Below are 57,671 nucleotides of genomic sequence, written 5' to 3'. Positions count from 1 at the left end.
CCTCAACGAGGGCCGCCACGACCTGGCCACGGCACATCTTCCACGGCCGCCGCGTCGAGCTGCACCGCGCCTACCGCGGCGGGCAGGAGAACCAACTCGGCGCCCTCGGCCTCGTGCTCAACTGCGTCACCCTGTGGAACACCGTCTACCTGGACCGGGCCCTCACTGAGCTGCGCCAGCAGGGCTACCCGGTCCTCGACGACGACGTGGCCCGGCTGTCGGCGTACGTACGCCGGCACATCAACGTCCACGGCCACTACTCGTTCCGGCTACCCGTCCTTGGCGGCGCCTGGCGGGATCTGCGCGACCCCGACCACACCGACCCCGACGACGGCTGACAGGCCGCAACGCAGGCAGGTGAATGGATGGCCATGTGCGGCGAGCCAGTCGGTGTCGCGGAGGCGACCCAATGCGGGGATCCCCAGGCCGGTGTGACGGTTGATGATGGTGGGGTGACAGGACGTGGCTGGAAGATCGTCGTGTGGGTGGCTGGGATCGTCGCAGGGCTCACCGTGACTGGCGTCGGAGTGTTCTTCGGCGTCACCGGCGTCGAGGACGCCAACCGATGGTCGGGTGTGCTCGGGTTCTTCGTCGGTGTGCTCGGCCTGGCGGTGGCGATCTACAGCGCCGCGCTGACCCGCCGGTCCCTGACCCCTCCGACCGCGCCGCCGCCGAGCGGCGGCAGGACCGTGGACAATACGATCAGCGGGGGCACCTTCCATCAGCCGGCGGTACAGGCCCGCGACATCATCGGTCTGTCGATCGGTTCGCCGGCACCACCAGCCGGCCCGCCCCCGACCCAGCAAGCCGGTGCCGGCGACGTGCGAAACACGATTAGCGGGGGCACCTTCTACCAGCCGGCCGTACAGGCCCGCGACATCACCGGCTTGTCTTCGGCACAGCCCGGTACCGGTACCGGCCCGGTACCAGGTGCCGGACCGACGACATGAACATCAAGGACGAGTCGGCGGTGTCGAACACCATCACCGGTGGTGTGTTCTTCAACCATGTGGTGCAAGGCCACACCATCACCGTGGTGCTGCCGCCCACAGTGGAGCCGGCGCTGTCCGGATTACCGCCCGCATCGGTGACGTTCACCGGCCGGGACGAGCAGGTCCGCCTGCTGATGCAGGCTCTAGCCCCTCACGGCGAGAGCGGACCAGTGCTGGTATCCGCGGTGGCGGGGCTGGCCGGGATCGGTAAGACCGAACTGGTCGTCCAGACCGCCAGCCGGGCGGCGAAGGAGACCGGCTGGTTCCCTGGCGGTGTCCTGTTCGTCGATATGTTCGGCTACGACCCACAACGGCGCGTGGCCGCCGAAGCAGCCCTGCTCAGGCTATTGCAGGCACTTGGGCTGCCAGGCGAGAACATCCCCGCCACAGAGGCTGACCGGAGCCGGCTGTTCCGCAGCTTGCTCGCCGCGTTCGCCAGGCAGGGTCGGCGGATCCTGCTCGTGATCGACAACGTTGCTACCGCCGACCAGGTCGTTCCGCTGCTGCCCAGCGACGGGGACACCGCTGTGTTGATCACATCGCGGCATACCTTGGACGTCGGCGCCCGCCTGCACGATCTGGACGTGCTGGACCGGGCGGCGTCTGTGCATATGCTGGCCGAAGCGCTGCATCAGGCGCGGGGTCCGGAAGACACCCGGATCCACGATCAGGCCGACGCCGCCACACGGGTCGCCGACCTGTGTGCGGGACTGCCCTTGGCGTTACGCATCGCCGCGGCGCTGCTGGCAGACCACCCCACCCGGCCAGTAGCCTCCCTGGCCCAGGCCCTGGAAGCCGAGCACACCCGCCTGGACCAGCTCAGCCGCGAGGACCGGGCCGTACGGGCCGCGTTCGATCTGTCCTACCAGAACCTCAGCGACCCGCAAGCCACCCTGTTCCGGCTGCTGCCGATCAATCCCGGCCCCGACCTCGGCACCGAGGCCGCCGCTCACCTCGCCGGCCTCGACCCGCAAGCCACCGAGCAGATCCTGCAAGACCTGGCCCGCGCCCACCTCATCGAGGCCGGCCACACTTGGGGACGGTGGCGACTCCACGACCTGGTCCGCCTGTACGCCGGCGAGCACCCTGACACTGCTCCCGACCAAAGGGAACGTGCCGGCGTCCGCCTGCTGGAGCACTACCGCACCACCACCCGGGACGCCAACACTCACATACAGCCAGGACCCGCCCCAGTGTCTCCCCGATTTGGCGACCGCACCGTCGCGCTGGCCTGGCTCGACGACGAACGCCCCAACCTGCTCGCCGCCTGCGCCAGCGCGGCCGCGACGGGACATCCCGACATCAGCACCGACCTTGCGTCCGAACTCAGCCAGTTTCTCAACTTCCGCCGCTTCTTCGATGACTGGATCGAGATCACCGGCACTGCCATCCAGATCTTTCGCGAGACCGGTGACCGGCACAGTGAAGGCAGCGCGCTGAACAACCTCGGTGTGGCGCTGCTACAGGTAAGGCGGTTCGACGAAGCGATCACCATCCACCTGGGAGCCATCGCCGTCGTCCGCGAGGTAGGTGACCGGAACGGTGAAGGGATTGTGCTGGGCAACTTAGGCCTGGCCCTGAAGGAAGTCCGGCGTTTCGACGAGGCGATCAGTGCTCAGCAGCAGGCTGCCACGATCTTCCGGGAAACCGGCGACCGGCACAGCGAAGGGCGGACGCTGTGCCACCTCGGCGAAGCCCTGCGGGAGACTCGGCGTTTCGACGAGGCGATCAGTGCTCAGCAGCAGGCTGCCACGATCTTCCGGGAAACCGGCGACCGACACGGCGAAGGGCGGACGCTGGGCAACCTCGGCTTGGCTCTGATGGAAGTCCGACGCTTTGACGAGGCGATCATCGCCCATCAGCAGGATCTTGCGATCTGCAAGGTGGCTAAAGACCGACACGGCGAAGGCCGGGCGCTGGGCAACCTCGGCGCGTCCCTGCAAGGGGTCGGGCGTTTTGACGAGGCGATCAGTGCTCAGCGGCAGGCTGTGACCATCTTTCGCGAGATCGGCGACCGACACGGCGAAGGCTGGGCGCTGGATACTCTCGGCGCGTCCCTGCCAGGGGTCGGGCGTCTTGACGAGGCGATCACCGCCCACCAACAGGCCCTGGAGATCTTTCGCGAGATCGGCGACCGACACGGCGAAGGACGCACACTGGGCAACCTCGGCGAGGCCCTGCAAGGGGTCGGGCGTTTTGACGAGGCGATCAGTGCTCAGCGGCAGGCTGCGACCATCTCCCGCGAGATCGGCGACCGACACGGCGAAGGCTGGGCGCTGGGCAACCTCGGCGCGACTCTGGGAAGGGTTGGGCGTTTCGACGAGGTCCGTAGCAATTGGAAACGGGCTATCGAAGCGTTTACCGACAGCGGCGATCGGGACACTGCGGCCTTGCTTACCCGTTGGCTAGACAAGTTGCCACCGGACACACGCTGATCTACTTCCGGTCAGCCCTGCCTGCTCGCGCTGCGCGGTGAGCGCGCCGGCGAACTGAGCACGGTCGACGATCCGCGCCGGGTCCGGCTCGTGGTTGCCTTCGGCCATCCAAACCCCCACCCACCCTTTGTGATCGCCACGTTACCTAAAGCCACATCGATGCGCGAGGGTGCAGCCCTCGGCAGCACTCAACGATCGACCAGCATCGCGATCCGCGGCAGGCCGTTGGGGCCTGGTCCGCCGCGGATCGCGACTGCGAGACGCAGGCCAGGATGCCTTCGACGCGCTCGGCGGCACGCCGCGAGCGGTTCCACCGCTGTTCACCGACCGCAGGTCGCAACCGGCCGTATGACTGGCGCAGGAGGTCACCTTGGTCGCCGACGGGCACCGGAGTTCGGAATGGGACGTAGGTTCGACCTGCCAGTGTCCTGACTTGACATATGGTCGGTCTCGACCTGGTGGACTCTCAGTCCGACTGTCCGTCGATGTGCGGTAGGGATGTGTCGAGCAGTCGACGTGCGAGTCGATGAGTTTCGTGGGTCATTGGCGCTACCGGGTATCCAACAGCGGCCAGTGGCTGGACTTATGATTAGCGAGCGGCGGACAGGAATTGGGCCTGGGCCTGCCGGAGGCTGCTGAGGTCGTTGGGTACGGGCATGACCCCGTAGCGGTCGAAGGCGTCAACGCTCGCTCCAAGCGACGGCGGCGAGTGCCGCTGCCACTCGGCCAGCGGCACGCTCGAAGCAGTCAGGCGTAGTGGCTCGGCGAGCCGGCCGAACTCCACCTGCTGCCACTCGCGCAGCTTGTTACCACGCCGCGCGGAGGCCATCAGCGAGGCAGCGACCTCGGTGGTCGTGGCCGTCTGCCGTTGGGCCACGTCGCCGTTCATGATCGAGTGCCGGCCCAGCGGCAGTGCGGCTTGGTGGCCGTACCGTTCGCCGACGACCTGCGAGACGTGTCGGCAGGTCTCGCAGGCCAGCCAGCCGATAGCCGGAGCGCCGTTGGATGACGCTGCGGACGATCTCATGCTGATCGGCGTCGCTGTGTGGTGATGTGGAGCTGGCAGCGGTTCGGCTAACCCGGACGTGACCTCGATGGGGTGCTTGGCAAGCGGTGTCAGCGGCTCGTCGTCCCTGGACGTCTGCGGAGTTGTTCAGGCTGTCGGGCAGAGTTGCATCGGTCGGCCGTGTTGTGGTCGGCGGGGTCGACGGCGCAAAGCCTCAGGACCGCGAGGGCGGCCAGAGCGAGGTGGTGAGATCGCCTGCCGTGCCCGCTCATCGATATGAGGCGGGCACGCTGTCGGTGCCCTCTGGCAGGATGGCGTCCGGTCCTGTCGTGGGCGAGTAGGAGTGGCACCGGTGAAGGCAGATGCGCTGAGTCCTCGTCAGTTGTTCGACGGCAAGATGCACTACGAGATCCCGCCGTTCCAGCGGCCGTATGTCTGGAACGAAGAAGATCAGTGGGCGCCTCTCTGGGCCGACGTCGTTCGGGTTGCAGAGAGTCGTGTAGTCGCCGCTGGCGCTGAGCCGGCCGTGCCACACCACTTCATGGGGGCGGTTGTCTACGAGTCGAAGCCCCCGGTCGTCGGGGATGTCACTCGACACATGGTGATCGACGGGCAGCAGCGCATGACCACGATCCAACTGATGATCGATGCCGTCCAGGCGGCAGTCGCCGAGCGTGGGCACGACCTCCTCGCTGAAGACCTCGAGGAACTTATTTTCAACCGCTCATCGGCCTTCAAAGGCAAGCCCGAGCGCTTCAAGCTGTGGCCGTCCAAGCATGACCGACCTGCTTTCGCCCAAGCGATGGATCCCAAGCCCGGCTGGGAGGGGGAGCACCGGATCATCTCTGCCCACGAGTTCTTCTCCAACGAGGCTCACGCCTGGCTCACCGGAACGCCCGACGACGATGGCAACACCCCGCCGGGATCGGAACAGGCGCGTGCGGCGGCGCTGTCGGCAACGCTGAGGGATGGGCTTTACATCGTCGCGATCAATCTTACGGGCCACGACGACTCCCAACTGATCTTCGAGACACTCAATGACCGAGGGACCCCGCTTCTCAAGGCTGACCTGATCAAGAACTGGGTGTTCCAGCGGGGCGTGAAGGCCGGCGCCGACGTCGAGGACTGGTCGGAGACACACTGGGTCGACTTCGACGATGACTGGTGGCGGGCCGAGATCGTCCAAGGCCGTCACCAGCGCTCCCGCATCGACATCTTCGTGCAGTACTGGCTCACCATGCGGTTGCGAGACGAGGTGAAGACCGAGCAGGTATTCCGGGTGTTCACTGAGCACGCCGGGCCCTCCATGTCCGGCCCTGAAGACGCCGATAAGTTTTTGAGCGAGTTCCGTAAGGACGCTGACACCTATCGCGCCTTGGCGAATCTCCCGGAGGACACGGTCCAGGGGTCGTTCTACTCCCGGGTCATCGAAACGATGGGCCTGGCCGCGACCAGCCCGCTACTGCTGTGGCTGTTGTCGGACAACCACAAGGTGCCCGAGAAGCAGATAGAGATCGCCCTCGGGGCGCTGGAGAGCTGGGTCATGCGCCGGACGTTGCTTCGGATGACCATGAAGGACGTCAACAAGACAATGGTCTCCATCCTCAAGCTCCTCGACCGCTCGCCGATCGACACGGCGGGCGACGCCGTCCGGAACTTCCTGGCCGCTCAACGGGCAGACGCACGTCTGTGGCCGACCGACGCGACGATGAAGGCCGAGCTTCCCTCGCTCAAGCTTTACGGATACCTCCGTCAAACGCGCTTGCGCGTCGTCCTAGAGGCGGTTGAAAAGAAGCTTCGCACCAAGTACCACGAGAACATTGCACTCCCGGCCAAGCTCGAGATCGAACACGTCATGCCCCAATCGTGGCAGACTCACTGGAACCCCGAGCCGAGGCTCACGCCTGAGCAGGCGGCTGACCGTAACCGACGCATCCAGACTCTTGGCAACCTCACCCTAGTGGCGAAGAGCCTCAACGGCGCCCTGTCGAATCGGCCGTGGACTGACACGGAGGCTGTGGGCATGGCCTCCGGTGGTGAGGCCGGCTTGGGCAAGCGCAGCCTGCTGGAGAAGTACAGCCTGCTGGTGCTGTCGAGGGATTTGATCAAGGACCATCCCGACGCCTGGAGCGACGAGGATATCGAGGCGCGGGCAGCGGAGCTGACTGATCACATCTGCGCGGTGTGGACCGGTCCGCCCGCTGGCCCGCAGGCAGGGGAGACGATCCAGCACAACGGGTCGTCGGTACCTTCCCAGTGGACCCGGGGTGAAGTGCCAGCGAACGCCACCCACGACTTGGCCTGACTCGGCCCGGGGCTGTTCCCATCGCAGCAGGCGCTGATCGAACGACTGCGCACCGCCGCTACCAGCGCGGACACGACGAAGTGCTTCTACGTACGGGGGAGCACCTGCCGCTTGCTCTGAAACGCCCCTGCTCACGGTCGATCAATCCTTTGGCGGACCCCACGCGACCACCGGTGACCTCCGGTACTCGGGATGCGACCGGCAGGGGTACCCCGCTCTCCTGGCGACGGTGGGTTCAGGTCGCGGGGCCCCGGGGCGCGGTGGACCTGTGGTCGGGTCCGCGGCGCCTATTAATGCGGGCCGCCCGCCTGTGCAGCGCCGCCCCTGTGTCGTCGTACAACAAGTGAATAGCGTGGGCGAAAAGTTCGATCCCGTCCAGCACTACGCTGAGGGACAAGGGTCGACTTTCATGGCTCCCCGCGTTGCCTATCCACTTGATCGCCATCAAAAGTTCAGCAACCTTGTTGTTCTCGGACGCGAATTCCCTGATTCGGCGATCTGTGTTAAGCCGATACTTTGCCCCCCGCTTGCCTGGAGGAAGACGGCGCACTTTTTTTGCATCAAGCAGACATTCAACCGCAGATCTCATGCGGTTCGCGGCAGCGCTCGTGTCAGACAGCAATACCGAGCTAGCCGACTGCACTAGTGAGCGGAGGTCTTCCGGCGTCCTGTTGGGAAACGGTACGACGGGAAGGGGGGGCAGAATGTGCCTCACCGAAAATCCAGCCAGATGAGGGTCGTCCAAGAAGTCGTCCTGATCGGGCAGGGACCGGGATCTCTTCCTCCAATCTCCTACGACAACATACTTGTTTCCGCACGGCGTGCGGGCGCAGGACAAGGTGCCATGGAAGTATCCTTCCGTCCACCCATCCCAGACCTCATCGCCCAGCCGCGCCTCAATGCTCCTTACGTTCTCAAACGATTGAACATCGGCTTCTAGCACGCTCCGCCTGCAGCGCGGGCACTGCAACTCGGGCCACTGTTGAAATGGGCCTGCAAGCTCGATAAAATTGCTTCGTTCCACGTAGTCAGGCATCGTCGCATCAGCATTCGCCGGGCGCGGTCGAGAGGCCCGTGCCGTCGCTTTTTCGGCGGGCTTGGAAGAATGGCAACAGTGGAACAGGCAGATTGGGTCGTTCGCCCCTGACCATTTCTTCAACGGTGACTATCTGGATACGTGGATACTCTTGGCCATTGAGGGGATAACGATATGACCCCGCTTGTCGGGCCGCGTCCATCATGTCGCTCGGCGGCTCGCTTATCATGACCAAAAGGCCCATGGCCGCCTGCTGGGTGTCGACCGCGTCGGTCAGGTGCTGTAGGTATTGAAAGTCGGGCGGGCCACTCTTAACAGACACGAGGACTCGGTGAGATCCATCCTTTTCATCAATTGGAATACGGACCACTCCGTCGATCGCTTTGTCTTCGAACCGTCCCTCTTCGGGCTGGCCGCCAACGAGCATGACGCACCAGCGTTCGAACTCGAGTGGTGACCGAAACAGCAGTTCCCGGGCGTCAGGAAGCGTTTTAGGTGTGCCGAGAATCTCATAAGTTTCGCGGACGGACTCGGAATACTTGGAGCGAAGGCGGGCGTCGATCAGGTCGATAGCAAGTAGATCCAAATCGATGCCGATCCAGCTCCGACCGAGGCTTTGTGCGGCGTCGATCGTAGTGCCGCTTCCGGCGAAGGGGTCGAGGACCAAGTCGCCCGGCCTTGTCGTCGCCTCGATAATCCTTGCCATGAGCGCGAGTGGTTTTTGGGTGGGATAGCCAACCCGTTCGGGGGTGCGTGCGTTGAGCGGAGGGATGTCTGTCCAGACGTCCCCAAGAGGGTTTCCCCGCTGTTCGTCCAGATACCGCTTCAGGTGGGGTGTTCTTCCTGGTCCTGGTTGAACAACTCGTCCGGCCCGAAGGCCCTCTTCCATCCGCTCCTTGGTCAAACGCCAGTTCCTGGTCACACCCAAGAACTCGTACGTGAGGTTTGGTCGGTCGGAAGTCGGAGCTGTCAGGCTGGCAAGCTGGTATCTGCGCCCGTCGGGATCGCGATGCGGATACTTCTTGAGGTCGTCGGTGCCGCGCGCTTGGAAGAGCGCCTCGTGATTCCATCGAGCTGCATCGGTTTTTCCATACGCAAGTATTACGTCGTGACTGAAGGGAAGCCGGTGGGTGGACGATGACTTCGTCAGAGATTTTGGCCAAACGATTTCGTTGCGAAATGCCTCTGGGTCGAAGATCGAATCAAGTAGCATCTTTAAGTAGTGCGAGACCGTAGGGTCGCAATGCAGGAAGAGGGACCCGCGCTTTTTGAGGATCCTATGGCACTCAATCAGGCGAGGCGTCATCATTGTTATGTAGGCAAGTGCATCGCTCTCCCCCATCAGCTGATGCATCGCCCGTAGAGAGCTGACGACCCGCGGATCGGCAACTCCATCGAGCATCTCCTCGCCCCAGACCACTGCGTCGTAGTCCCATGACCACGGTTCGTCACGCGCTTGGATGTTGTCCCTTGGCGAGGTTGCCGTTACGCCCTCTCTCTTTTCTCGCCGGCCGGTGGGTGACGTGTTAGAGGTGAGAGGTGGGTCCAAGTAGACGAGGTCAACCGATTCACTGCCCACATGCTCGTGCAGGACGGCGAGGTTATCGCCGAAGAAGAGCTTATTGAACCGGGTAGCGCCCGCCCTCGCCAGTACCATGGAGTGAGCTTGCCAGAAGGTGCTGGCGCATCACATCACCCCATCAGCTGTCGCCCGCCCTCACCCGTTTGTCAGGCATCCATACACGTCCAGCAGGGCTCTCAGTGGCCTATGCGCCGCCGCTTGGAGCCGTAGCGCGGGTTGAGCCGGTGCCGCCGCTCATGTTGTCAGCCGCATGTGCCGCAGGCGCACATCGGGGCGGATCAGCGTCGTCTCCCCGACCTGGAACCAGCCGCCACCCCACAGGCCGCCGCCGTGGTGCTCACCCAGGCACGAGCAGTCGCAATCGTCGCCTTCCGCGTTGCGGCACCGGGTGTCGCACTTCTGGGTGGCTGAGAACTCGGCGGACACGTCCACCTGCTCGAATCGGTCAAGCAGGGCGTCGACCAGGACGGTGAAGTGGGGGCGGGCGATCAGCCACCGTCCGGACGGGCTGTCGTAGACGGGTTGGATGCGGGCACCAAGGGCGGCGTGAAGCCAACTCCGGTTCGATCCGCCCTGGTGAGGCATCCACAAGCGCATCCGTTCGGGTTGCAGCGGCCGGTAGATGTGCGGGCCGTTAGGCATCCCGACGCCCGTACGTTTCGAGGTGAAGGGCAACAGCGAGCGGACCGGCCAGCGATATGAACGCAAAGAAGATCGCACCAAACAGGGGACTGGGCGTGTCGCGGGCGGTGAAGTCCTCGTAGCAAGCGAGGGCGAACGCGACTGTGGTGAGGGCGCCGAGGGCGAACAAGGGCATCGGTCGATCCCGCAGGCGGGCCGAGCAGGAAGATCCACGTCGCGGTCGACGGACGCGGCCGACCGTTGTCGGTCCTGCGGCGCGATGACCTGGTCGGTCAACTGGGACGTGACGAACGGAAACCGCTTCGCCAGCACGTCGGCCCGCACCTGGACGCGCTGCCGTGAGACCGGCACCGCCGGCACGGATTCCGCAACGGGATCCGTGCCGGGTGGGCCGATCAGATGAACGTGAGCGAGCTGAAGAACGCCGGGTAGCAGTCGACATAGATGTCGTAGACGCCGGGCGGCACGTGCACGGGGCCCAGGGTGGCCCCGTTTGAGCACCGGGCGCTGACCGCGGTCGTCGGCTGGCCGGTGAGGGTGCAGCCCTGGAACACGATCAGCCACGGGTCGATGTACTGCCCGGCGTACGGGCAGGAGCCCGACATCACCGAGAAACCGCGGCCCTTCGCCGGTGAGGCGGCGGCCGCCGTCGACGTCGTGACGCTCAACGTGCCGGCGGAGCTCGCCGATGCCCGCTCGGCTCCGATTTCGGCGACAGCCGCGTCGCCGCTCGGCGCGGGTGCCGCGACCACAGCGGACGGTGCGGCCATGAACGCGGCGAGCATCGCCGTCGCGGCTAACAGCAGACTGGATGCGCGGAGAATGCCGGATCGTGCTCCGGCGGAGGGTCGACTACGCCATGTCATGACCAGAACCACCTCTCGAGTGCTGTGCGATCTGCGGATGCCGGGGCGCGTACCTGGTCGCGCCCGACCCGGCCGGGCCGTCGTCTGACGTCCATGGCGAAGCGTTCCAGGGTGCCGGTGGCCGGGTCTTCGTGACAGGGCGAGAACCCGGTCGCCGGCGTACCCCGGTTTTTGCGAATGTCCGCAAGGCTGTCCGGTCCGCGTCAACCCGGCGGCGTGGCCGGAACGCATCGATTACCGTTGACCGGCATGGGCGGTCTGTTCAGCCTCTGGCGGCAGCGAGTGGCCGACAACGCCCGCCGGGCGGTGGATGCCTACCAGGAGGAGCTGCTGGAATACCGCAACCTCGCGGCCATGCCGCGGGTGCGGTCGGAGATGCTCGATTTCGCGGTATTCCTCCGTCAGCGCACGGTCGACCTCGCGGCGGACAGCGCACCGTTCCACGAGCAGGATCTGGACCTGATGGCCGCGATGGGCCGCCAGCGCGGCGAGAAGGGACTCACCCTGACCGCGCAGCGGCAGGTGCTGCTCGTGCACACCCGGCTGACGCTGCGCGAGGTGTACGAGGCGGCCGGCCCGAACGACATCGGCGCGACGATGCACACGCTCGCCTGGCTGGCTCCCGCGGGACTGGCCGCCCAGGGCGCGTACACCCAGGGCTGGATCGAGGGGCAACGGCGCACGCTGGCGACCGTCGCCCAGGTGCGGCTGCTGACGGTGATGCTGCTGGCCGGCGACGACAGCGCGACCGACCTGGCGCGCGGCCTGCACATGCCGGTCCCCGACCACGTCGTCGCGACGGTGGTCCGGGTGGCCGGCGGGTCGCCCGGGCCGGACCAGGCGGCGCGGGACGAGTTCGCCGGCGCGCTGCTGAAGACGCACTGGATGCCGCTGAGCTGGCCAGAGCCGCACGAGGTGGTCGCGCTGATCCCCAGCTCGCCGGGTGGCCGGCAGCCGGCGGTCGAGCGCGGGCTCGCGCTGGCCCGCGACGTGGCCTCGATGACCGGCCGGCCGTGCGCGGCCGGCACCGCGCCTGGGCGGGTGCGCGCGTTCGGCGACGCCGTGGCGCTGGCCCGGCAGGTCAGCGAGGTCGCACCGGTGCGGGCCGTGCCGCGCCACGCGTACACGGTTACCGACGTCTTCGCCGAACTGGGCGCCGCCCGGCTGGCGGAGGTCGGGCAGTGGCTCCAGGTGGTGGCGGCGCAACTCGACGCCGGCCCCGACCTGGTCGCCACGCTGGACGCCTACTACCAGCACGACATGAACCGGCTCGACACCGCGGCCGCGCTGTGCATCCACCCGCGCACGCTCGACTACCGGCTGGCCCGGGTGCGCGATCTGACCGGGCTGGAGGCGGGCTCGACCCGCGGCGTACGCGTACTGAGCACCGCCGTCGCCCGGATCCTCGCCGGCTAGATCAGCAGAGCCGGGTGAGCTCCATGTTCTTCATACTGATGTAGCTCAGCTTGTTACCAAAACGTATCGAAACCTGTAGCGAGCTGATTATGCCGGACAGGCCTGTGGGGCTCGAGAATTGGGTTACGCCGGCTGAGCTGCAGTTCGCTCGACATCGACCTGGCCGACACGATGAAGGCCATGAGTACATGGCTGACGTACCTGCTGCTTCGCCAGGTTCTACAGATGTTGTCCCAGCTCGCCTGCGATGGTGGGGCCAAGGACGTGGAAATCCTGGTGCTCCGGCATCAGGTGGCGGTGCTGCGTCGACAGGTGCACCGTCCAGATCTCCAACCGGCCGACCGGGTGGTGTTGGCGGTGTTGTCGCGGCTGCTGCCCCGCCCGCGCTGGTCGGCGTTCTTCGTCAGCCCAGCGACACTGCTCCGGTGGCACCGCCGCGGGCATCGACGTGATCAAGACTCCGCCGCAGGCACCGCGGGCGAACGCGTTCGCCGAGCGCTGGGTGTGCACCGTAGCCGGGAGTGCACCGGATGTTCGTCGTCGGCAAGCGTCATCTGGCGGCGGTCCTCAGCGAATACGTGGCGCACTACAACGGCCACCGTCCACATCGTTCATTGGAACAGCAGCCACAGAGCCGGCCGCCGGAGGTCGTAGACCTGACCACCGCCCGGTCCAGCGACGCCCAATCCTCGGTGGCCTGATCACCCAGTATTCGCAGGCGGCGTAGCCGAAGCTCGATTTTCGAGCCCGACAGGGTAACCGGATCACGGTCAGCCACGGCCGGGCGGCGATCAGGGCATGCATGCGGCGGCTGACGTGGGTGTTCAGGATGTCCCAGATCAGCACTATCGGTGCCTGCAGGCGCTGGTAAGCTTGGTCGAGGAAGGCGATGTAGTCGTCCTCGCTGAAACTGCTGCGCTCCCGGCACGACCACGGTGCAGCCGGGTGCGCCACATCAGACGGCCTCGCTGTCCGGGCTTGAGGCAGACCAGGCCGGTGATCGAAACCCGGCCGGAGCCCCTGCCGGAGACCTTGATGACCGGCGTGTGCCCGCGCCGGGCCCACGTCTTGGCCACCGGCGGTCGCATGACCTGGCCTGCCTCGGCCTGGAAGCAGATCCAGGCCCCTTGCGCCGCCGCTAACCTCTTACCGACGGCCACCGCCCGCGATGCCAGCTGGCGATCGCTTCCGGATTGCGTTCGACCGCCCGACGAGTGGAACCTGCTGGCTGTACCCGATGCGATGCAGCAGATAGGACACACCGCGCAGCGTGTAGGAGACGCCGAAACGACGCGCGATCACCTCGGCCACCCCGCGTGAGGGTCCAGCGGGCATCGTCCCAACCGTGCAGGATCGGACCTTCATCGAGCATCTCGGCCAGCTGTTTCAGCTGGCCGACGGAGAGTTTGCAGTCCGAACTGCCCGGCCCGGCCGACGCCAGAGCCTCCGTTCCGTCAGCAGTCCACCGCGGCCGCCGCAGACGCACAGACTTCTTAGAAACCCGCAGCTCAGAAGCGATCTGCGCGGTCGGTACAGACCTCTCGAACATGGACGCGACCTGGATCCGGACCTTCTCACGCCGAACCCGGGCTGCCGCGTTCATGCCACCACCAGCCGGATATCTCATTCCTCCGGCCCACCGAACCCATCGACCCGGATCACGCAGACACGTCGACGGACGTCAGCCTTTCAACTTCTGTAGCGCGGCTGTCCGATACCACCGCGAGCAGACGGCGCAACGACCGCCGTTCGGTAGGAGCAGATGGCGGCCTGCGCGAGTTCTCGGAATCAGGGCCGCGTATAAAGCTCGTAGCCACACCCTCCGGTCGTGCAGAGCCACACCCTAACGCTCAAGATTCCGCCGGCAGGCCCGGACTCGCTCCAGTTGAAGGGACGGCAGGCGTTGGTTTCCGAACGGGGCTCCTCGCTGTAGGGAGTGCCCGTACCTTGACGATTAAGATAGAAATAGAACCATACGGTAGTCGATCCGACACCGCCTTCGTCGCACACTTCGCCTTGGACACCGACCGATCGGTTGTACCAAATAAATCCACCGTTCGTCCAACCAAAGTCTTCGCCGCCAGTGATCCCGAAGGGCGTCGTGGGGTAGGCGGCATAAGCGGGTGAGGCGCCTATGCCGAATGACGCCATGAGCGCCGCGATGGCGAGGGCGATTCCCAACTTCAAACGATTCATGAGGTCCCCGTTTCTTTTCGTTGGCTGGCCGCCAGCGGCTCACCGGGCTCTCAGGAGGGCACGCGAACCGGCAAGCAGATCCCAGAAAGAATATCAACAAACTCCGATCTCCGGGTCCCGGCCCCGGCATCGCAGGTGCAGTTTTTAGGAGCCGGAGGCGGCGCGGCAGTACCTGTGCGGCCGGCCTGGTGTCGGTCTGGGCCGGAAGAACCCTTGGACCTTGGCTGAGCAGGCCGGTGAGGTGTCGCCGGATGGGATGCAGCGGTTGTTGTGGTGGACGGACTGGGACGTCGACGCGGTCCGTGACGACGTGCGGGACTACGTGATCGAGTACCCGGCGACCCGGCCGGAGTCCTGATCGTCGACGACACCGGGTTTCTGAACAAGGGCACCCGGTCGGCCGGGGCGCAGCGGCAGTATTCCGGGACCGCTGGTCGGGCGGAGAACTGCCAGGTCGGTGCGTCCCTGGCCTACCGGCGCCGTCGAACGCCTGCGGCTGTCGGCCGCCCCAGTCGAACACTCCCACGCACCCGTCACCGACGTCGGCGAGCGGCTGAGCAGAGCAGACGACCTCGCCCTCATGCCGGAGACGATCCGGACCGCGACGGGTGCGAATGCCGCGTTGAACCGGGCGGTGATCCGCTGGCAGGAGGAGGTGTACGAACACTCGGCCTGGCTCGACGCCGCCCTCGCCACCTCACGGCGGCGGCTGCTCATCAGCAGCCCACAGATCCGCACGGCCGTCGCGTCCAGGCCGTGGATCCGTGTCCTGGAGAAGCTGTCCCACACCGTCGACGTGACGATCGTGTGGGGCCCCGGGTGACAACGATGGAACCCGACCCGGAAGCTTTCGACGCCTTGTACATAGCCGCGGGCCGCGCCAACCGCCTCGCCGTCGTACAGGTCGCCACCACCCCGCAGAAAGTGCTCATCAGCGACGGCTACTACATCATCACCAACTTCAACTGGCTGTCATTCCGTGGCGAGCCGTCATGCATCTACCGTCCAGACGACGGCGAACTCGTCCAGGACCAGGCACTCACCGACCGCGCCTACGACACCTACCTAACCGAGGCATGCGCCAACGCGGTCGATGTGGTCGGCACCCTCCCCGCCAAATACCGCGCCGAGACCGGGCCAGGCTCTGACGCCACCCCGACCAACCACCACATCCCACCGCGCAGCGGCATCGAACGTCACCGGCTGCCGGCGACGCCGTCGAAGGCAGAACGACGCCGGAAAGCAACCAGCAATCTCGCGGCCTCCTCAGGTTGCTCGACGGCGCCAGAAACTGGTGCAGCAGGTAGCCGTTGGCGGCGTGCAGCTCCACCCCGTCCAGGCCGGCATCGACGGCGTTGCGCGCCGCCCGGACGAACTCCTCGACGATCCCCGGCAGCTCGTCGCCGCGCAACTCCCGCGGCACCGGGTACGCCTTCATCCCGTCGCGGGTGAAGACCTCGCCCAGGGCGGCGATGGCACTGGGCGCCACCGACTCCAGGCCGCCCTTGTTGTCGGGGTAGCCGATCCGACCCACGTGCATCAGCTGCATGACGATCTTTCCGCCGCCTGCGTGCACGGCGTCGGCGACGGCCCGCCAGCCCTCGACCTGGTCGGCAGAGTGGATGCCCGACGCGCTCGCGCATCGAGCGGTTGGCGGACGAGCTGCTCGACCGTTGCGGCGCGCTCACCGGCGTTGCGGCGCGCTCACCGGCGTCGAGCTGACCGAGGGGTCGTCCGCCGCGGTTGCCGGCGAATGACGGAGGTCTGCGCGGCGGACGGTGGTGTGCGGGGAGCTTATCCGGGCCGGGCTCCGCTCCTCGCCCGGGCGTACGCCATCAGCGCCATCGAGAACCGGCGATCCCGCTGGATCGCCGGATTCGTGCGGGCCAACTCCCGGTAGATGCCGACCGACTCCTCGGCCGGAGCCAGGGCCTCCGTGCGCCGTCCCAGCTCGGTCAGCCGGAGACTGAGGTTGCACAGCGCCTGCGCGGTGGCGGGCAGGTAGACGGCCGGGTCGGCTTCGGCCAGGTGCCGGTACAGGTCCGCGGCTTCCCGGCAGGCGGCGAGAGCGTCTTCGTGCCGGTCCACCATCGACAGGTAGACACCCAGGTTGTTCAGTGACTGCGCCAGTTCGGGTAGGTACGCGGTGGGAGGTGCGCCGGTCAGCTGTCGGGTGACGGCCACGGCTTCCTCGGCGAACCCGATGGCCTCCTCGCCGCGCCCCGCCAGGGCCAGGAAGCCGGCGAGGTTGTTCAGCGACTGAGCTAGGTCGGGCAGGTGGCTGGCGGGCTCGGCGCGGGCCAGTTGCCGGGCGATGGACACGGCTTCCTCGGCGCAGGCCAGGGCCCGCTCCGGCTGGCCCAGCCTGTCCCACACCAGGCCGAGGTTGTGCAGCGCCTTGCCGAGGTCTCCCCGGTGCGCGGTGGGGTTGGCCGCGGCGAGCCGTCGGTGCGCGTCCACGGCTTCCTGAAGGTGGACGAGGGCCTGTTCGTGCCGGCCCAGCTCCGTCTGCGCCAGACCGAGGTTGCCCACCTGCCTCGCGAAGTGCCCCAGGTAGGCGGCGGCCCCGGCCTCGACCAGCCGTCGGCCGATGGCCGCGGCTTCCCCGCAGAGTGCGAGGGCCTCCGTCCACCGACCCAGCGCGGCGTGGACCTGACCGAGGGCGTTCAGCGACCTGGCGAGTTCGGGCAGGTACGCGGTCGGTTTGGCGTCGGCCAGTTGTCGGAACACCTCCGCGGCTTCCTGGCTGGGGGCGAGGGCCGCCGTCGGCCGGCCCAGTTCGACCAGGGTGTTGCCGAGCGCGGTCAACGACCTGGCGAGTTCAGGCAGGTACGCGGTCGGGTTGGCGTCGGCCAGTTGTCGGAACGTGTCCGCGGCTTCCTGGCTGTGGGCGAGGGCATCCTCGGGCCGGTGCAGGTGGACCAGGCTGTTCCCGAGGTTCTGCAACGATCGGGCGAGTTCGGGCCCGTGGGCGGCACGGTCGGTGTCGGTCAGACGGCGGCCGATGGTCACGGCCTCCTCGGCGAGCGCGAGTGTCGCCGCGTGGCGGCCCAGCTCCGCCAGGGGCTTGATGGCGTTGTTCAACAGCCCGGGGAGGTCGGGTAGGTAGCCGGTCGGGTCGATGTCGGTCAACAGCCGGCCGATGGTCACCGCCTCCTGGGCGTGGTCCAGGGCCTCGTCCCACCGGCCCAGGCTGCCCTGCACCGTGCCGAGGTTGTGCAGGGTTCTCGACAGGTGCGACAGGTAGGTGGTGGGATCGGACCGGGCCAGCCGGCGATATGTGTCCCCGGCTTCCTGGCTGTGGGCGAGGGCCTCTTCCGGCCGGCCCAGTTCGGACAGCACCTGCCCGAGGTTGTGCAGCGATCTCGCCAGGGCGGGCAGGTGGGTGGCGGGGTCGGCGTCGGCCAGTCGCCGGCGGATCGCCACGGCTTCGGAGATGGGTGCCAGGGCGTCGGCGTAGCGGCCGGCGTTGGCCAGTCGCCAGGAGCGGGTGGCGTGCAGGCGGGCCTGTTCCGCCGGATCGTCGGACTTGGTGAGCCGGCGCGTGATGAGGACGTCGACGACCGCTGCGGCGCCGACGTCGAGGTCGACGTGTCGGTCGCCGGGCAGCAGCGCCTCGACCGCTTCCAGCGCGGTGACGTCGACGTCGGTCATGCCGGCCAGGGTGCTGAGGGTGGCGCTGCCGGCGATGATCGCGAGCTGTGGCCGGTCGCGCAGGAGTGGGAACAGGTGGGCGGGCCCGAGGTGGGGCCAGCGGGCCGCGGCGGCGGTTAGGAAGGTGACCGCCCGCGCGGTGTACGTCGCGGCCGTCGCCGGCGGCCGGGGGCGGTCCGAGGCTGGTGACGGTTGCTCGTGCAGCAGGTCGTGCAGCCGGGTGGGGGCCCACGGGTCGGCCGGGTGATCGGAGCCGGGCAGGGTGTGAGCGATGAAGTCCTCGGCCAGCCGGTCCGGGTACAGCGGTTCGAGCACGGTGGCCCGATGGGGGTCGGCGGCCGGGTAGCAGTGGCTGTGGTCGCTGATGATCCGTTCGGCGGGCAGTTCCCGCTCGACGCGGCGCAGGAGCACGGCGGCCTCGGGGTGCGGGAGCGGGCCGGCGAGGGCGGCGGTGAAGACGGTACGGGCCATGACATCGTCGGGCGTGCCGTGGTTCAGCCCGCGGGCGCGGCCCTCGTACAGCCGGGTCCAGTGTTGACGTTCGCGGTCGAGCAGGTAGCGGGTCAGCAACGTGACCTGGGTGGGCGGCTGGGCGCCGGTCGCGCGGGTGTCGACGGCGACCAGCGCGGCGACGTGCACGGTGAGGGTGAGCCCGAACTCCGGATGACCCAGGTTGGGGAGTCGGGGGACGGCGTCCGGACCGGAGAGACCGTAGACGGCGGCGAAGCTGTCGTGGGCGGCGGTGAACATGGCCCACCGAGCGTCCTCGTCGTCGGGCAGCGGGGCCAGGTACTGTTCGGAAGTGCCGGCCTGGACGCGGGGATCGTCCAGGTTGGCGCGCAGTGCCGGCCACGTGGACGCGCTGCGTGCCACCATCAACACCCGTGCCGGTTTGTCGGCCCGGTGGAGCAGGGCGTTGCGCAGCAGCCAGAGCAGGCTGGACAGCGGGTACCGGTCGGCGTAGTCGACGATCAGCAGCACTCCCCGGTGGCGGTCCGGCCGCAGGTCCTGGCTGCCCAGCAGGGCACTGGGCGTGCCCACGTCGGGCACCGCCGTGACGACCTTCCAGCCCTCGTCGGCGGCCTGGGCGGCGAGGTGGCCGGCCAGCCGGGTCTTGCCCCGACCGCCCGGGGCGTGCAGCCAGCGCACCGCCAGTCGCGGCCCGGTCTCCCGCCAGGTGCGCAGCTCGTCCCGTTCGGATTCGCGGCCGGTGAACGGGACCACGCGGGCGTGCGCGTTGAGCATCCGGGAGGGCATCTCGCGCAGCCAGCTCCAGTCCGGCGGGTCGGGCCGGCGGTGCTCCTCCAACAGATACAGCGGCGTCCCGTCACCGAAGACGTGCAGGTCGGCGCCGATCACCCCGTACGCGGTGCCGGCGACGGCGGAAACCTGCTGCTGGACGAGGAGGGGGTCGACGGTCATCGGGGCTGACCCGGGTCGGGCACCGGGCCGCTCTGATCAGCTTCCGGCGGGGTGGGGTGGTTGACGATGCTGCCGAACATCACTCCCTGAGCGGTCGCGCCGGAGGCGGTCGCGGTGATGTGCTGGATCCACTGCTGCTGCGCGGTGGGTAGCCGGGTCACCAACTCGTCACGCAGGTCACGCACGCCGTCGGCGGTGACGGGGTCTTCCTCGATCAGGTCTGACAGCCGCGTCTGCCAGGCTGGCAACAGCCGTGCGCGTACCTGGTCACGCTGGGCGGGCGGGGCTTGTTCCACCTCCGCGGCCAGGGCGTCCAGCCGCCGGACCGCGGCGGTCTCCCGTCGCGGGTCACCGCGGCCGAGGAGCCGGGCGAACCCGGAGCGTGCCCCCTGCCACACGTCCGTCGCGGCCGCCTGCACCAGGACCGCCGCCGCGGACGCGCCCAACCCCGCCAGCCAACCAAGATCCACGTTCTCCTCCTCATCCGAAGGAATCGAGGCATTTCCACGCTAGCAAGCCGGCGCGACGCGGGGTCCGGGCTCGGGCTCCGGGATGAGTCGGGAATCGGTCGGCGCGCCGTTCCGGCGCGCGCGGGTGAAGTGACCCTGAGGCCGGACACCTCCTGACTTGGCATCCTGCCGAGGAGGAGGAAGCGATGTGGCTGGACAGAGCAAGTACCCCGAGGAGTTCCGGCGCCAGGCCGCGGCGTTGGTGCTCGACTCCGGTCGCACGATCCGTGACGTGGGCCGGGAGCTGGGTGTCAACCACGAGACGCTGCACAACTGGGTCGACCGGATGCGGCAGGATCGCGACGGCGGCCGGTCCAACGACCTGGCCGTGGACGAGCGGGCCGAGCTGATGCGGCTGCGGCGGTAGGTCACCCAGCTGGAGCTGGAGAAAGAGATCCTGAAAAGCCGCGGCGTCGACCACGACCGCGCCGGACTTGGTCCAGCGGCAGTTCACCGCGACCGCACCGAACCGGTTGTGGGTCGCCGATCTCCTATCTGCGCACCTGGGAAGGGTTCCTCTACCTCGCCGTCGTGGTCGACGCCTACTCCCCGCCGGGTCGTCGGCTGGGCATGGCCGACCACCTACGCACCGAGTTGATCCTCGACGCCGTCGGCATGGCTATCCAGCACCGCCGACGGGTCCCGGGAACTGGCCCGGAAAAAGCTCTCCGTTCGCCAGATCCACCCGTATCAGCAGTCGCAGCTGCATCCGGCCATGTACCCCGAGCAGTACACGCAGCTGGTCGTATGCGAATACTTCGACGACGACTATTCGAGCAAGAAGGTCGAAACATGTACCTACGACACCGGCACCGGCGAGAAGACGACCGCCGAGCTGCGGTCGGCGCGCTTCATCTACCGGGTGTTCGAGGCCGAGACCGGTAAGCAGGTCAGCAGCTTCACGTTGCCGGGCAGAGTGAACTCCTGTCCGGCAGTCGCCTACGCGCTGACGGGCAGGACCTACTACCAGCTCGTGCTCAATGAGGAAATCACTGCCAAACTCCGTCCCCTCGTTATGGCCCGCAGACCGGGCTAGTCGGCGCCTGTGGAGCTTGGGGAAACTCGCGACTGACGATTGCTAGGCGTCGCGGCGCAGCGTGAACCAGAAGGTCGGCACCGAGTTGGTGCCCGGCGTGACGTCGGTCAGTGCCCAGCCGGTGCGCGGACCTTACGCCTGCACGGTGCGGGCGGGCTCAGCGTGTCACCGAGCCCGCCCGGCACCGTCCACCGGCACGCCGGTGGACGGTCTGTTCGTGATTGTCAGGTGAGGGACGCGAGCCGGAACTGCTGGTTGGTTTGTCCGTGGCAGTCGTAGAGCTGGATTTGGGCGCCGTTGGCGGTGCTCCAGACGTCCAGGCAGCGGCCAGACTGTACGCCGCTGATGGTGCCGTTGGAGTTGACGTTCCACTGTTGGTTGGTCTGGCTGTGGCAGCTGTAGATCTGTACGGCTGCGCCGTTGCCGGTGCCGGCGGCGTCGAGGCACATGTTGCCGTACAACTGGAGTTGTTTGCCTGAGGTGTAGGTCCATGCCTGGTTGGTCTGCCTGTTGCAGTCGTAGAGCTGGACCCGGGTGCCGTTGGTGGTCGAGGCGTTGGGTACGTCGACGCACCGGCCCGACTGCGTGCCGACGATCTGGCTGGCGGAGCCGGGTGGCGGCGTGGTCGGGGTGGGGGTCGGCGTCGGCGTGCCGGTGGGCGGCGTGGTCGGTGTCGTCGGCAGCAACGGACACGTGCTGCGGTAGGTGACGACGCCGCTGTTGTCCAGCAGCGGGCAGAGGAACTGGCTGTACCGGGCGTCGTTGTCGATGAACATCTTGACGAACGGCAGCATCGTCCGGACCATCACCGGGTTCGAACGTCCGACCATGAACCCGTGATCCGCGCCGGCGACCTCCAGGTAGGTGCTCTCCGTCGTGGTCGGGAGGCTGTTGTACAGGCCGGTGGCGTAGGACGGGGTGACCACCGTGTCCGCCTGGCCGGCGAAGATCATCGTGGGCACCTGATCGTTGGCCAGGTTCGACGACGGCGAGTACGGCGCGATTCCGACCACCGCCTTCAACGACGAGCGCCGGATGGCTGCGCTCAACGCGCCACCGCCGCCCATGGAGTGACCGGCGACCGCCAACCGGTTGGGGTCGACCCGGTCGCGTACCGGGCTCTGCTGCGTCAGGTAGTCCAACGCGGCGAGCAGTTGGGTGCCTCGGGCCGTGTCGAAGTCGTTGCGGCTGTTGGTCTCGATGCCGATCACGACGAAGCCGTGGGACGCGAGCCACGGCCCCATCCAGGCCAGTTCGGCGGAGAACAACGCGGTGTAACCCGGCGAGATCGCGATGGCCCCGAAGGTGCCCTGGCTGGTGTCGGTCGGGTAGTAGATCCTGCCGCCGTTGAAGCCGTACCCGGTCGGGACGCTGACCGACGTGTTGGCGAATGGACCGTTCACGGCGGTGACGCTGGTCCGGGTGGGGTCCGGGCCGCGCTGGTACGGGTTGTCGGCCGCCGAGGCCGAGCCGGTCGCCATGGTGATGGTGAGCAGGCCGACCGCCGCCGCGATCCCGGCCGCGGCGAGCGTGAACAGCCGCCCCCGAGAACGGGAGGACACTCGGTCGGCATGCGGGACGCCCGTGGGTGGGGGATGGTGTGGGTGCTCTCGCACTGTCGGTACCTCCTGGTGGTGGATGAGTGCGGGGCGGGCGGGCTCGGTGTTGTGCCGAGTCCGTCCGCCCCGGCGTTGTCAGGTCGTCAGCGTTGCAGCGTCAGCAGACCCGGCCGGTAGGGCAGGAGACCGTAGTCGCCGCCGGAGCTGGGGGAACGCCCCTGGTAGAGCAGTTGCAGGTTGCAGGCGTCGACGGTCATGGTCTGATCGGCGTTGGTCCGCAGCAGCTCACCGTGGCTGATGTCGTTGGTCCAGGTGGCGCCGCTGTTGGCCTTGCCGGCGAACGGGTTGCTCTCGGACGTGGCCTGCGGCGTCCACGTACCACCCAGGCTGGTGGCCGTGAACGACCGGAAGTAGCGGCCGTTCGCGCCGATCGCCTCGACGATCATCAGGTACTTGTTCAGACCTTGGAGCTTGTAGACCTGGACAGCCTCGAACAAGTTGTTCGTCGTGTCGGTCATGATCGTCGTGTAGTTCGAGCCGAAGCTGCCCGGGAAGTTCCCGATCGGCATGCTCGCCCGGTAGATCCGACCGTTGTCGCCAGCGAAGAACAGGTACATGTTCTGGTCGTCACCGATGACGGCCTGGTCGATCGGGCCGGTGTTGGAGTTGGAGATGCTGCCGCTGAACAGCGTCTGCGGCGACGACCACCCATTCGGGTTCGTCGGATCACTCGACGTCCGGTACGAGAACGCCGGCCCACCCCACTGGTACGCCAGCACCCAGATGTTGCGCGGCGCGAAGTAGAACAGCGACGGTGCCACGGTCGCCGAGTTCATCGCGTTCTGGCTCGCCGAGCCCATCTGCGAATAGTTCGTAAAGAGACCGAAGTTCATCGAGCCCCACGTGGTGCCGGTGTCGTGGGTGGTGGCGTAGACGAGCTGCTGACCGTTGTACGGCGCGACCGTGAAGTCCTTCAACGACACCCACCCCGACCTCGGCTGCGCCAGCGCGCCGGTCGACGACCAGCGGTACGACGAGGGGAGGTCACAGGTGCCGCCGGTCGGCGGCGGCGTTGTCGGCGTGGGGGTCGGCGTCGGGTTGGTGCCGCCGAGGGAGTTGAGCCGGAACTGCTGGTTGGTTTGTCCGTGGCAGTCGTAGAGCTGGATTTGGGCGCCGTTGGCGGTGCTCCAGACGTCCAGGCAGCGGCCAGACTGTACGCCGCTGATGGTGCCGTTGGAGTTGACGTTCCACTGTTGGTTGGTCTGGCTGTGGCAGCTGTAGATCTGTACGGCTGCGCCGTTGCCGGTGCCGGCGGCGTCGAGGCACATGTTGCCGTACAACTGGAGTTGTTTGCCTGAGGTGTAGGTCCATGCCTGGTTGGTCTGCCTGTTGCAGTCGTAGAGCTGGACCCGGGTGCCGTTGGTGGTCGAGGCGTTGGGTACGTCGACGCACCGGCCCGACTGCGTGCCGACGATCTCGCTGGCGGAGCCGGGCGGGTTGGTCGGCGGGTCGGTGGGCGGGTCGGTGGGCGGGTCGGTGGGGGTGGCGCTGTTCAACGCCTCCAGGGTGGCCGTGTAGGCGGCCTTCTTGTTGCCGTTGCACTCGAAGAGCAGCGGAGTGCCGCCGGAGCGCCACGAGTCACAGTCCCGCACGCCCCACACGGTGATCCCGTTGCAGCGAGCCACGGCGAGGCAGTCGTTGACCACGCTGCGGTAGGTGTTGGCCTGCGTCGTACCGGATCCCTCGATGTCCAGCTCGGTGATCTGCACGTCCACCCCGAGGGCGGCGAAGCTGGACAGCGTGGTGCGGTAGTTGCTGTTGTACGGCGAGTTGGCGTTGAAGTGCGACTGGAATCCGACGCAGTCGATCGGCACGCCACGGGACTTGAAGTCGCGCACCATGTTGTAGACCGCCTGGGTCTTGGCCCAGGTCCAGTTGTCGGTGTTGTAGTCGTTGTAGCAGAGCTTCGCGTTCGGGTCCGCCGCGTCGGCGGCGCGGAACGCCGCCTCGATCCAGTCGTTGCCGGTGCGCTGCAGGTTCGAGTTGCGCCGGGCGCCGCTGTTGCCGTCCTCGAACGCCTCGTTCACCACGTCCCATGAGTGGATCTTGCCCCGATAGTAGGTGGCCACTCGGGTGATGTGGTTCAGCATGGCGTTGCGCAGCGTGGTGCCCTCCATGCTCTGCATCCAGCCCGGCTGCTGCGAATGCCACGCCAGGGTGTGGCCGCGGACCTTCCACCCCCGGGAGATGGCGTGGTTCACGATCCGGTCGGCGTTGCCGAAGGTGAAGTTGTTCTGCTGCGGCTCGGTCGCGTCGATCTTCATTTCGTTCTCGGGGGTGACGCTGTTGAACTCGCGGTTCAGGATCGTCGTGTAGGTGCCGTCGCTGAGCTTGTTCGCGGCGACTGCGGCACCGAAGTACCGGCCGGACTGGGCCGCGGCGGCACCGAGAGTCGTCTCGGCGGCCTGCGCGAGGTTGGGCAGTAGCGACAGCAGGAGTACCGCAACTATCGCGGAAATTCCGGAAAGTAGGAGTGTTCGTGGCCGGGTACGCCCGGTGGGACGGAGCCGGGAAAACATGTTGATCCTCCAGTGGTGGGGTGGGCGGCTCTTGCTTGCCGTTCGAGTGGGGCCCGCTGGGGTGGTGACGGCGGTGCTGCTGAATCCGCCGGGCCGGGCCGGGCTGAGGTCAGGCGCCGCCCGGAGACGGGTTGATCGAGGGCTGCCTGACCAGCGGTGGAGGGTTGCGACGAGGTCGCCCGTCGCCGAGGTGCGTGGTTGCGGGCGCCGGGGACTCCGGGTGCGGGGTGCTGGATGTGATCACCCGGCAGGTGGGTGGGCCTGACGGTCGTGTGCGGCACCTCCAGTGGTGAAACGATCGTGTTAACGTTCACACCTATCGATGGCTCCCACAGCCTGGCAGGAAATTCCAGGGTTTTCAACCGGTAGTTTCGGGCCTGTTACGGATCAGGGAGGCGGGGTGCCCGAGCCCTCGATCGGGGAGGCCGAGGGTCGCTGCCGGCGCCGACACCGTGATGCGGCACCGCGACGACACACGCCCGGGGACAGAACCAAAACAGCGAGAGTGGCGGCACCATCGGTGCCGCCACTTCCGTCGTACGCCGCTGTCGTGCCTCAGATCAGCGGCCTCGCGCCGCCCCGACGATCAGGTCCGCCACCGGGCCGGGATTGGACACGCCGACGGCGTGCAAGGCGTTACGCACCTCGACGGTTTCCCGGGCGCCGGCCCGGTCGGCCATCCACCGCCGAGCCTGGACCGGGATGTTGCGGTCCGCCCCGGCGAGCAGGAACCAGGACGGGAGCTCGGCCCATGCCGGCTTTTCGGGGCCCGCACTGAGGGCCGCGTCGAGAATGGGCCGCTGCGTCACCGCCATCAACGTGGCCTGCTGCTCGGACACGTCGGGCGCGAACTGCTGCCGGAACAGGTCCTGGCTCCAGCGCCCGCCGAGTCGGCTGCCAGTCTCCACTCACGAGGTGCGCGACGCCCGCTCCCGGACGACGGCGGCTCTGCTCGGCCGCGCGGATCCGTACACCCTGGCGACGCCCCTCGGCGGCGGCCGGACGACGGGTCCGCGGGAGGTGATTGTTCCGGCCGAGCAGCCGGTCGCCCTGCGGCAGCACGCTGCCCCGACGACCCCACCGGCGCCGGTGGTGGAGCCGGCGCTGCCGGCCTCTCCACCAGTCCGGTAAGCCAAGGTCGGCCGCAGCCCGCAGGACCCTCATCGCTTCCGGGTCCGACCCGGTCACGCCCACCACGTCCCGTGCGGTCATGACCATCTCAGGAACCCCGAACCTGGCGCGCGGGCCGCTGTAGCCGCATGGCAACGTGCTACCGAACTGCATGCCCAGCACGGCCTTGCCGTCAGGCAACACGACCGACTGGAGCAACTGGGCCCCGACCTCATCAACGCCCTCGCCCAATGGAAGCCCATCCGTGCGGAGTACGAGATCGCCAACCGGCTCGCCCAACTCGTCGAGGGCAAGAGCACCGACAGCAATACCCGGATAACCCTCTCCACGTATGTGCTGACTGAAGGGTTCCGGCACGCCGTGACGGCCGCGAACACCCGCCCCGGGCAGGTCACCTACAACCGCTACCTGCTGCGCCACGTCACCGAGTCAGACACCGGCCGCCGCTCCGGGCGAAACGGGCTCGGACTGTCCGTCGTCGATGCGTGGACTGGCCAGGAACGGCGCCCGGCCACGCTTTCCGGCGGGAAACTTTCCGGCAATCTGGGCGAACGTGCGTGAGCATGCCGCTGGACCCCGGCCCTCAGGATGCCGCAGCGGATCACCTCGCCGGGCACCACGAGGGCTACCAGCCTCCCCGGACGGGGCCGTTCGTCCAGTAGGGCGCTCCACCTTGTCCCCGCCCGGGGGGCTGGAAGGTCTGACGACTCCTGACGAGGAGATCCGCCTTCCGTGGCGGCCGGGTTGTATGTTCTCTCGGTCGTCCTGCAAGATCCGCCCGTCGTCCTCGGCATGGTCGTCTCGTTCGCCCTCGACGTGCCATGGGATGCCGACCTGATCGGGGAACGACCTATCTGGCCGGACGGCGCTGTTGAGGACCCTGAGTACGAAGGACCCTGGGTCGTCGTACTGAGCGAACGCGCCCGAGATGCGGTTGCCGAGATCCCGAATCTCATAACCCTCGGTCGCCGGGCGCAGGCCGCCGACGGGGCGGAAGCCGAGGGCCAAGCGGCGGTTGGCTTTCGGACGTGGGAGCCAGGTGGCGACGCAGGTCAAAGCCAGGCCAGCGTCGAACGGCATCCGCCCGTATCCGTACTTCGTAAGGCGTGTTTCATAAGCCGGTCAGAGCCATCGGTGATGATCGTGATGGTCAGGACGGCTTGGAAGCGGACTGCCAGTTTGTCGTAGCTGGTGGCGACGCCGCTTCATGTACCTGGCCACCGTCGCCATCGCCACCATCAAGATCTGGCCCCGTCACCCGTGCACCCGATCCACAAGAAGTTGCCTGGTGGTACAACTCGCCCGTCGACACGTCGAGTTCCCCTAGACGCCCGCTTATATGGCATTTGGCCATTTTGAACCGTGTTGTCATAGTTACACTCCGGGCCGGGGCTTTTGGGGCGCTCGTCGCCGGGAGCGTCAGTACAACTTTCGCGTTCTGATCTTGCCCGGGGGCGGGCTCTTGATTGGGTGGGGGAATCCGTGTCGATGATCCGTTTGGTTCGCGCGTGTCGCGTGCGCCGTCGGTCTACTGCGATGTTGATGGCCGGGGCCGTCGCCGCTACGACGATCCTTGTCGGCGTCGTTGGGACACCGGCCTGGGCCCAGGCCCCGGTGCCGTTGGGGGTTGCCGAGACCTACGGGGTGTTGGCCGGTCAAGCGGTCACCGACGTTCCGCCCCCCGTCGGTCCTTCTGTCATCAACGGGGACCTGGGTGTCTGGCCGGGCACGTCGGTTACGGGTGCTCCCGTGGTAAACGGCGACACGCACGTCGGTGACACCGAGGCGATGCAGGCCCAGGCCGATCTGACCACGGCGTACAACTTCGCCGCGGCCGAGCCCACGACCAGCACGGTCAGCGAGCTCGGCGACCAAACCCTGGTCGCAGGGGTGTACACGTCACCCGCCACCATGTCTCTGACAGGCACCGTTACGCTGGACGGGCAGAACGATCCCAACTCGGTGTTCATCTTCCAGGCGGGATCCGATCTGATCACCGCGGTTGACAGCCGGGTCAGCCTGGTCAACGGCGCCCAGGCGTGCAACGTGTTCTGGCAGGTCAGCAGCTCGGCGACTCTGAACACCCGGACCGTCTTCGTCGGAAGCATCCTGGCGCTGCAATCGGCGACGCTGGGTGAGGGAGCCACCGTCGCTGGACGAGTGTTGGCCCGCAACGGCGCCGTCACGCTGATCCACAACACGATCACGCGACCGTTCTGTGCCGCATCCATCGCGCCACCGACCATCTCGAAGGCCTTCGGGGATGCGACGATCCCGGCGGGCGGGACGACGTCGCTGAGTTTCACTCTCACCAACCCCAACGTGGGTACGGCGTTGACCGGCGTCACCTTCAGCGATGCGCTACCCGCCGGGCTGGTGGTGGCCAGTCCGAATGGTCTGACTGGCTCGTGCGGTGGTGGCACGATCGCCGCGACGGCCGGTGGTGGCAGCATCAGCCTGGCCGGTGCGACGCTGCCGGCTGGTGGGAGTTGCACGTTCTCGGTGAACGTCACCGGCACGACCAGCGGTACGAAGGTCAACACGAGCAGCCCGGTGGACTCGAACGAGAGCGGCCCGGGTGCCGCCGCTTCGGCGAGCGTCACGGTCGGCGCGGAGGTCGTCGCGCCACCGACGATCGCCAAGGCTTTCGATGACGCGACCATTCCGGCGGGCGGGACGACCTCGCTGGGTTTCACTCTCACCAACCCCAACGTGGATACGCCGTTGACCGGGGTCGGTTTCACTGACGCGTTGCCTGCGGGGCTGGTGGTGGCCAGTCCGAATGGTCTGACTGGCTCGTGCGGTGGTGGCACGATCGCCGCGACGGCCGGTGGTGGCAGCATCAGCCTGGCCGGTGCGACGCTGCCGGCTGGTGGGAGTTGCACGTTCTCGGTGAACGTCACCGGCACGACCAGCGGTACGAAGGTCAACACGAGCAGCCCGGTGGACTCGAACGAGAGCGGCCCGGGTGCCGTCGCATCGGCAAGCGTCACGGTTGCCGTCGCCACACCACCGACGATCTCCAAAGCCTTTGGGGCCACGACCATCGCCGCCGACGGGACGACATCGCTGAGCTTCACCCTCAGCAACCCCAACCCGAGCACGCCGTTGACCGGGGTCGGTTTCACTGACGCGTTGCCTGCGGGGCTGGTGGTGGCCAGTCCGAATGGTCTGACTGGCTCGTGCGGTGGTGGCACGATCGCCGCGACGGCCGGTGGTGGCAGCATCAGCCTGGCCGGTGCGACGCTGCCGGCTGGTGGGAGTTGCACGTTCTCGGTGAACGTCACCGGCACGACCAGCGGTACGAAGGTCAACACGAGCAGCCCGGTGGACTCGAACGAGAGCGGCCCGGGTACCCCCGCCGGGGCGAGCATCACGGTCAGGGTTGCGGCAGCACCGACGATCGCGAAAGCGTTCCGAGACGCGACCATCCCGCTTGACGGAACGACGGCGCTGGAGTTCACCCTCACCAACCCCAACACGGACACGACGCTGACCGGTGTCAGCTTCGTCGACAACCTTCCAGCGGGCCTGGTGGTGGCCACACCCAACGCCGCAGAGACCGACTGCGCCTCCGGCACGATCGCTGCAACTGCCGGGAGCAGCAGCATCAGCCTGTTCGGCGCCACTCTGCCCGCCAACGCAAGCTGCACCGTGTCAGTCAACGTCACCGGCACAACCACCGGAACGAAGGTCAATACCACCGCTACCGTCACCTCGGTCCAGAGCGGTCCGGGCACTTCTGCCTCGGCAAGTGTCACGGTCGGCGCGGCGGTCGTCGCGCCGCCGACGATCTCGAAGGCTTTCGAAGATGGGACCATCCCGGCTGGCGGGACGACGTCGCTCGGATTCACCCTCAGCAACCCGAACGCGAGCACGACGTTGACCGGGGTCGGTTTCACCGATGCGTTGCCTGCGGGGCTGGTGGTCGCCACTCCCAACGGTTTGAGTGGCTCGTGCGGTGGTGGCACGATCACCGCGACCGCCGGTAGCAGCAGCATCAGCCTGGCCGGTGCGACACTGTCGGCCGGCGGGAGTTGCACCTTCTCGGTGAGCGTCACCGGCACGACCAGCGGGACGAAGTCAAATACGAGCGGTCCGGTGGATTCGAACGAGAGCGGCCCGGGTGCTACTGCCTCGGCAAGCATCACAGTCGGCGCTGTCGCGGCACCGACTATCGCCAAGGCCTTCCGGGATGCCACCATCTTCGTCAACGGGACGACGTCGCTGGGCTTTACCCTCAGCAACCCCAACCCGCGTATGTCGCTGACCGGAGTCAGTTTCGTCGACGACCTTCCTGCGGGGCTGGTCGTCGCCGCTCCCAACGCCGCGCAGACCAACTGCGCCTCCGCAACGGTTACCGCGAATTCCGGCGGCAACAGCATCAGCCTGGCGGGGGCGACCCTGCCGGCCAACGGGAGTTGCACAGTGTCGGTGAACGTCACCGGCAAGACCGCCGGGAAAAAGGTCAATACGACGGCCGCCACCTCGATCGAGAGCGGCCCAGGCTCTCGTGCCTCGGCAAGCATTACGGTCCGTAAGGGCAATCTGCCTGTCACCGGAAGCCCGATCTCAACCTACGCCACGGTCGCACTGACCATGCTCGGCCTCGGTGGATTGCTTATCGTGATGAGTCACCGGCTGGTCCGGCGCAGGCGCCGAATCGCCTAGCATGCAACGCGGTTTGGAAATGGTCGGTCGCTACTTCCTGAAGATTTGCCCTCCCGCTTGGCTGGAGGTCACGTGATAGCGGCAAGTGAGGCAGGCGTCGGTTAGGTATGCCGGGTGAGTCCGGGTCCTGGCCGCGTGGAATTCGGCGCTTGTGCGGGCCAGTTTCTTGTCCCGCACAAGCGCCGAACCCGCATACGACACGACCAGAAGACCTCGGGGCTCCGCCCAGAACCCCGGCTCTCCTCAGAGATCCGCCGCAGCAGCGGGGACCACACGTGATGCGTGATGGTGGACGTTGAGCCGTCGGCGGAACAGCTTGATCCTGGGCATAGCGTGTGTGGCATGCGTGGACGTGTGGCGAAGCGTCCTGGGGTCAAGGGGTCGTCGGTTCGAATCCGACCGTCCCGACAGCGAGAGGGTTTCCGCAGGTCAGCGACTTTCGGGGGCCCTCTTTTCATTGCTCGGCATGGATGCCCGGTTTAGCGCCCCGCTGTTGGACTGCTTGACTCAGGCAGGTTGTCATGGCACTTCTTGATTTTCAGAAGCTCTCCGTCGGGCTGTCTCGGACCTGGGCTGGGTCCCTTCGGGACTGGGACCGGTCGTTGCGCGCCGGGAACTATCCGGAGACCACTCGCTGCAACTACCTTCTCGCTGCCGCGCAGTTGGGTCGGCATTTGGGGGAATTGACCCCGCACGCGCTGGCCGACAACGATGCCGTCGGCGGGGTCATAGGGGTGCCGGCCGCCGGCGTGGAACCCATGCGAATGGAAAGCGCTTCGTAGCATCGCCGCATCCGTTCGGGGATGAACCTGATCTGCGCGACGCCACGCACGGGAAGTACCTTGCTGTGCGGTCTACTGGAGTCGTCCGGGGTCGCTGGCCACCCAGCCTCCTACTTCAATCGAAAGACGCTGACCGCGTACGCCGATGCCTGGCACATCGCCCGACCGCGTGACGGACGGATCGACGACGGGTTCGTGCGGGCGGCGTTGACGGCCGGTAGAACTTCGAACAATGTCTTCGGTGGGCGGCTCATGGCAGAGACGATGCCGGAGCTGATCGCAGATCTTGTTTCCTTCGCACCGAGACCAGCGGACACTGATGATCTGGGCCTGTTGATTGCCCAGTTCGGTCGACTTCGATTCGTCCACTTGCGGCGACGCGATGTCATTGCCCAGGCCGTGTCGTGGGCGAAGGCATGGCAGACCCACTTCTGGCATCCCCATGAGGCCGTCGCTCCGGGAGGCCAAGATCCTCGATACGACGAGGTGCTCATCGGCCAGCTCGTCGCCACGATCGAGAGTGCCGAGGCGGACTGGGTGACGTGGTTCAACGCCCACGGCATCGTGCCTCACGAGGTGACGTACGAGGAAGTGGCGGCGGATCCACGGTCCGCTGCGCAAGGGGTGCTCGACTACCTCGGCCTAACGGTTCCACCCGGCCGGCAGCTCATCGTCCGAGATCATCGGCAGGCCGACCAGGTCAACGCCGATTGGACCACGAGGTTCACGTCTCGCTGACGGCCCGACCCACCTGGGTTTCGTGTCGGCTCACCAGCCGAGATGAACAGAGCACATGCCGCAGACGCGTGCGCCGAATTCACGTACCCGGCGGCTGCTCGTCGACGTCGTGGCCGGCGCGTAGGTCGCCGTGGCCACGGCACTGCTGAGACACCGCGGATAGAACCCCTTGATCAGCGCAGGGCCGCGTGGTCTTCGGGAGCCGCGTCGACCATCTCGGCGGCCTCGCGACGGATCCGCTCGGTCCCCCAGGCGCCGAGCGGCCCGAGCGCCTGGTTGAGCGTGCGCCCGTGCTCGGTCAACGAATATTCCACCCGCGGCGGCACCTCGGCGTGGACCTTCCGGTGCACCAGGCCGTCCTCCTCGAGCTCGCGCAGATGCTGAGTCAGCATCTTCTCGCTCACTCCGGGCAGAGCCCGACGCAGCTGCGCGAAACGGCGTACGCCGTGGGCCTCGAGTTCCCAGAGGATCAGGCCCTTCCACTTGCCGCTCACCACGTCGAGCGCCGCGTCGATGCCGCAGATGTAAGGCCCGCGTCGGGGTGCCTTGGCCATCGCTGATCCCCTTACTGAAAGGTAAGTACCGCAGAATTTAGTGGGTACTTACGAGAATAGTGGCGTGTCGCCGAGCATGGAGAGGTGATCAACCAACAGCACAACAGCGCCGTCACCGTGATCGGGCTCGGCCCGATGGGTCAGGCGACCACCCGTACCCTCCTCGCCGCCGGCCACCCCGTCACGGTCTGGAACCGCACCACCGGCCGGGCTGCGGGCGTCGTCGCCGACGGCGCGACGCTCGCGGCGACACCCGCCGAGGCGGTTGAGGCGAGCGGGCTCGTCATCCTCAGCCTCACCGACTACCAAGCGATGTACGACATCCTCGGCCCCGCCACCGCGTCTCTCGCCGGTCGGACGTTGGTCAACCTGAGCTCCGACACCCCCGACCGCAGCCGCGCGGCGGCGTCCTGGGCAGCGAGCCACGACGCGGCCTTCCTCACCGGCGGCGTCATGGTCCCAGCGCCGATGGTCGGCACGGACGCGGCGTACGTCTACTACAGCGGCCCCGTCGAGGTGCTGGACGGCAACAGAGAGGCGCTGGCCCGGATCGGCGAGCCGAAACACCTGGGCGAGGACCCGGGTCTCGCCCAGATGATGTATCAAGCCCAGCTCGCGGTATTCCTCGGCACCCTGTCCGCGTTGATGCACGCCACCGCGATGCTGGGCGCCACGGGCATGAAGGCGACGGAGGCACTGCCGGAGCTGCTCGCCTCGGCCGATTCGATCGGCGCCATTCTCCGTGCCGGCGAGGAAACCCCCGGCGCCGCGCTAGACGCCGGAGAACACCCCGGCGATCTCAGCACGGTCACCATGATGGGCGCGACCGCCGACCACATCGTCGAGACCAGTACGACACTGGGCCTCGACCTCGCGCTTCCCCTGGCCGTGCGAGCGCATTATCGGCAGGCGATCGAGAATGGGCACGGCGGCGACAACTGGACCCGCATCATCGACAGCATCCGCGAGCCACGGGACAAGCAGCGTCGTCCCGTCAGCTGACTATGCCGGACCGGGCCTTGCCGTCGTTCGTCGTGGCGCGGCGGGCGTAGCCGCTGTGGCCGTCCTGCTCGGCGTCGCCGTCTCGGACACGATCCGAGCCCACGGGCGCCGTTGGAGCAGGCTCGCCGCCAGGCTGACTCTCTCCCGCTACGCCTTGACGCTGCTGGTGGGCAGCGTCTCTGGTGCACCTCCGGCTCGCTGGGGGTCGGGGCCTGGCCGGCCGCCCACCAGGGTGACGCACAGGGAGCCAAGTTCACAGCCTTGGCGCAGGGCCGCCGCCGGCGCGGATCCATCGACCCACGCCGCGACGAGGCCGGCCGCGAAGGCGTCCCCGGCTCCGGTGCTGTCCACAACCGGGGCCGCCGGGGCTTCGGCGCGGTGCACCACGTTGCCACCCTCGCACCAGAGCGCGCCGTCCCTGCCCAGCTTCACCACCGGGTTGCGGACGATACGGGCCAGGTGCCGGGCTGCCTCGCGGGGATCCGCCTTGCCGGTGAGGGCCGTCGCCTCGTCGGCGTTGGCGAGCAGAATGTCGACGTCGGCCACCCAACTCAGGAAGCGGTCCGGCCCGGCCTGGCGCAGTGGTTCAGCGGAGGCGGCGTCCACGCTGATCGTCATACCCCGTCGGCGGGCCTCGGCGAGCGCCCTCAGCCCGCCCGTCCGCGACGGCACGTCAAGGAGCGGGTATGCGGACAGGTGCAGGTGGCGCGCGTCGGTGGCCGCGGCGAGGGCCTCGGTGATGTGGTGGCCGTCCAGGTGAAGGTTGGCACCACGCTGGGACACCATCGTCCGGTCGCGGCCGTGGGACAGCACCAGCACCGTGCCGGTGGGGAGGCCGGGGCACCGGCGCACGGCGCACCGCACCCCCGCCGCGATGAGCTCACGAATCCGCGCCTGCCCGGCGTCGTCGTCGCCGACGGCGCCGACGAGGGTGACCCGGCGGCCGAGCCAGGCCAACCAGGCGGCGGTGTTGGCGCCCTGCCCACCGGGCAGCGTCCGCACCGTGCCCGGTGTGTCCGAGCCGAAAGCCAGCGGAGCCTTCAACAGGGCGACGACATCGGTGATCACGTCGCCGACGACGACAACCCGCGGTGGTGTCGGCGGGTGGCTGGTGGCAGACGTGGGCGTGGGGGCGCTCGGGGCGTCGCGTCCGGCTCGCATGCTCACGTCCAAAGCTGAACGGTGTGGACGCCCAGTCGGCGCAGAAGGCGTCGCAGGACGGGCAGCGACAGTCCCTCCAGGTTCGACGAATGGCCGGAGACGTGATCCACGAACCACCCGCCGCGCCCGTTGATTTTGAACGCACCAGCCACCCGCAGCGGCTCCGAGGTGGCGACGTAGGCAGCCATCTCGTCGTCGGTGACCTCCGCGAAGCGGACGTCAGTGGAGCACACTTCGGCGGCGGTGTGCCCCGTCCGGGTGTCGACAACGCAGTGCCCCGTATGGAAGACGGCCGTCCGTCCCGAGATGAGCCGCCACACGTCGAGCGCCACGTCCGGCTTGTGTGGCTTGCCGTACGTCACGCCGTCGAACTCCAGCACCGAGTCACAGCCGATGACGAGCGCGTCGTGAACGGTGGCAGCGACTGCTGTGGCCTTCGCGTGCGCCAGCCGCTCGGTCAGCTGCCGGGGTGTCTCGCCCGGCCGCGGTGTCTCGTCCACACCGCTGGGTTGGACGACGGGATCGAGACCTGCGCGGCGCAGCAGGTCGAGCCGCGACGGGGAACCGGAACCGAGCACAATTTTCGTCATGCCGGCTCTGCCGCCTCGGCTCGGCGCTGCCAGATCGCGCTGGCCAGGCGTCGCTGGTGCACGGCTCCCGAGCGGATGTCTGGGAAGGAGAACGTCTCGAATTCCAGCAGTGAGAACGACGGCTCGAACAGCGTGGAGAGCTCCTCGACCCGGTATACCCGTTGGCGCAGGTCCGTGACCGGATCGTAGGTGAGGTTCCGCCCCGCGCTGTCCCGGTTGATCAGCGGCAGGTAGTAGCCATCCTCGGGGGTGAGGAAGTACGCGAAGAACAAACCGCCAGGACACAGAACGCGCCGCACCTCCCGCGCGAGCCCTTCGAGTCGCTCGTCCTCGGTCACATTCTCCAGGCTGGTGAAGGCGGTCACGAGGCTGAACGCGCCGTCCCGGAATGGCAGCGGCGCCTTCATCGACGCCTGCACCAGCCGCGACGGCCCGACACCCGGACGGGAGCGGGCCGTCAGCAACGGCCGGTGGGCAAAATCCATACCGAAGAAGGCAAGCCCGGTCTCGGCGAGCACGGCGGTGTTCCGGCCGCCGCCGCACCCCAGGTCGAGCAGGCGCGGCGGCCCGGCAACTCGCGCGATCCTTGGCAGTTGCCGGCGGAGGAAGTCGGCACCGTGCGACGGCCTGTTGTTCGTCGACGACGAGATGGAATGGCTTACATACTCGCGTTCCCAGAGATCGCGGCTCAATTGGACACTCCATTCGTGAAAGGTCAGGCGGGACCGCGCCGCGCGGCAGACTCGGGTGTGGTCACTCACAGACGGCGCACGTGCCGTCCGTCGGGTCGCAGCTCGCTTCTGGGATCGCGGCAGTCTCCGCCGGCCGGGTCGCCTCGATCGCCTGGTCGGCCCGGGACGTGTCCCGGTAGACGGTGATCCCCTTGCAACCCAGCCGCCACGCCTGCTGGTACAGCTCGGCCACCTGCTCAGGCGTTGCGGTACGCGGGAGGTTGACCGTCTTGGTGACGGCGTTGTCCACGTGTTCCTGAAAGGCTGCCTGCATGCGGACGTGCCATTCCGGGCTGATGTCGTGGGCGGTCTTGTAGACGCGCTGGATCTGCTCCGGTACCAGAGACAGTCCCTGCACGCCGCCACCGTTGCCGGCGATCTCCCGGAGGAGGTCCGCCTCCTGCACGCCGTGCTCGGCGAGTTCCCGCAGCAGTAGCCGGTTGACAGAGCGGATCTCCCGGCCGCCGAACACCCGCTGGGTGTAGGACATCGCGAAGAACGGCTCAATGCTGAAACTTGTGTCGAAGATGACCGCGTTGTTGCCGCTCGGCGGCATGGCGAGTAGGGCCACATTGCGTGGCTGCTCGTCGGCGTCCTTCCACGCCGACCGGTGGACGTTGGGAAAGGGGCCCCGCTCCCTCGCCAGCGCGACCGAGGCGTCATAGGCGAACTCGCGCATGGACCGGGCCAGCATTGTCGCGGCCGCGAGCGCTTCGTCCGAGTCGTACGGGATGCCGGCCAGCGCCAGGCTCTCCGCCCAGCCGGTGACCCCGATTCCGACACGCCGGTTGCCGCGCACTGCCTCCCGGATCTCCGCCACCGGGAACCACGACTCGGAAATGGCGTTGTCGATCATCCGCACGCCGGCTGCCATGATCGCGCGTAGCCGGTCGAGGTCGAACAGGTGGGCGGCGTCTCGGCGGTCCGCCGGCAGGAGCAGTCGGGGAAGATTCACGTAGCCGAGGTTGCAGGCCTCGTAGGGATATAGCCCGATCTCGCCACAGGGGTTGGTGGCGGCGATGTCGCCCATGGAGTCACGCAGCGGGTTGTTCCGGTTCATCGCGTCCAGGAAGATCAGCCCGGGGTCACCCGTTTCGCAGGCCAGTTCGCAGGCCGCGGCGAAGAGCTCGCGCGCGGGCAGGGTCCGGGCCGCTGCGCCGGTGCGGCGGTTGACCAGCGTCCAGTCGGCGTCCGCCTCGACGGCCCGCATGAAGGCGTCGGTTACCCCGAGTGAAATGTTCGTCATGCTCAGCCAGCCGTCCTGCCGCTTGGCCGCAACGAACTCCAGCACATCAGGGTGGTCGACGTCGAGGATGGCCATGTTGCCGCTCTCGTACCGGCCGCGTTGCCGGAACAGTTTCGTCGCGTCGTCGAAGAGCTTGAGCAGTGCTACCGGGCCGACGGCGAGCCCGGAACTGCCCCGGACGTCGTCGCCGCGGGGCCGGACGTTCGAGTAGTTGAAGCCGCACCCGCCGCCATAACTCTTCACGATCGATGACTCGGAGAAGGTCCGTAACACGCTTTCCTGGGAGTCTTCGACGGGGAAGACGAAACAGTTGGCCATCTGCGGCCGGTGCGTGCCGGCGTTGGCGAGGGTGCGGCTGCCCGGGTGGAACTCCAGGCGGGCCATCACCTCGTAGAACGCCGTCGCCCACGGCCCGGCGGCGTCCGGCTGTTCGGCCCGGGCGAGAGCGCGGGCCACCCGCTGCAACATCGCTTCCGGGGTCTCCACTACCTGGCCGATCGCATCACGTGCCAGGTACCGCTCCTGCAACAGCAGTTGGGCGTTCTGCGCGAACGCGGCCTGCGGGGTCCGGGTGAGGAGAAGGTCGTGCAGGACTGATTCGAAGAGTTTGGACGTCTGGACGGGCATGGTTCTGGCCTTCCCGGGAGCGGCGGCACATGGCGACCATGACTGCGGGACGCGCATGGGTGACGGAGCCGGTGACAGTGGGAGCGGAGATGATCAACCGCGCCGGACGACCGACCGCGGCGCGCCGAATTCGGTCAGCAGATCGGTGTCGCCGGCGACGAACGAGGTGTCGGTGATCGCCGTCTGGTCCGACGGGCCGCGACTGCACATGCACATGTGCCGACCCGTCGAGGAGACCCGGACAGCCCGCGCGCCACCGCTGTTCATGATCTCCATCGCGATGTCCTTGACCAGGTACTCCTGGATCTGGAACCGCTTGCTGAACGCCTGCACCAGGCGGGGGAACTTGCCCAGACCGAGGATCCGTTGGCCGGGCACGTAGGTGATGTCCACCTTGCCGAAGAAGGGCAGAAAGTGGTGTGCGCAGATCGAGAAGTAGTTGATGTCGTGAATGTCGACGACGCCGGTGTGCTCGTCCTCGACCAGACAGGTCGTCTTGAGGACCTTCGAGGTGTCGATGTCGTAGCCGCTGAGCAGTTCCTTGTAGGCGCGGACGATGCGCGGCTCGCACTCGGGCCCGGTGTACCAGTCGAGCGCCCGCTTGTCCGTGGTGATGTTCTGCTCGAGCCATTCGGCGATGGTCACGTCTCCTCCTTGGGGGTGGGGGGCTGCGCCCCGACGGTGCGCGGCGGTTGTGGTCTAAAGGCGTCCCTGGTCGCGCAGGTGGTCGAAGATGATCTGGTCGACAGGTGAGGTCAGGTGCCGGTCGGCGTAGGTCAGCCACGCCACCTCGGCGATCTCCGCGGATGCCTCGATGCGGCCCTGGTAGGCGGACTCGTAGCAGCGCATGCGCACCACGACTCCTTCCGGGTGCGCGTCGGCCTGAGCGCGGAACTCGCCAAGGAAGGTGGCGGTGAGGGGGTCGAGGTCGACTGTGAGTTCCTCCTTGGCTTCGCGTACCAGCGTGTCGAGATCGCTTTCGCCGGGCTCCCGCTTGCCGCCGGGGAGGTAGTAGCGTTCGCGGCCGTGTGACCTGGTGGAAAGCACCCGTCCGTCGGCGAGGAGGATCCAGGCGATCTTGTCAATCTCGTGCGTCATCGTTGTGGAGTCCTTTGGCGAGCCGTTCGTGCACGTAGTCGGCGGTGGCTGTTCTCTCGGCATAGCGCAGTGCGCGGTTGCCAAGATCGTGGATGAGGTCCAGGTCAACGCCGGATTGCGACGCCCAGGGTAGGTGTCGACGCCATCGGGGTGGTGGAAGCGCGTAGGCGGACAGCCCTGCGGCGTGCTTGCCGAGGACCGACAGCGGCACGTGCCGGTCCACAACCGTCGACCACCAGGAGGAGCGATCGTTGACGTGGGCGGACGGTGTGAACGCCCGTACGCCGCCGTCATAGATGACGCATCGTTCGAAAAGGCTTCCGACCGAGGTCAGGCGGGCTGCCTCGTACTCCGGTGTTGAGCCGGCCGCCGACCGCAGCAGGTCGAAGGAGAACCGCGGAAAGGGCACGGTGTCGGGTGCCGGCAGCGCGAACAGGGCCTCCAGGAGGATGAGGGTGACCTGCGGCCGTCCGGATGGATCCACGGCGGCGACACAGCGCTGGACCGCGTCGACGCCCGCGGCCGAGCCGATCACCACCAGCACGATCGCCCTGGGTCGACGCCGCCGAGGGGTCGTGGCCGTCAGGAGACGCGACAGCACCGCCGTCATGGTTCCGCCGGTGGCCAGAATGTCACCGGCGAGGACCGGGTCGGCGCCGAGTTCCCAACGCTCGTACACGAGATTGAGCGGCGCGCCCGTGGACCGTTCAGTGCCGACGAAGCTGACGTCGGCCTCGGCGCCGCAGGCGGTGGTGACCGCCTCCTCGACGCCGAAGCTGAGGCCGCCCCGGAGGATGGTGACCACCGACATCCGGTCGGCGGACAACACCTCGCCGCCGGCCCTGTCGGCGCGGAACATCATCAGGGCCTCAGCCACCGCGGTACGCACCAGGTGCCGGTATGCGCTGCCGGTGACCACCGGGTCCGTCAGCAGGCGTCGGGACGGCGCGGTCGAGCAGAGCAGCACGCGGGCAGGACCCGGATGAGGGTGCTCGTACAGAGCCGTGGCGTCGCCGGTGGCGATGAGTCTCATGTCTTGACCGCCGGCCGCCGGTAGGCCACACCGCGCCGGTGGGCGATGTACTTCTCGATCAGGTACGCGGACTCCACGCCGTCGACCGGCTTGGTCGCGGGCGGGGCCGGGTCGTCATTGGTGACGTGACCCACGACGACAACGCCGGGTGTCGGCAGCCGCCCGGGTAGGTCGCTCGGCGCGTGGACGCTTGCCACGGTGAGACCCACCGCGCCGAAGAGCTGGTGCCAGTCGAGCTGGACGAGGCGGCTCGGCATACCACCGGCCGACTCGTAGCGCCTGTTGTCGACTATCACCAGCGTGTGGTTGTCAAGGCCGGGCAGTCGCGCGCCCAGCGCGGTCAGCACCGAAAGGTTCATCAAAAAGCTGCCGTCGGTGTCGACTCCGGCAACGGGCAGCGGGCGAGCACCGATCGCCAGACCGGTCGAGAGCGCGGCGACGTCGCCCATGGTGTCCGTGACCAGCGTGCGATGGGCCGCAAGCTGGTACAACTCCTCGCTGGTGCGGCCGAGGGCGGAGACGAGCAGGCTGTCTGGCGGCAGCCGGTCGAGCAGGGCGGCGAGGAATTCGGAGGTCCGCACTACCGGCCTCGCAGTTCTTCGACGAACGGGGGGTTGGCGATCAGCGCAACGGTGCGTTGGCCGGTGTCGAGTGTGTTGTACGCCCGCCTGAGCAGATCGGGGAACGCGTGAACCGAGTCGACCTCCGCTGTTGCTGCTGAAAGCATCCGCAGGTGTGGGTGCATGGTCTCCTCGTGCGGCAGGCCCCACCAGTTGGCCTCCCCGAAGGCGCCGCGTCGGGCCAGCAGCAGCACCGTGTGCAGACGGTGGCTGAGAGCGAATCGGGCCAGGGTCTCGCAAGCCCGCCGCAATCCGGAGTTCTCCATCAGCACCAGGCTTCGACTGCCCGCGAGGCGGGCGCCGGCGGCGATGCCCACCGCGGTCGCCTCGTCGCAGACCTGGACGTAGGCGATGTCGTCGCGCTCGGCCGCGCACCGGTGCAGGGGCGCCAGCAACGAGTCGGGGACGGCAGTGATCAGGTCGACCCCACTGTCGACCAGCGCCTGGTAGACGCTCTCCGCACTCACGCCGTCACCGCCTGGTGGAGACGAGTTCGACGATGATGTTCGCGTACGGTGTGGCACCCACGTTGCGGAGCAGGTGAGGTAGCCCGGCCTCGTGGTAAACGGCGTCGCCGACCTTGTCGTCGCCCGGCAGCACCGTGCCGTCGGTGCACACCGTCTCCGTCTGGCCGGGGCTCAGCACGACGTACACGTAGTCGCAGGGGTGCTGATGGATGTTGGTTTCCTGCCCGGGGGCGAGATCCAGCGTCCAAATCCGGACCCGGTCGTCCTGGTACACCAGCTCGGTGCCCACCTGAACGATGTCCGACTGCATGGGGTGTCCTCCGTGGAAGCGTAGACGGCTGGGTTGATGTCAGCGAGAAGCGGCCTGAGCTGCGGACCCGGTCAGAGCCGGGGAGGCCCAAGTGCGATCCGGCGGCGCATCTGCGGCAGGTCGCCACGGAAACCGTGCAGGTTCTCGACCCACCACGTCAGGCCGGCGTCTGCGTACGTCTTCACCCGGTCGCGGTCGGCGGGCCCACCGTCGCCGTCGCTGTACCCGCCGATGGCGAGGTCAAATTGCGCGTCGCTCGTTCGCCGGTCGGAGATGAAGGAGGCCATTTCCCGGTACTGGTCGACGGGGATCATGGTGGGGGTCCAGGTGCGCCGGCGTTCGAGAGAGAGCCGGCCGGGCAGCACGCCGTCCCACCGGGCGGCCCGACGGAAGGGCGGGCGGTTCGGCCAGTAGCCGCCCACCCAGATGGGGATGCGGGGCTCCTGCACGGGCCGGGGCAGAAAGGTGCAGTCCCGGATCTGGAAGTGGCGACCCGTGTAGCTGAACGGTTTCCCCGACCACAACCCCTCGATGATGTCCAGGGCCTCGTCGAGTTTTTCGGCGCGAACGCGCTCGTCCCCGTCCTCGCCGAAGTCCTCGAACTCCGAATCGGCCGGATACCCGAGTCCGACACCGAGAATGAGTCGGCCCTGCGACAGGTGGTCGAGGGTGACGGTCTCCCGGGCGACCTTCCACGGCCGTCGTCGCGCCAGAGGTGTCACCATGGGCCCGAGCCGTATGCGGGTGGTCGACGCGGCAATCGCGGCGAGGCTGATCCAGGGATCCACGATTGGGCCGTCGAATCCGCGCATGAAAGCGAGATGGTCCCACAGGAAGAAGCCGTCCCAGCCGGCGTCCTCGGCTTCTTTGGCGAGAGTTACCAGGAATAGCGGATCACCGTAGTCGCCGTGCGGAGGAACAGAAACCGCGTATTTCAGCGGACGGTTCAATCGGCTTTCCGGCATGCGGTTCCCCCGATCATCGTCGTGCAGCCTGAATGCGGAGCATGCGCCTTTAAGGCGAGACCTGTTGCGGAACTTTCACCGCGCCAACCCTAGCGTCGCTATCGATGTCGGTCAACGCCAATGCTGATCCCGAGGGCGCCAGGTGGGATTCCCGTACTCGGAAATTTTGAATGATCGCAAAGGCGGAAGTCGTTTCGTCCGGCCATTGGGGATCGCCTGCGCCGAGGGGAACGCGACAACTAGGCAAGCCATTCAACTCGCGCTACCCTTGGCCCCTGGCGGGGCTGACGACCACCGAGCAATGGCCGGCCCCTGCCCGGGAGCGTGTCGTCCGTTCGGCATGCCATCGCGACGTGTACGCGACCCTGGGAGGAATCGTGAACGTCGATCAGGAGCTTCTCGAAATCCTGTGTTGTCCGGCGGACCGCGGTGACCTCAGCTACTCAGCGGAAAGCGAGGAACTGTGCTGCGACCGCTGTGGGCTGGCTTTTCCGGTTCGCGATGGCATCCCGGCACTGCTCCTGGAGTGATCCGACCCCGGTCGGCGATCCGGGCGACCTCGCTCGCCCGGTCGGCATCTGACGGACGACCGGGCGCTCGACGGCACGCTAGCCAGCAGACGTCGGCAGTGAATGCTGGTCGAGCTGCTTGACCGCGTCGACGACGTCGGGAAAAGAGTCAATGAAGGCGTCGACGTAGCGGGAATCGAAGTCCGCCGGTCTCCGGACCCCGCTTTGCAGGCAGCCGACGAAGTGCATGCCGGCGCCGCCGGCGGCTAGTGCGTCACCTGGTGAATCCCCGACGTAAACGCACTGACCGGCTGGTATGTCGGTCGCTGCCAGCAATTCGTCGAAGGCGCGCGGATCCGGCTTGCGGAAACGCGTGTTGCCGGCGTGGTAGATGCCACTGACCCGCTCGGCCAAGACATGATCCGGCTCCAGCATGTGCCGAACCTCGTCCTCGGTCCGTGACGTCAACAGGAACACCGACCGACCGGTCATCACGAATTCGTCCAGCGCACGCAGGTTCTCCGCAGGAATCAGATCCAGACGGCCGTCGGCGATGTACGCTTCCAAGGCGGTCTGATAGAGCGCCGAGAACTGGCCCAGGTCCAGGCCGGGTGACCGTCGGGGCATGGCGTCCAGCAGCGGTTCGCCCCAGGTGGATAGATGCACCTCCCGTTGCATGGGGGGCCGACCCATCTCCGCCAGGACTTCATTCTCCAACGCGAACGAGGCGGCCTGGGTGAGGCACAGGGTGTCGTCGACGTCCACAATCACAGCGCGGATCACGAGCCAAGCCTAACGGCCCCGGCGGGTGCACACACTCATCGGGAAGCGGAGTTTCACGGTCCGTCTGCCGCGTCCGGACGGCGGCGAGCCGGGGCTTCGGCGGCAGTTTCCGGGACGCGATGCCGCTGTGCCAGGGGAGCGTCATGTCGACGAAATACGTGCCAGCGACCGGTGCCCGCACCCCCGCCGCCAGCGTCGCATCTGGTCCGTGCGCGGGCTTCCGACACGTCGGACCTCGGCCAACCACTCTGACATCCATGAGCCGGGTTTGGTGTTGAGACGCTGCCACCGGCACGATGGTGTGCGTGTCTGCGGCTGTCTCATCTCGCCCGGCTCCGCACAGCCTTGAAGCGGTGCTGGAACGGCTGACGTACGTCAACGAGGAGACCGGATACACCATCGCCCGGGTGGCCACCGGGCGTGGTTCGGATCTGTTGACGGTGGTCGGTGCGCTGCTGGGGGCGCAGCCGGGCGAGAGTCTGCGGTTGCAGGGTTGGTGGTCCTCGCATCCGCAGTACGGCCGCCAGTTCGAGGTCGTCTCCTACACCACCGTGCTGCCCGCGACGATCCAGGGTATCCGCCGCTACCTCGGTTCCGGGCTGATCAAGGGCATCGGGCCGGTGTTCGCCGAGCGGATCGTCGAGCACTTCGGCCTGGACACCCTGCAGATCATTGAGGACGAGCCGGGTCGGCTGGTGGAAGTGCCGGGGCTGGGTCCGAAACGTACCGCGAAGATCACCGCCGCGTGGGCGGAGCAGAAGGCCATCAAGGAAGTGATGGTGTTCCTGCAAGGCGTCGGGGTGTCCACCTCGATCGCGGTCCGGATCTACAAGAAATACGGCGACGCCTCGATCAGTGTGGTGAAGAACGAGCCGTACCGGCTGGCCGCCGATGTGTGGGGGATCGGGTTCAAGACCGCTGACACGATCGCTCAGGCCGTCGGGATTCCGCATGACAGCCCGCAGCGGGTCATGGCCGGGTTGCAATACACGTTGTCGCAGGCCACCGACAATGGCCACTGCTACCTGCCCACCCCACAGTTGGTCGCTGACGCGGTGAAAATCCTGGACGTGCCCGCCGAGCTGACCATCCGCTGCCTTGACGACCTGGTCAGTGAGGAAGGCGTCGTCCGCGAGCTGTTGCCCGGTGCGGACGAGCCGGTTCCGGCGATCTACCTGGTGCCGTTCCACCGAGCCGAACAGTCACTGGCCGGTTCGGTGCTGCGGCTGCTCCGCGACCGCACGGACCGGATGGCGCAGTTCACCGGGGTCGACTGGGACAAAGCGTTGTCGTGGTTGAAGGCGCGCACCGGTACCGACCTGGCCCCGGAGCAGGAGCAGGCCGTGCGGTTGGCGCTGACATCGAAGGTCGCCGTGCTCACCGGCGGCCCCGGTTGCGGTAAAAGCTTCACCGTCCGGTCGATCGTCGAACTTGCCGCCGCCAAGCAAGCGAAGATCCTGCTCGTCGCCCCTACCGGCCGGGCCGCGAAACGGCTCGCCGAACTGACCGGCCAGCCCGCCGCGACGGTGCACCGGCTGCTGAAACTGCAACCCGGCGGCGAACCCACCTTCGACCGGGACACCCCCCTCGACGTGGATCTGCTGGTGGTGGATGAGGCGTCGATGCTCGATCTGATCCTGGCCAACAAACTCATCAAAGCCGTCCCACCCGGGGCGCATCTGCTACTGGTTGGCGATGTCGACCAGCTCCCGTCCGTGGGCGCCGGTGAGGTGCTGCGTGATCTGCTCGCCGCTGACGCGGTTCCACGAGTCCGGCTCACTCAGGTGTTCCGGCAGGCCGCCGACTCCGGGGTGGTCAGCAACGCCCACCGGATCAACGCCGGCCGCCCTCCGATCCTGCAGGGCATGAGCGACTTCTTCCTGTTCCCCTGCGACGACACCGAAGCTACCGCCGCACTGACCGTCGACGTGGCGTGCACCCGCATCGCGAAACGGTTCGGGCTCGACCCGCGCCGTGATGTGCAGGTCCTCGCCCCGATGCACCGCGGTCCGGCCGGGGCTGGTGTGCTGAACACGCTGTTGCAGCAGCAACTCACCCCGCCCCGGGAAGGCATGCCGGAGCGCCGGGTGGGCGGGCGGGTGTTCCGTATCGGTGACAAGGTCACTCAAATCCGCAACAACTACGACAAAGGTGTGGCGGGGGTGTTCAACGGGACCGTCGGGGTCGTCACCGCCCTGTCCACCGACGATCAAAGTCTGGTCGTACGCACCGACGAGGACGAACTTGTTGACTACGACTTCGACGAACTCGACGAACTGGCCCACGCCTACGCGATGACGATCCACCGCTCGCAGGGCTCGGAGTACCCGGCGGTGGTCATCCCGATCACGACCAGCGCGTGGATGATGCTGCAACGCAACCTGCTCTACACCGCTATCACCAGAGCGAAGAAACTCGTCGTGCTTGTCGGCTCCCGCCGGGCATTGGCTGCCGCCGTCCGTACGGTCGGTGCCGGCCGCCGCCACACCGCCCTCACCCATCGGCTCAACGCCTAAGCGACGCCACTTCAGGTTGGCGCGGCCAGACATCGCCCGGTCTGACCCCGGGCGTGACGGGCACGACGGCGCGCTGACCGCCGAGGGTTGAATCGGGACCTGCTGGTTGCGGGGCACGGCCAGGACGTGACCGATGCGCTGCGGTCTCGTCGACTGTCAGCACCCCATCGTCGTCACCAAGGTGCTCGGACGCGTAGGCGGGACAGGCCATCGCGGACCGCGTCCGGGTCCCACGCTGAACGGTTGCGCAGTAGGTGCATCCGGTCCGGCGTCACCGCACCGCCGGCCTCGGCCAACGTCCAACCGTTCTTGCTCGCCAGGGGCGACAGCAACCCACCAGATAGGTCAGTGCCTGCCGGCGCGGCTCTGCGCGACCGAACCGGTGCGCGACCTGCGCCAGCAGATCATCGAGACCCGCCTGCCAGTCCACAATCTCATCGATCAACGCCAACACTGGAACCTGCCGCCGCTGCTAACGACCACAACAGACGAACGGTGTGACCGCCCGTACCATCGCCCGGACGGCATCGACATGCGCCGTTACGCAGCCGCTGCCAACAAGACGTCGATCATGTTCGTGAGCTGCCGAAACTCCAGATCAGACAACTGTGGCTGGAGTGCTAGGCGAAACCCGTCACGACCTGGTTCCGGCCAATTTCCTGCGCTTTGCTGGGAACTTTTCCGGCCGGTCGAGCGATAGGCGCGCGCGGCTGGCGGGCATGGCGCCGGCGTACGTCCCACGTCATAATCACTGCATGGTGGATATGAACAGGGCGATTCGACAGGACAGCTTGTTCACCCCCGAGGCGCTGAAAAACCCGACCCGCCTGCTCCACCGGATTCGGGCGGAAACCCCGGTGGCCTGGGTTCCGCAGCTCAACGCGTACCTCGTCACCCGGCACGCGGACGTCGTCGCCGGGATGAAGGACCGCCGCCTGGCCAACGCGAACATGGCCCAGGGTCTCCGGCGGCTGAGTCCCGCCGAGCAGGACGAGCTGCTGCCGCTGCGCGCCTCGATCGACATGTGGATGGGGCACACCAACACCGCCGATCACATCCGCTTCCAGCAGCTGTTGAAGCGGTACTTCACCCCCGCCACAGTGGAATCGCTGCGCCCGCGGGTACGGGAGTTGACCCACGAGCTGCTCGACGCCGTGGCGCCCCAGGGGCGGATGGACGTGGTCAAGGACCTGGCGTACCCGCTGCCGGCGAACGTCATCGCCGAGATGCTCGGCATGCCGATCCGCGACCGCGACCTGCTCCAGGCCTGGTCGCGGGACATCCTCACGGTCTTCCTGATCGCCAGCCTGGCCCGGCTGCGCCAGTGCCAGCGCAGCATCCTGGAGATGCAGGACTACCTGCGGGTACTGCTGGCGGAGCGCCGGCAACGGCCGCGTGAGGACGTGCTGAGCACGTTCGCGGCCGCCGAGAAGGACGGCCTGGTCACCGAGGACGAGATCGTCGCCAACTGCGTGCTGCTGCTGTTCGCCGGCCACGAGACGACGGCCCACCTCATCGCGAACGGGCTGGTCCTGCTGTTCCAGAACCCCGAGCAGCTCGACCTGCTCAAGGGAAAGCCAGAGCTGACCCCGTCAGCTGTGGAGGAGATGCTGCGCTGCGACGGCCCGGGCGGGAGCGTCGTGCGGATGACCACCGAACCGGTGGTGATCGGCGACGTGCCCATTGCGGCGCACCAGGTCATCTACCTCGCCATGGTGGCCGGCAACCGCGACCCCGAGGCGTTCGACGATCCCGACCGTTTCGACATCACCCGTACCCCCAACCGGCACACCGCCTTCGGCATGGGCGCGTCCTACTGCCTGGGGGCCGCGCTGGCCCGGATGGAAGCGGACGAGTGTTTCCGCATCCTGCTTGATCGTTTCCCGGACCTGCGCCCGGTCGACGCGACACCGGACTGGCAGGCCACCTCACCGCTTCTGCATCACCTGAACACGCTGCGGGTCGAGTTCACCGCCCGCGGCTGACCCGGCCGCCCTCCGGCCGCCAAGCCCGCCCGGCCGTTAAGCCTGCCCGCCGTTAAGCCCGCCCGGCCGTTCAGCCCATCGGGCGGCGGGCGCCGGCGGTCCAGCGGTCCCGGTCGGCGGCCTTGTGCCGCACATACGGGACACCTCGGGGCGTGGCCGGACGAGGAACCACTCGGCCGCCAAACCCTCGACCACCACGCCGGCGACGTCGTCCGGATCAAGCAGCTCGCCGGCCGCGGTGACGGCCTTCGCCGCGGCCGACCCGCCGTCGAGGCCGGCCATCAACAAAGGGGTACGCACGCCCTGCGGGCACAGCGCGCCGACCCGAAGGCCGGCGTCGCCGTAGGTCACCGCCAGCCATTCGGCGTACGCCACCGAGGCGTGTTTCGTCGCGGTGTACGGCGCGTCGCCGGAGGAACCAGCAGACCGGCCGCCGAGCAGGTGTGCAGCAGGTATCCGCCGCCGTGGGCCAACATCCGGGGCACCAGGGCACGTGCGGAGTGGACATGGGCCAGCATGTTCACCTGCCAGGGCCAGGCCGGGCCGGGCCAGGCCCGGTCCTGGTCCGGGGCGCCAGCCCGGTGGCCGACTGTGACGCCGCGTTGGCGCAGGAGTCTGGGGGCAGGCGCTGGCATCGACGGCCGGCGCCGCCGATGCGTACCGCGACAACCAGGGCTTGGCGCCGGTGATGGCGGTATACGGCAAATTAACGTCATAGTGCGATCGTGAGCGCGCCGCGAATACGTCTGGAACTGAACGCACCGTCGGACGGAAGTCCAGCCAGCCTTTTCCGGGCAAGCCAACGTTGCGATCGCGGCGGTCCACGGCGAGGACAGACCGATAGGCGGCACCCGGAAAGGTAGGTACGGCAGGGCCAGCGGTCAGACCCCGGGCGCCGCGTCACGGAAAGCCTTCAGGTGCGCCGAGATGGTGTTCACGACCTCCGCCATCTGGGTGTTGAAATAGAAGTGCCCACCCGGGAAGATGCATATCTGAAACTCCCCTGACGTGTGCTGCCCCCATGCCCGTGCTTCCTGAACGGTGACTCGGGGATCGGCATCTCCAATTAGGGCGGTGATCGGACATCGCAAGGGAGGTCCAGGGGCATAGCGGTATGTTTCGATGGCCTTATAGTCCCCGCGAACCGCCGGCAGGAGCATCTGGACCAGTTCTTCGTCGTCAAGGAGGCTCGAGTGTGTGCCGTCGAGTGCGCGCACTTCGGCCAGCAGGCCGCTGTCGTCGCGGCGATGTATGTCGTCGTCGCGATGCACCGACGGGGCGCGTCGCGCCGATGCTATGAGACCTGATACCTGAACGTCTCCTTCGGCTTCCAACCGTCGGGCCACCTCGAAGGCGATGGTGGCCCCCATGCTGTGGCCGAACAAGACTAGAGGGCGGGTACGCCAGGGCTGGAGAGCTTCAGAAATCTCCTTCGCCAAGTCCTCAATGTTTTCAATCAGCGGCTCAGTTCGACGTTCTTGCCGGCCTGGATACTGCACTCCAAGCACCTCGGCGGAGTCCGTCATCGCCCTAGCCAATGGACGGAAAAAGGTGGCAGAGCCGCCAGCGTGTGGAAAGCATACGAGCGGGATTCCGCGCGGAGTTTCGCCGGTCAGCCGCAGGATCCATGACCCAGATTCAGCGGATTTTTGTCCCATCGATGCTTCCTCTCGATTGCTCGCCAATGTTGTGCGTGAACCGGCTTCGTCTATTCCGCGATTCTTGTGCGCATGGTCCATCGAAAGATGACAGCGCTGCCGAGGGTCGGCCCGGTGGCCTGACCTTCCCGCTCGAAGTGCTCGTACCCACCATGATGCCGAACTTTCAGTTTCCATTCAGAGGACGGCACCTGCTGGGCTCGTAGATCCTGCGGCAGGTCGGCCGGGCCACCCTCCAGTACGGCGGCTAGGGCGTCTTCGCCGTACTCGGCATCTGTCGGTTTCGTCATCAGGCATCTCCTCGCGTGTCGACGGCGCGCCTTGCACTGCAAAAAGGGCCAAGCGGATGTGCTCGCCGCAAAGCGGTCGAGTGGAAATTGTTGTGGATCAACGCCGGAGGCACTTCTTTGCGAACGTTTTATTGGCCCCTCGACCGGCCACTTCTCGTCCGCGACTTTCAGACCCTACGGGTTTCTGCCAGGAATGGCGCCGCCCAGGATCTATCGAACTGCGGCGACGGCGTCGCCAGCCGCCCCTGATACCTGACGTAAGCTGGGTAAGAATTGTCTTCGTCGGCAGCTCGTGGGGACATCGGCGACCCGCCGGGAGGGCACCATTGCATCGACTGCTTCCGTGCCGCCGCCACCCCACACGCGTCGACGAGGGATAGTGCACTGCCTATATGTGCCACGGCAAACTCCCCGATAGAGTGGCCGACCAGAACGGCAGTCCGGATCTCCTTGCGGCGCAGCTGTCGGTATGCTGCCACCTCGTGCGGCGATCACCTCCGTCAATGTACCCGATCTGGGACGGCACGGGCTACTGGTGTGTCGCGGGCGCCGTGCATCCACTGCCGCCGGCTCGTGCTCAGACCAGGCCGGGGTTCGAGTCCAAGCCAGCAGGTCTGCGACGAGAGGGGCGATTTGCGGCCAGTCATCGACTTTGCGGACGCGCATCTGACCGGGCGCGGGAAGCGGCAATGCCAGCAGCAGTCGCAGTTGCGCGCTGCGGTTGGCTGATAGGCCGAGCGTTGGTCGTCAACCGTATGCCCCGCCTGTCAGCCCAGACGACCGCGATCGCCCGCTGTCAACGTCCGCCGCGCTGCCGGACTCGGACAGGCGTGCTTGCCGGTCCAGCCAGGGATATGGTCGGCAAAGGTCGACCCCTCGCACTCGGTGAGCGGACAACGGAACCGTCGCATCGGCAGCCGCAAGTTCGTCGGCCGGCCGTCATCCGTCCTGCACCGACCTGCGACTCCGGGAGTGGGCCCGCGTCGTCAACCGCTAACACTCCGGCACTCCGTGTCCTGACCAGTCGCCCGCCGGATCCGCACGCCTGGTCAGCAGCCTCGACCCGCTCGACCGTCACACCGGCCAGTTGAGAAAACATGTCCGGCTGGCGCCGTCCACCACGGAGCCAAGTTCCACGCTGGGCAGACACGGTTGCTCGAGAGGCGTCACGAAAAGTGGCCAGACCATTTCAGAGAGCGGCGACACGGCGAGTCGGTCAGTCGTACCCAACAAGGCTCACCGTATGGCAGTCCTCGCCACGGGCGGCTCGACGTCGCGGTGGGCAGGCGAACGACTAATATGTCGGGATGACTGTTTTTCGTGTCGCTATATCAACGGATGACGATGAAGCTGCTGATGCGGTTCAACTCCTGATCAGGGTTGAAGCCAGCGGCGGCGTGCACCGGATCGCTGAGATAACGATGCGCAGCAATGGCCCGGCCGGTTTGACTGTCGGCTCGCTGCCTGAGATAGATCTTGAGGCGATCGGGCAGGCACTAATTGGGGGCGCGGGAGCCTCGCGTCCCAGTGGTTCGGCAGTGAGGGCCGGTGCGGCGACCGGAGTCGTTGGTCCCAGCGCGCCCGCCGGCGGTCGGGTTACGACCCGCCAGCGGTCCGACACTCCGCAGGCGGTTGACGGTTCGGCGGATCATGCCCTGTTTGCCGCGGTGCAACCCGCAGAGGCGACGCGCTATCAGGGGACGGGGTCGGGCCGCGCCTACCGGCGCATGCCTGATGCGGAAGAGGTCAGGGCCGTGTACGAGGCCGCTGGTACCGTCACCGGCGTCGCCGAACACTACGGGGTTCCGCGGCACACGGCGAAGGGTTGGATAGGCCGGTTGCGGAAGCTGAACGGTAAACCGTCGTAACAGTGTGCTGCCCGTGGTCGGACTCACCGCATAGAGGAGAGCTTTGATGAGCGAGTACCTCATCACAGTTGAGCAGGTTGGCGGCAGCGGGCAGATAAAGGTCGTTGTGGACCTGGCCTCAGCTGGCCCTACCGTCCGGGAGATTTCGTTACGGCCTGACGAGGGTGGCTCTGCCGTACCGCAGATGCTGGCTGAGCTGGACTTTCGACAGGTTGTCGAGATTGCGTTTCGGCTATCCGGAAACGCGGAAACCCGTGGCTCGGTGCTGGACATCGTTGACAAAAACGACTTGGAACGAGACGAACCTGCGCAGCCAATCGATGGAGGGCGGACGTCGGCGCCTGCGGACACGGTGGCGCCCAGACGCGTCGGTAAGCACGTAAGCGACATGCCGCCCGACTTCCCTGTCACGTACTGGAAGATGGGGAGTGCGGCGAGGGTCGCCGAGCACTACTCGGTTCCCCGGCAGGTCGCCAACGGCTGGATTAAGGAGCTGCGACGAACCGGTAAGGCGCCGGATCCATGGCGCCAGGGACGGACGCGCGGGCGGCAACCTTGACACAGGCCACGTCGCACGCTTTCCGGACAAGGGTTCAGGCCGCGGCAGGCAGAACGTGAGCGCAAATGGCCTTGCCGACGCCGGTTTCGAGGGGCCGAGAGCCCGTACGAATTCGTTCCAGGCGTCCCTACACCCGCACGACGCTCGCGCTGGCGGTCGTACACCCGGTTGAACGTCGCCGGTCGGGCCCGGCAGCGGCGGCATTGATCGCAGCGCCGGTTGGGCGCACCGCCCTGGCGGTAAGCTCGCGGACGCCGTAGAACAGGTAGTGCGCTCCACCCCCGCCTCGGTGAGGGGCTCCTTGAGCCCATCCAACGACATGGCTGGCAATTTCGCCACCAATGCGGACCCGATGACTCGCTTGATGGACTGCGCAGCAGCAGTCCATCCTCACCAATCTCCCGCGGCCGGTTGGTTCCTTGGTGCCGCCTGATGGCCTTACCCGCAGGCGTGGCGGTCGCCCCGACCGATTGCCACGTGTGGTGCATCGACCCCGCCGACGCTCCCGACTGTGCGAGGACCTGCTCAGCGAATCGGAGCGGGCTACCAGGTACGCGAAGACGAGCACCGGTAGGGCCCTGCGCCGGTCCCTCCGCCGGGTCGCGGCGCGACGGCGGCTCACGACGACCGCCGCGCTCCTCAAGGTCGCGGTTGCGAGTCGACCGACGACGATCCGCGCAAGGTCGAGCTTCGCCGCGAGTGTCCGGACAGACGAGGGCCGCACGGGCGCCTTGAGTCGACTGAAGCACGCTCGACGTCTCCCTCACGCATGTCGACGACCGGGTGTCGGCCGCGCTGTGCGCGGACGCAGCCGTCGGAGTAGGCCGAGCAGGTGATCGCCGACGTCGACGTCGACACCATGCTGGGATTGGTGCTCAGCGACGCCGAGCGCGCGGAATTCCGCGCTGCTCACGGCGGGCCGGGCCGGACTCAGGCATTCTTCCACTGTTGGCGGCGCAGGGAGTCGGTGCTGAAGGCGACCGGCGACGGGCTGTGGATCCCGATGTCGAACCTGACAGTGTGGGCGCCGCGCGACCCGGCCCGGCTGAGCGGCTTCATCGACCGCCCGGACCTCGTCGGGCCGGCGCAGATCGTCGATCTGGATCCCGAACCGGGTTATGTCGGGGCGGTCTCAGTGTTGGCGGCCCGGCCTGTACGGGTCCGCGAACGCGACGGCGCGCAGGCGATTGCCGCCACCGGCTTTGTCCGCTGACCCGGACCGGCGGTCAGAGCCAGCCGAACTCGCCGGTGTCGCCGAACGACACGACCAGCCGGGCGCTTCATCGCGCCACTTCTTCGTGATTGCGGTCGTTGCGCCGGACCCTTGACAGGGTGCGCGGAGATTGAGAATCGTGTATGGAGGAGTTGTTCCGGTGAATAATGCTTCTACGGGGGAAGGATCATTGATGCCTCGTCCACGTTCGCCCCTTCGGCCGTGGGATCGGCGTTGATTGCCGGGCGGCTCGTCACGCTACCTCGACCGCCGCCGCTCCAGGCATTGGCTCATAGGGCCTAGCGAGTTAGCCCGGTCGTGACTTGGACAAGCTCGTCATTGCCTTTGTTGCGTAGCACCAGGTTCACCGTGTTCCCGAACGCAGAGCCCTAAGCTTCTTGATCGCGGGTTGCATCGTTCACCTCGAAGTGTCTTTTCGGCCAGGTTGGGGCAGTCGGCTGCCCAGGGCGCGCCTGGCCTTATTAACGCTTCTTGGGAGTTGAGCGGTTCATGTGAACGACTGCCTGGGCAGTTTAGCGGGTTTGCCGCACTTCATGGATCGCCTCACAAGACGGTCTAGGATCACCAATTCTTGCGGACGGCGGCATGTAGTGAATTCGCCATGTGGAAGGGCCACCAGCTGTTATGAATGATTCTGGACGGGTTTTGAAAATAGATCGGGCCGCTGCCGCCCGGCACGGGCAGTGGTGCCGCCCGCTGGGATCGGGATGGTGACACGACCGACAGATGGTGCGCCGCGTCCTGTTCGGACAGTGGAGCGAGGACCGTTGGAGGTTCGTGTCCCAAGAGCAGGATTCCGGCTGCGGAATGGCCTGCTTCCGGTGACTGGCCGCATGGCGCGAGGCGGGAGTTTGGCGAGGCCCGCACGAGGTACTGCCGGCCGATCCGCATGCCGCAAACATACTCGACTGGCCGTAGGCGCTGTTCGACAATTCGTACGTGTGGAATCAGAAGAGCGGCCCACGATAGGTCGGCAGCGTCGAAACCGGCTGGAAACGTCATGTCATCATCGAAGGCGCCAGTATCCCGCTCGCCGTCAGTCTGACCGTCGGCAATCGGCTCGACGTCTCCAGTTCACGCCGCTAATCAATTCCGTCTCGATAGTGCAGGCGCTGCGGCTATTCTGCCGCCGGCCGGATGCGCTCACCAGTGGGCGTGGATCGAACCGTCGCATCGCTGCACTGTTCCTCCACGATCGGTCCCGCTGGCAGATTCTCAAGGACATTCGCCAAAAGCCTTCACGTGCCCGGCCTGCCGAATCATTGCTGATGACGGCTCGTCAAACAATTCAGTGTCAAGGCTCCGACCGCGTGGTGCTGACCTGTTGGCCCGTGACCGAAGATCACGTGTAGGCCAGGTGACTGTGTGAGCCCAGCCGGGGGCGTCACCGGCAGGCTCACTTCCAGGCCATTGGTTCGTGTTTTCCGCAGTGCGGATTAGGATATTCGAGGATGGCGATGTCTGAAACCTTCAGCGATGTCTGAGACCTTCCGAGGCCAGGATAATGCGATTGCTGTTATTGGTGTGTCGTGCCGCCTGCCGCGCGCCGCTGGTCCGGCAGCATTCTGGACCCTGCTACGCGATGGGCTGGACGCGATCTCATCCACTCCTGCTGATCGCTGGGGCGTCACTCCGCTCGACCCGGGCAATTCGCCCCTGGGTACCGAATATGGGGCCTACCTTGACGGGGTTGACCAGCTCGATGCTGGGTTTTTCGGAATTTCGCCACGGGAAGCTGCCGCCGTTGACCCGCAGCAGCGACTGACGCTTGAGCTGAGCTGGGAGGCGCTTGAGGACGCCGGCGTCGTGCCGGAGCGGATTAGGGGCACCCGCGTCGGGGTGTTCATCGGTGCGAATAAGGATGACTACGCAACCCTTCTGCGCCGGTACGGTTCGGATGCAATCACTGAGCACAGCAACACCGGCCTGCAGCGCGGCATGATCGCCAACCGGGTGTCGTATACGCTCGGGTTGACTGGACCGAGCATCACCGTCGATACCGCCCAGTCGTCGTCGCTAGTTGCCATTCACCTCGCCTGTGACAGCCTGCGTCGCGGCGAGTGTTCCAGCGCAATTGTCGGCGGCGTCATTCTTAATCTCAGCTCAGAGGCTGCCGTTGAACTGTCGAGGTTCGGGGCACTGTCGCCGGATGGCCGCTGTTTCACATTCGATGCCCGAGCCAACGGGTTCGTGCGCGGCGAAGGCGGTGCAGCAGTTGTACTAAAACCGTTACGGCAGGCATTGGCCGACGGTGACCACGTGTATTGCATCATTCGCGGCAGCGCTATCAACCACGATGGGATAAGCGAAGGTCTGACCGTTCCTAATGCCTCCGCCCAGGAGGAGGTCATTCGGTTCGCGCATGAACGTGCAGGCGTACAAGCAGCAGACATCCAGTATGTCGAGTTGCACGGCACTGGCACAAAGGTTGGTGATCCGGTCGAGGCGGCCGCGCTGGGCGCGGCCGTTGGCAGGCCCCGCCGTGCTTACGGTCCACTGCGAGTGGGCTCGGTTAAGACGAACATTGGCCATCTTGAGTGTGCCGCGGGTATCGCCGGATTACTTAAGGTGATCTTGGCAATCCACCATCGCCAGATTCCGGCCAGCTTGAACTTCCGGCAGGCGAGTCCGTCGATTCGGCTGGAGGAACAGAACCTACAGGTTCAGACGCAGACCGCTGAATGGCCGGATCCCAGCCGGCCGCTGGTTGCGGGCGTTAGCTCGTTTGGCATGGGCGGCACCAACTGCCACGTTGTCGTAAGCGAGGTCGCCGACGCTGAGGCTGTTGAGAGTGTCAGGCTCGGCGGACCGATGGAGTCGGCGCCGTTGGCACTGTCGCTGTCGGCGAAAACGGCCCGTGCGTTGGGTGAGCAGGCGATGAGGCTACGGGCGTTCGCGACCGAGCAGCCGGAGATCTCCACCCGGGACCTGGCCTGGACTCTGGCCACCGCCCGGTCGGTGTTCGCGCATCGGGCGGTGGTGGTGGCCGGGGATGTGGACGGGTTCCTGGCTGGGTTGCAGGATCTGGCCGGGTTGCAGGATCCGGCGGGGTTGCGGGATCTGGACGCGTCGCCGGTGGTGGTGCGGGGTGTCGCGGCGGGTGCGGGTGGTGGGGCGGGTCCGGTGTTTGTGTTTCCGGGTCAGGGTGCGCAGTGGGTGGGCATGGGTGTGGCGTTGTGGGACGCCGAGCCGGTGTTCGCGCAGGCGATGACCCGGTGTGCGCGGGCGTTGGCGCCGTTTGTGGATTGGTCGTTGCGGGAGGCGTTGGCTGATTCGGCGTTGTTGGACCGGGTGGATGTGGTGCAGCC

At 67.1% G+C, this 57,671-nt stretch carries 51 protein-coding genes, 1 tRNA gene and 2 pseudogenes (1 of these 54 running past the window's edge); 25 read left to right on the top strand and 29 right to left on the bottom strand.

The window, feature by feature from the left end; translation table 11 throughout:
* The 4 genes in view from AB0J33_RS27050 to AB0J33_RS27035 are tightly spaced (at most 27 nt apart) and all read left to right on the top strand, a layout consistent with a single transcriptional unit that may run on beyond the window.
* Positions 1-169, top strand: partial view of a Tn3 family transposase gene (locus AB0J33_RS27050; RefSeq protein WP_363617224.1) — the end only. Its footprint begins 515 nt before the window's first position; 169 of the gene's 684 nt are visible here — the last part of the coding sequence; its start codon lies off the left edge, out of view; its stop codon occupies positions 167-169.
* Positions 60-338 (top strand): Tn3 family transposase, encoded by a 279-nt coding sequence (locus tag AB0J33_RS27045; protein ID WP_363617304.1) that lies wholly within the window; start codon positions 60-62, stop codon positions 336-338. Before AB0J33_RS27050 ends, AB0J33_RS27045 begins: the two co-directional genes overlap by 110 nt.
* A gap of 27 nt (positions 339-365) precedes the next feature.
* Positions 366-950 carry a hypothetical protein gene (locus AB0J33_RS27040; RefSeq protein WP_363617222.1) on the top strand — a complete coding sequence of 195 codons (585 nt, stop codon included), beginning with the start codon at positions 366-368 and terminating at the stop codon, positions 948-950.
* On the top strand, positions 947-3,427 hold the full coding sequence (locus AB0J33_RS27035; protein WP_363617219.1) for a tetratricopeptide repeat protein: 2,481 nt from the start codon (positions 947-949) through the stop codon (positions 3,425-3,427). The genes AB0J33_RS27040 and AB0J33_RS27035 overlap by 4 nt, the downstream gene beginning before the upstream one ends.
* Before the next feature lie 589 nt (positions 3,428-4,016).
* Here the strand turns inward: AB0J33_RS27035 and AB0J33_RS27030 are convergent.
* Positions 4,017-4,454, bottom strand: coding sequence for a hypothetical protein (locus AB0J33_RS27030; RefSeq protein WP_363617216.1), 438 nt, complete (start codon positions 4,452-4,454; stop codon positions 4,017-4,019).
* A gap of 331 nt (positions 4,455-4,785) precedes the next feature.
* On the opposite strand from AB0J33_RS27030, the gene AB0J33_RS27025 reads away from it, so the two are divergent.
* Positions 4,786-6,738, top strand: coding sequence for a DUF262 domain-containing HNH endonuclease family protein (locus AB0J33_RS27025; protein ID WP_363617214.1), 1,953 nt, complete (start codon positions 4,786-4,788; stop codon positions 6,736-6,738).
* Between the two features lie 235 nt (positions 6,739-6,973).
* Here the strand turns inward: AB0J33_RS27025 and AB0J33_RS27020 are convergent, their stop codons facing one another.
* From AB0J33_RS27020 to AB0J33_RS27005, 4 genes are all read right to left on the bottom strand, one after another.
* Positions 6,974-7,774 carry a DUF4145 domain-containing protein gene (locus tag AB0J33_RS27020; protein ID WP_363617212.1) on the bottom strand — a complete coding sequence of 267 codons (801 nt, stop codon included), beginning with the start codon at positions 7,772-7,774 and terminating at the stop codon, positions 6,974-6,976.
* A 7-nt stretch (positions 7,775-7,781) separates the two neighbouring features.
* Positions 7,782-9,431, bottom strand: coding sequence for a site-specific DNA-methyltransferase (locus AB0J33_RS27015; protein WP_363617210.1), 1,650 nt, complete (start codon positions 9,429-9,431; stop codon positions 7,782-7,784).
* A gap of 159 nt (positions 9,432-9,590) precedes the next feature.
* Positions 9,591-10,076: a hypothetical protein gene (locus AB0J33_RS27010; RefSeq protein WP_363617312.1), complete on the bottom strand. Its 486-nt coding sequence runs from the start codon at positions 10,074-10,076 to the stop codon at positions 9,591-9,593.
* A 317-nt stretch (positions 10,077-10,393) separates the two neighbouring features.
* Entirely contained in the window at positions 10,394-10,783 is a 390-nt protein-coding gene (locus AB0J33_RS27005) for a hypothetical protein (protein ID WP_363617208.1), read from the bottom strand.
* A 330-nt stretch (positions 10,784-11,113) separates the two neighbouring features.
* Here AB0J33_RS27005 and AB0J33_RS27000 point away from each other — a divergent pair, with 330 nt between their 5' ends.
* Both AB0J33_RS27000 and AB0J33_RS26995 read left to right on the top strand, forming a co-directional pair.
* On the top strand, positions 11,114-12,280 hold the full coding sequence (locus tag AB0J33_RS27000; RefSeq protein ID WP_363617206.1) for a helix-turn-helix domain-containing protein: 1,167 nt from the start codon (positions 11,114-11,116) through the stop codon (positions 12,278-12,280).
* Between the two features lie 530 nt (positions 12,281-12,810).
* Positions 12,811-12,981 (top strand): transposase, encoded by a 171-nt coding sequence (locus AB0J33_RS26995; RefSeq protein WP_363617204.1) that lies wholly within the window; start codon positions 12,811-12,813, stop codon positions 12,979-12,981.
* A gap of 445 nt (positions 12,982-13,426) precedes the next feature.
* On the opposite strand, the gene AB0J33_RS26990 is transcribed toward AB0J33_RS26995, so the two are convergent.
* Both AB0J33_RS26990 and AB0J33_RS26985 read right to left on the bottom strand, forming a co-directional pair.
* Entirely contained in the window at positions 13,427-13,615 is a 189-nt protein-coding gene (locus AB0J33_RS26990) for a winged helix-turn-helix domain-containing protein (protein ID WP_363617202.1), read from the bottom strand.
* Between the two features lie 453 nt (positions 13,616-14,068).
* Complete coding sequence (locus tag AB0J33_RS26985) at positions 14,069-14,476, bottom strand: hypothetical protein (protein ID WP_146758810.1); 408 nt, start codon at positions 14,474-14,476, stop codon at positions 14,069-14,071.
* 196 nt (positions 14,477-14,672) lie between these two features.
* Here AB0J33_RS26985 and AB0J33_RS26980 point away from each other — a divergent pair.
* Positions 14,673-14,977, top strand: a pseudogene (locus AB0J33_RS26980) (transposase); the annotation flags it as partial.
* A complete protein-coding gene (locus tag AB0J33_RS26975; protein WP_363617200.1) occupies positions 14,934-15,299 on the top strand; it encodes a hypothetical protein in 366 nt (121 codons plus the stop codon). The pseudogene AB0J33_RS26980 and the gene AB0J33_RS26975, both read left to right, overlap by 44 nt.
* A gap of 216 nt (positions 15,300-15,515) precedes the next feature.
* On the opposite strand, the gene AB0J33_RS26970 is transcribed toward AB0J33_RS26975, so the two are convergent.
* From AB0J33_RS26970 to AB0J33_RS26960, 3 genes are all read right to left on the bottom strand, one after another.
* Positions 15,516-16,052 (bottom strand): hypothetical protein, encoded by a 537-nt coding sequence (locus AB0J33_RS26970; RefSeq protein ID WP_363617198.1) that lies wholly within the window; start codon positions 16,050-16,052, stop codon positions 15,516-15,518.
* Positions 16,053-16,270: 218 nt separating this feature from the next.
* Positions 16,271-19,552, bottom strand: a complete 3,282-nt coding sequence (locus tag AB0J33_RS26965) for a tetratricopeptide repeat protein (RefSeq protein WP_363617196.1) — start codon at positions 19,550-19,552, stop codon at positions 16,271-16,273.
* Positions 19,549-20,022 (bottom strand): hypothetical protein, encoded by a 474-nt coding sequence (locus AB0J33_RS26960; protein WP_363617194.1) that lies wholly within the window; start codon positions 20,020-20,022, stop codon positions 19,549-19,551. Before AB0J33_RS26960 ends, AB0J33_RS26965 begins: the two co-directional genes overlap by 4 nt.
* A gap of 187 nt (positions 20,023-20,209) precedes the next feature.
* Between AB0J33_RS26960 and AB0J33_RS26955 the strand changes: the two genes are divergently transcribed.
* Positions 20,210-20,428, top strand: a complete 219-nt coding sequence (locus tag AB0J33_RS26955) for a transposase (protein ID WP_363617192.1) — start codon at positions 20,210-20,212, stop codon at positions 20,426-20,428.
* Positions 20,429-20,776: 348 nt separating this feature from the next.
* A complete protein-coding gene (locus AB0J33_RS26950) occupies positions 20,777-21,097 on the top strand; it encodes a hypothetical protein (RefSeq protein ID WP_363617190.1) in 321 nt (106 codons plus the stop codon).
* A gap of 224 nt (positions 21,098-21,321) precedes the next feature.
* Here AB0J33_RS26950 and AB0J33_RS26945 read toward each other — a convergent pair whose 3' ends face one another.
* From AB0J33_RS26945 to AB0J33_RS26935, 3 genes are all read right to left on the bottom strand, one after another.
* The gene (locus AB0J33_RS26945) at positions 21,322-22,659 is read right to left on the bottom strand and encodes a ricin-type beta-trefoil lectin domain protein (protein ID WP_363617188.1); all 1,338 of its coding nucleotides are present in this window, start codon (positions 22,657-22,659) and stop codon (positions 21,322-21,324) included.
* A 140-nt stretch (positions 22,660-22,799) separates the two neighbouring features.
* Positions 22,800-25,235 carry a non-reducing end alpha-L-arabinofuranosidase family hydrolase gene (locus tag AB0J33_RS26940; protein WP_363617186.1) on the bottom strand — a complete coding sequence of 812 codons (2,436 nt, stop codon included), beginning with the start codon at positions 25,233-25,235 and terminating at the stop codon, positions 22,800-22,802.
* Between the two features lie 560 nt (positions 25,236-25,795).
* Positions 25,796-26,143, bottom strand: a complete 348-nt coding sequence (locus AB0J33_RS26935; RefSeq protein WP_363617184.1) for an alpha/beta fold hydrolase — start codon at positions 26,141-26,143, stop codon at positions 25,796-25,798.
* Positions 26,144-26,150: 7 nt separating this feature from the next.
* Between AB0J33_RS26935 and AB0J33_RS26930 the strand changes: the two genes are divergently transcribed.
* The 6 genes from AB0J33_RS26930 to AB0J33_RS26905 all read left to right on the top strand — a co-directional run bounded on the left by AB0J33_RS26930 (position 26,151) and on the right by AB0J33_RS26905 (position 32,557).
* Complete coding sequence (locus tag AB0J33_RS26930; RefSeq protein ID WP_363617181.1) at positions 26,151-26,366, top strand: hypothetical protein; 216 nt, start codon at positions 26,151-26,153, stop codon at positions 26,364-26,366.
* A gap of 360 nt (positions 26,367-26,726) precedes the next feature.
* A complete protein-coding gene (locus tag AB0J33_RS26925; protein ID WP_363617179.1) occupies positions 26,727-26,927 on the top strand; it encodes a hypothetical protein in 201 nt (66 codons plus the stop codon).
* A 171-nt stretch (positions 26,928-27,098) separates the two neighbouring features.
* Positions 27,099-27,554 (top strand): hypothetical protein, encoded by a 456-nt coding sequence (locus AB0J33_RS26920; protein ID WP_363617177.1) that lies wholly within the window; start codon positions 27,099-27,101, stop codon positions 27,552-27,554.
* A 354-nt stretch (positions 27,555-27,908) separates the two neighbouring features.
* Positions 27,909-31,037, top strand: coding sequence for an ice-binding family protein (locus AB0J33_RS26915; RefSeq protein WP_363617175.1), 3,129 nt, complete (start codon positions 27,909-27,911; stop codon positions 31,035-31,037).
* Between the two features lie 345 nt (positions 31,038-31,382).
* Positions 31,383-31,445, top strand: a tRNA-OTHER gene (locus tag AB0J33_RS26910).
* 395 nt (positions 31,446-31,840) lie between these two features.
* On the top strand, positions 31,841-32,557 hold the full coding sequence (locus AB0J33_RS26905) for a Stf0 family sulfotransferase (RefSeq protein WP_363617173.1): 717 nt from the start codon (positions 31,841-31,843) through the stop codon (positions 32,555-32,557).
* A gap of 173 nt (positions 32,558-32,730) precedes the next feature.
* Here the strand turns inward: AB0J33_RS26905 and AB0J33_RS26900 are convergent, their stop codons facing one another.
* Complete coding sequence (locus tag AB0J33_RS26900) at positions 32,731-33,111, bottom strand: helix-turn-helix domain-containing protein (protein WP_363617171.1); 381 nt, start codon at positions 33,109-33,111, stop codon at positions 32,731-32,733.
* Between the two features lie 84 nt (positions 33,112-33,195).
* On the opposite strand from AB0J33_RS26900, the gene AB0J33_RS26895 reads away from it, so the two are divergent.
* The gene (locus AB0J33_RS26895) at positions 33,196-34,113 is read left to right on the top strand and encodes an NAD(P)-binding domain-containing protein (RefSeq protein ID WP_363617169.1); all 918 of its coding nucleotides are present in this window, start codon (positions 33,196-33,198) and stop codon (positions 34,111-34,113) included.
* A gap of 147 nt (positions 34,114-34,260) precedes the next feature.
* Here the strand turns inward: AB0J33_RS26895 and AB0J33_RS26890 are convergent, their stop codons facing one another.
* The 11 genes from AB0J33_RS26890 to AB0J33_RS26840 form a co-directional block, all read right to left on the bottom strand.
* Positions 34,261-35,280, bottom strand: coding sequence for a sugar kinase (locus AB0J33_RS26890; RefSeq protein ID WP_363617167.1), 1,020 nt, complete (start codon positions 35,278-35,280; stop codon positions 34,261-34,263).
* Entirely contained in the window at positions 35,277-35,864 is a 588-nt protein-coding gene (locus AB0J33_RS26885) for a nucleoside triphosphate pyrophosphatase (RefSeq protein WP_363617165.1), read from the bottom strand. Before AB0J33_RS26885 ends, AB0J33_RS26890 begins: the two co-directional genes overlap by 4 nt.
* The gene (locus AB0J33_RS26880) at positions 35,861-36,556 is read right to left on the bottom strand and encodes a class I SAM-dependent methyltransferase (RefSeq protein WP_363617163.1); all 696 of its coding nucleotides are present in this window, start codon (positions 36,554-36,556) and stop codon (positions 35,861-35,863) included. The genes AB0J33_RS26885 and AB0J33_RS26880 overlap by 4 nt, the downstream gene beginning before the upstream one ends.
* Before the next feature lie 61 nt (positions 36,557-36,617).
* Positions 36,618-38,468, bottom strand: coding sequence for an adenosylcobalamin-dependent ribonucleoside-diphosphate reductase (locus AB0J33_RS26875; RefSeq protein WP_363617161.1), 1,851 nt, complete (start codon positions 38,466-38,468; stop codon positions 36,618-36,620).
* 93 nt (positions 38,469-38,561) lie between these two features.
* The gene (locus AB0J33_RS26870) at positions 38,562-39,113 is read right to left on the bottom strand and encodes a GTP cyclohydrolase I (protein ID WP_363617159.1); all 552 of its coding nucleotides are present in this window, start codon (positions 39,111-39,113) and stop codon (positions 38,562-38,564) included.
* A gap of 54 nt (positions 39,114-39,167) precedes the next feature.
* Complete coding sequence (locus tag AB0J33_RS26865) at positions 39,168-39,566, bottom strand: NUDIX domain-containing protein (RefSeq protein WP_363617157.1); 399 nt, start codon at positions 39,564-39,566, stop codon at positions 39,168-39,170.
* A complete protein-coding gene (locus AB0J33_RS26860; protein WP_363617155.1) occupies positions 39,550-40,377 on the bottom strand; it encodes a hypothetical protein in 828 nt (275 codons plus the stop codon). The genes AB0J33_RS26865 and AB0J33_RS26860 overlap by 17 nt, the downstream gene beginning before the upstream one ends.
* Before the next feature lie 218 nt (positions 40,378-40,595).
* Positions 40,596-41,180 carry a hypothetical protein gene (locus AB0J33_RS26855; protein ID WP_363617154.1) on the bottom strand — a complete coding sequence of 195 codons (585 nt, stop codon included), beginning with the start codon at positions 41,178-41,180 and terminating at the stop codon, positions 40,596-40,598.
* Positions 41,180-41,686, bottom strand: a complete 507-nt coding sequence (locus AB0J33_RS26850) for a thiamine pyrophosphate-binding protein (RefSeq protein WP_363617152.1) — start codon at positions 41,684-41,686, stop codon at positions 41,180-41,182. The genes AB0J33_RS26855 and AB0J33_RS26850 overlap by 1 nt, the downstream gene beginning before the upstream one ends.
* A gap of 4 nt (positions 41,687-41,690) precedes the next feature.
* Entirely contained in the window at positions 41,691-41,996 is a 306-nt protein-coding gene (locus AB0J33_RS26845) for a hypothetical protein (protein WP_363617150.1), read from the bottom strand.
* Between the two features lie 71 nt (positions 41,997-42,067).
* Positions 42,068-42,961 carry an LLM class flavin-dependent oxidoreductase gene (locus AB0J33_RS26840; protein WP_363617148.1) on the bottom strand — a complete coding sequence of 298 codons (894 nt, stop codon included), beginning with the start codon at positions 42,959-42,961 and terminating at the stop codon, positions 42,068-42,070.
* A gap of 377 nt (positions 42,962-43,338) precedes the next feature.
* On the opposite strand from AB0J33_RS26840, the gene AB0J33_RS26835 reads away from it, so the two are divergent.
* Positions 43,339-43,491 carry a Trm112 family protein gene (locus AB0J33_RS26835; protein ID WP_363617146.1) on the top strand — a complete coding sequence of 51 codons (153 nt, stop codon included), beginning with the start codon at positions 43,339-43,341 and terminating at the stop codon, positions 43,489-43,491.
* A 78-nt stretch (positions 43,492-43,569) separates the two neighbouring features.
* Here the strand turns inward: AB0J33_RS26835 and AB0J33_RS26830 are convergent, their stop codons facing one another.
* Positions 43,570-44,253 carry an HAD hydrolase-like protein gene (locus tag AB0J33_RS26830; RefSeq protein WP_363617144.1) on the bottom strand — a complete coding sequence of 228 codons (684 nt, stop codon included), beginning with the start codon at positions 44,251-44,253 and terminating at the stop codon, positions 43,570-43,572.
* Positions 44,254-44,549: 296 nt separating this feature from the next.
* On the opposite strand from AB0J33_RS26830, the gene AB0J33_RS26825 reads away from it, so the two are divergent.
* Both AB0J33_RS26825 and AB0J33_RS26820 read left to right on the top strand, forming a co-directional pair.
* On the top strand, positions 44,550-46,769 hold the full coding sequence (locus tag AB0J33_RS26825; RefSeq protein ID WP_363617142.1) for an ATP-dependent RecD-like DNA helicase: 2,220 nt from the start codon (positions 44,550-44,552) through the stop codon (positions 46,767-46,769).
* Positions 46,770-47,533: 764 nt separating this feature from the next.
* On the top strand, positions 47,534-48,754 hold the full coding sequence (locus AB0J33_RS26820; protein WP_363617140.1) for a cytochrome P450: 1,221 nt from the start codon (positions 47,534-47,536) through the stop codon (positions 48,752-48,754).
* A gap of 70 nt (positions 48,755-48,824) precedes the next feature.
* On the opposite strand, the pseudogene AB0J33_RS26815 reads toward AB0J33_RS26820, so the two are convergent.
* The 3 genes and pseudogenes from AB0J33_RS26815 to AB0J33_RS26805 form a co-directional block, all read right to left on the bottom strand.
* A pseudogene (locus tag AB0J33_RS26815) lies at positions 48,825-49,284 on the bottom strand (SDR family oxidoreductase); the annotation flags it as partial.
* Between the two features lie 351 nt (positions 49,285-49,635).
* Entirely contained in the window at positions 49,636-50,412 is a 777-nt protein-coding gene (locus AB0J33_RS26810) for an alpha/beta fold hydrolase (RefSeq protein ID WP_363617302.1), read from the bottom strand.
* Between the two features lie 50 nt (positions 50,413-50,462).
* Positions 50,463-50,702, bottom strand: coding sequence for a DUF5988 family protein (locus tag AB0J33_RS26805; protein WP_363617138.1), 240 nt, complete (start codon positions 50,700-50,702; stop codon positions 50,463-50,465).
* 1,307 nt (positions 50,703-52,009) lie between these two features.
* On the opposite strand from AB0J33_RS26805, the gene AB0J33_RS26800 reads away from it, so the two are divergent.
* The 4 genes from AB0J33_RS26800 to AB0J33_RS26785 all read left to right on the top strand — a co-directional run.
* Positions 52,010-52,570, top strand: a complete 561-nt coding sequence (locus AB0J33_RS26800; protein WP_363617136.1) for a hypothetical protein — start codon at positions 52,010-52,012, stop codon at positions 52,568-52,570.
* Positions 52,571-52,616: 46 nt separating this feature from the next.
* Positions 52,617-53,129, top strand: coding sequence for a hypothetical protein (locus AB0J33_RS26795; protein WP_363617134.1), 513 nt, complete (start codon positions 52,617-52,619; stop codon positions 53,127-53,129).
* 832 nt (positions 53,130-53,961) lie between these two features.
* Positions 53,962-54,342 carry a 4'-phosphopantetheinyl transferase superfamily protein gene (locus AB0J33_RS26790; RefSeq protein ID WP_363617132.1) on the top strand — a complete coding sequence of 127 codons (381 nt, stop codon included), beginning with the start codon at positions 53,962-53,964 and terminating at the stop codon, positions 54,340-54,342.
* A gap of 1,497 nt (positions 54,343-55,839) precedes the next feature.
* The coding region (locus AB0J33_RS26785) for a beta-ketoacyl synthase N-terminal-like domain-containing protein (RefSeq protein WP_363617130.1) at positions 55,840-57,671 on the top strand (1,832 nt) is incomplete at its 3' end.

It is taken from the genome of Micromonospora sp. NPDC049645, assembly GCF_040675155.1.
Taxonomy (GTDB): domain Bacteria; phylum Actinomycetota; class Actinomycetes; order Mycobacteriales; family Micromonosporaceae; genus Micromonospora.
This window is presented reverse-complemented; position numbering and strand designations above follow the sequence as displayed.

Bases quoted from the DNA above. Each gene is read 5' to 3' on its own strand.
- AB0J33_RS26795 (WP_363617134.1), top strand. From the start codon at position 52,617: ATGAGCGAGTACCTCATCACAGTTGAGCAGGTTGGCGGCAGCGGGCAG.
- AB0J33_RS27040 (WP_363617222.1), top strand. From the start codon at position 366: ATGGCCATGTGCGGCGAGCCAGTCGGTGTCGCGGAGGCGACCCAATGC.
- AB0J33_RS26860 (WP_363617155.1), bottom strand. From the start codon at position 40,377: ATGTCGGTGGTCACCATCCTCCGGGGCGGCCTCAGCTTCGGCGTCGAG.
- AB0J33_RS27015 (WP_363617210.1), bottom strand. From the start codon at position 9,431: ATGGTACTGGCGAGGGCGGGCGCTACCCGGTTCAATAAGCTCTTCTTC.
- AB0J33_RS26985 (WP_146758810.1), bottom strand. From the start codon at position 14,476: ATGAATCGTTTGAAGTTGGGAATCGCCCTCGCCATCGCGGCGCTCATG.
- AB0J33_RS26940 (WP_363617186.1), bottom strand. From the start codon at position 25,235: ATGTTTTCCCGGCTCCGTCCCACCGGGCGTACCCGGCCACGAACACTC.
- AB0J33_RS26875 (WP_363617161.1), bottom strand. From the start codon at position 38,468: ATGCCCGTCCAGACGTCCAAACTCTTCGAATCAGTCCTGCACGACCTT.
- AB0J33_RS26915 (WP_363617175.1), top strand. From the start codon at position 27,909: ATGGCCGGGGCCGTCGCCGCTACGACGATCCTTGTCGGCGTCGTTGGG.
- AB0J33_RS26905 (WP_363617173.1), top strand. From the start codon at position 31,841: ATGAACCTGATCTGCGCGACGCCACGCACGGGAAGTACCTTGCTGTGC.
- AB0J33_RS26900 (WP_363617171.1), bottom strand. From the start codon at position 33,111: ATGGCCAAGGCACCCCGACGCGGGCCTTACATCTGCGGCATCGACGCG.
- AB0J33_RS26950 (WP_363617190.1), top strand. From the start codon at position 20,777: ATGTACCCCGAGCAGTACACGCAGCTGGTCGTATGCGAATACTTCGAC.
- AB0J33_RS27005 (WP_363617208.1), bottom strand. From the start codon at position 10,783: ATGCTCGCCGCGTTCATGGCCGCACCGTCCGCTGTGGTCGCGGCACCC.
- AB0J33_RS27000 (WP_363617206.1), top strand. From the start codon at position 11,114: ATGGGCGGTCTGTTCAGCCTCTGGCGGCAGCGAGTGGCCGACAACGCC.
- AB0J33_RS26990 (WP_363617202.1), bottom strand. From the start codon at position 13,615: ATGCCCGCTGGACCCTCACGCGGGGTGGCCGAGGTGATCGCGCGTCGT.
- AB0J33_RS27030 (WP_363617216.1), bottom strand. From the start codon at position 4,454: ATGAGATCGTCCGCAGCGTCATCCAACGGCGCTCCGGCTATCGGCTGG.
- AB0J33_RS26885 (WP_363617165.1), bottom strand. From the start codon at position 35,864: ATGACGAAAATTGTGCTCGGTTCCGGTTCCCCGTCGCGGCTCGACCTG.
- AB0J33_RS26965 (WP_363617196.1), bottom strand. From the start codon at position 19,552: ATGACCGTCGACCCCCTCCTCGTCCAGCAGCAGGTTTCCGCCGTCGCC.
- AB0J33_RS26845 (WP_363617150.1), bottom strand. From the start codon at position 41,996: ATGCAGTCGGACATCGTTCAGGTGGGCACCGAGCTGGTGTACCAGGAC.
- AB0J33_RS26825 (WP_363617142.1), top strand. From the start codon at position 44,550: ATGGTGTGCGTGTCTGCGGCTGTCTCATCTCGCCCGGCTCCGCACAGC.
- AB0J33_RS26800 (WP_363617136.1), top strand. From the start codon at position 52,010: ATGACTGTTTTTCGTGTCGCTATATCAACGGATGACGATGAAGCTGCT.
- AB0J33_RS26820 (WP_363617140.1), top strand. From the start codon at position 47,534: ATGAACAGGGCGATTCGACAGGACAGCTTGTTCACCCCCGAGGCGCTG.
- AB0J33_RS27035 (WP_363617219.1), top strand. From the start codon at position 947: ATGAACATCAAGGACGAGTCGGCGGTGTCGAACACCATCACCGGTGGT.
- AB0J33_RS26995 (WP_363617204.1), top strand. From the start codon at position 12,811: ATGTTCGTCGTCGGCAAGCGTCATCTGGCGGCGGTCCTCAGCGAATAC.
- AB0J33_RS26805 (WP_363617138.1), bottom strand. From the start codon at position 50,702: ATGACGAAACCGACAGATGCCGAGTACGGCGAAGACGCCCTAGCCGCC.
- AB0J33_RS26840 (WP_363617148.1), bottom strand. From the start codon at position 42,961: ATGCCGGAAAGCCGATTGAACCGTCCGCTGAAATACGCGGTTTCTGTT.
- AB0J33_RS26810 (WP_363617302.1), bottom strand. From the start codon at position 50,412: ATGGGACAAAAATCCGCTGAATCTGGGTCATGGATCCTGCGGCTGACC.
- AB0J33_RS27020 (WP_363617212.1), bottom strand. From the start codon at position 7,774: ATGCCTGACTACGTGGAACGAAGCAATTTTATCGAGCTTGCAGGCCCA.
- AB0J33_RS26865 (WP_363617157.1), bottom strand. From the start codon at position 39,566: ATGACGCACGAGATTGACAAGATCGCCTGGATCCTCCTCGCCGACGGA.